Consider the following 56669-nt stretch of genomic DNA (forward strand, 5'->3'; position numbering starts at 1 on the left):
CAGTGACTTCACCGTCCGCGGCGACCTTCGCCAGCACGCCGCAACCTACCCCGCAATAGGGGCAGGTGGTCCTCACCTCGCGCGCTTCGCCAGGTTCCATGCTTCAGGCCGCGCGGCTGGCCAGCGCTTTCAGCGCAATGAACAGGTGCTCGCCCTCGATCCGCACAGGAATGGTGCGCACCACGCCCTCGTCGGCGCCGAGCGCCTTGCCCGTCTCCAGCGAAATGACCCAATTGTGCAAGGGGCAGGTGACGGCGGTGCCGTGGACGATGCCTTGGCTCAGCGGCCCACCCTTGTGCGGGCAATGGTCGTCGATGGCATAGACCTGATCGTCCTGCGTGCGGAAGACGGCGATCTTACCCTCGGGTGTGTCGACGCAGCGCGCGCCGCGGCGGGGGATGTCGGAGAGCGAGCCGATTGCGATCCAGTCCATTTTAATCACTCCGCAGCCTGCGCAAACCCGACAGAAGCCATTGGCCGGAACTCGTGCTTGTCCTTGCCGGAGACGCGTTCCGACCACGGGTCGACTTGGGCGAATTTCTGGCTGAAGACGAAGCGTTCGTAATAGGCCTTGCGCTTGGCACCGTCGTCCATGATCTGGCGCTTGATCTCGGGGATGCCGATGCGCTTGGCCCATTTGTAGATGCGCTCGAGATAGCGGCCCTGCTCGCGGTACATCTGCGTCAGCGCCACGATATGCTCCAGCGCCTCGTCCTCGGTCTTGACCAGGCCAAGCACTTCGGTGCCCTTGATGTCGAGGCCGGCGGCGCCGGCGAAATGGATCTCGTAGCCACTGTCGACACAGATCACGCCGACATCCTTGCAGGTCGCCTCGGCGCAGTTGCGCGGACAGCCCGACACCGCCATTTTGACCTTGGCCGGGGTCCACGAGCCCCACATGAATTTCTCGATGCGAATGCCGAGGCCGGTCGAATCCTGCGTGCCGAAGCGGCACCAGTCGGAGCCGACACAGGTCTTCACCGTGCGCAGGCCCTTGGCGTAAGCATGGCCTGAGACGAAGCCGGCCTGACCGAGATCGGCCCACACCGCCGGCAGATCCTCCTTGCGGATGCCCAGCATGTCGATGCGCTGGCCGCCGGTGACCTTGACCATCGGTATCTCGAACTTGTCGACGACGTCGGCGATGGCGCGCAGTTCGGCGGCGTTGGTGACGCCGCCCCACATGCGCGGCACCACCGAATAGGTGCCGTCCTTCTGGATGTTGGCGTGGACGCGTTCGTTGATGAAGCGCGACTGATAGTCGTCGGCGTAATCGTTCGGCCAGTCGCAGACGAGGTAGTAGTTGAGCGCCGGCCGACATTTTGCGCAGCCGCAGGAGGTCGTCCATTCCAGCTCCTGCATGACGGCGGGAATGGTCTTCAGGCTCTTGGCGATGATCAGCCGGCGCACCTCGTCATGGCCGAGCGTGGTGCAGCCGCACATCGGTTGCACGGCGGCCGGGTTGTATTTGTCGCCGATGGTCAGCACCATCAGCTTCTCGACCAGCCCGGTGCACGAACCGCAGGAAGCCGATGCCTTGGTGTGGGCGCGCACGTCGTCGAGCGAAGCCAGGCCCTTGGCCGTGATCGCGCCGGTGATCTTTCCCTTGCAAACGCCGTTGCAGCCGCAGATTTCCGCATCATCCGGCAAGGCTGCAACGGCCGCCATAGGGTCCAGCGGGGCACCTCCCTGGTAGGACTGGCCGAAGATGAGCGTGTCGCGCATCTCCGATATGTCGGTCTGCTTCTTCTTGAGATCGTTGAACCAGGCCCCATCCGCCGTCTCGCCATAAAGCACGGTGCCGATGATGCGGTCGTCCTTGAGCACAAGGCGCTTGTAGACGCCGGCGGCGGCATCGCGCAGCACGATCTCCTGGCGGTCCTCGCCTTCGGCGAAGTCGCCAAGCGAGAACAGGTCGATGCCGGTGACCTTGAGCTTGGTCGGCGTGTCCATGTGGACGAAGGCCGCTGCCTCGTTGCCGGCCAACTGGTTCGCGGCAACGCGCGCCATCTCATAGAGCGGCGCGACCAGCCCGTAGACCTGGCCGTAGACCTCGGCGCATTCGCCGAGCGCGTAGATGTCGGGGTCGTTGCTGCGCATGCCGGCATCGACGACAATACCACGATTGACGGCTATGCCGGCCTCCCTGGCCAGCGCCGCATTCGGCCGGATGCCGACCGCCATCACCACCAGCGTTGCCGGGATAATAGTGCCGTCGGCAAGCTCCACCTGCCCGACCTTGCCGTTGCCGGTGATCGCCTGGGTGTTGGCCTTGGTGATGACCTTGATGCCGCGCTGTTCCACCGCGCGCTGCAGGAGATAGCCGGCGGCTGGATCGAGCTGACGCTCCATCAATGTCGGCATGACATGCAGCACGGTGACGTCCATGCCTTGGGCGTTCAAACCTGCTGCCGCCTCCAGCCCGAGCAGGCCGCCGCCGATGACCACGGCCTTGGCGCGCGACTGGGCGGCAAGCATCATGGCCTGAACATCGTCGAGGTCGCGATAGGTCAGCACCCCCGGCAGATCATGGCCGGGCACCGGAATGATAAAGGGCACCGATCCGGTGGCGATGACGAGCTTGTCGTAAGGCTCGGTGACGCCGTGATCGGAGGTGACTGTCTTGGCCGCCCGGTCGATGGCGACGATCTTGTGACCTTTGTAGAGGGTGATGTTGTTGGCGATGTACCAGCCGTCGCCGTGGATGATGATTTCCTCATAGGCCTTTTCGCCGGAGAGAACCGGCGACAGCATGATGCGGTCGTAGTTCACCCGCGGCTCGGCGTTGAAAATGGTCACGGTGTAGCGGCCCGGCGCCTGTTCGAGCAGATGCTCCAGCATGCGCCCGGGGGCCATGCCGTTGCCGATGATGACGAGTTTTTCGGTCATGGCGTTACTCCGCGGCTTCGACGAAGCGGTGGCGTTCATAGAGGAACTTCAGCACCGCTTCGCGGCAGCGCAGGAAGGTGCGGTCGGAAGAGAGTTCGACGCGTCGACGCGGCCGCAGCAGCGGCACCGCAAGCACCTCGCCGATTGTCGCCGCCGGACCGTTGGTCATCATGACGATGCGGTCGGACAACAGCACCGCCTCGTCGACATCGTGGGTGATCATGATCGTCGTCGAGCCGAGCCTGGAATGGATGTCCATAACCGCATCCTGCAGATGGGCGCGCGTCAGCGCGTCGAGTGCCCCGAACGGCTCGTCGAGCAAAAGGATCTTCGGCTCCATGGCAAGCGCCCGGGCAATGCCGACGCGCTGCTTCATGCCGCCCGATATTTCGGCCGGCCGCTTGTCCTTGGCATGGGCCATCTGCACGAGATCGAGATTGCGCATGATCCAGTCATGTCGCTCGGTCCTGCTCTTGGAACGGCCAAAGACTTTCGACACCGCCAGGCTGATGTTTTCGTAGACGGTGAGCCATGGCAGCAGGCTGTGGTTCTGGAACACCACGGCGCGCTCGGGTCCGGGGCTGTCGACCTCCTTGTTTTCAAGCAGCACGGCGCCGGCGGAAACCTTGGTCAGCCCGGCGATCAGATTGAGCAAGGTCGACTTGCCACAGCCGGAATGGCCGATGATGGAGACGAATTCGCCCTTGTCGATGGTCAGCCTGATGTCCTTGAGCACCTCGCTGACCTGACTGCCGCGGGCAAAGGATTTGTCGATATGGTCGAGCTTCAGATAGGCCGTCATCGCCCTCTCCTCACTTTGCCGTTGTGCCGCGGGTGACGAAAGCGCCGACCGCAGCGACCAGGCGGTCGAGGCAGAAGCCGGTGACGCCGATATAGGCGAGCGCGACGATGATGTCGGGCAGCCGCGACGAGTTCCAGGCGTCCCAGATGAAGAAGCCGATGCCGACGCCGCCGGTCAGCATTTCGGCGGCGACGATGGCGAGCCAGGACAGGCCGATGCCGATTCTGAGGCCGGTGAAGATGTAAGGTGCAGCTGCCGGAACCATGATCTTGACGAAAAATTCGAACTGGTTGAGCCGCAGGATGCGCGAGACGTTGCGGTAGTCTTCCGGAATGTTTCGCACGCCGACGGCGGTGTTGATGATGATCGGCCAGATCGAGGTGATGAAGATAACGAACAGCGCCGACGGGCTGGAATCGCGGAAAGCAGCCAGCGACAGCGGCAACCAGGCCAGCGGCGGCACGGTGCGCAGTATCTGGAACACTGGATCGAGGCCACGCATGGCCCAGATCGACTGGCCGACCAGGGCGCCGAGCGCGACGCCGACGATCGCCGCCAGGCCGAAGCCGATGGCGACGCGCTGCAGAGAGATCAGCACCCGCCACGCAAGGCCGATATCCTGCGGGCCGTTGTTGAAGAACGGATGCGCGATCAGGTCATAGGCCTCGTTCCACACCTGGCTGGGCGGCGGCAGGCTGGCGGTCGGCGACGAGCAGGCGATCTGCCACACGACCAGCATGAAGGCGATAACGATGACCGGCGGCACCAGGGCGGTGGCCAGCCTGCCGGCGATCGCGATCGGGTCGAAGCGGCGCCGCGCCCTGGCGGTGAAAGCGATGACCGCGGCAGGCTTCGCGGGGAACGCCTTCACCGTGGTTTCCTCAATGGCTTGGATGGACATGTCTGACAATAACTCCGGGGTCGATGCGGTCGACAACGGCGAAGCGCCGTTGCGCTGGGGCGACAAACGGCGGAACGCGCCGTTTGCGCTGGTCAAGCCGATGCCTTGATCTTCAGGCTGTCGAGATAGGCCGACGGGTTGGCCGGGTCGAAAATCTTGCCGTCGAAGAAGGTCTCGACGCCGCGCGACGACGAGGCCGGAATATCGGCTGCGGCAACGCCGAGATCCTTCGCCGCCTCGCGCCAGATATCCTCGCGATTGACCTGATCGACCAGCGTCTTGATGTCGGTGGTCGGCGCGAATTTTCCCCAACGGATGTTTTCGGCGAGGAACCAGCTGTCGTGGCTCTTGTAGGGATAGGAGACGCCACCCTTCCAGAATTTCATGTAGAGGTCAGTGCCGGTGGCCACGCGGCCATTGCCGTAGTTGATGTCGCCCTTGAGGCGGCCGATAATGTCGGCGACAGGCACGTTCATCCATTGCCGCTTGCCGATGATGGCGGCCATCTCGTCCTTGTTCTCCGTGGCCTCACACCATTGCTGGGCCTCCATGACGGCCATCACGATCGCCTTGGTGGCGTTCGGGTATTTGTCGATGAATTCGGCGCGCAGGCCGAGCGCCTTTTCGGGATGACCCTTCCACAGTTCGCCGGTGGTAGCGGCGGTGAAACCAACGCCTTGGTGGACGAGCTGTTCGTTCCACGGTTCGCCAACGCAGAACACGTCCATGTTGCCGACTTTCATGTTGGCGACCATCTGCGGCGGCGGCACGACGATGGTCGAGACGTCCTTGTCGGGATCGATGCCGCCGGCGGCCAGCCAATAGCGCAGCCACAAATCATGCGTGCCGCCCGGGAACGTCATGGCGGCCTTGATTTCCTTGCCGGCCGCCTTCTTGGCGGCGAAGGCGTCCTTCAGCTTGGAGGCGTCGAGGCCGACACCGGTGCCGGCGTATTCCTGCGCAACCGAAATACCCTGGCAGTCGTAGTTGAGCCGCGCCACGATAGCCATCGGCATCGGCTGGTTGTTCTGCGTCACCTTGCCGGTGTGCATGAGATAGGGCAGCGGCGTCAGGATGTGAGCGCCGTCGATGCCGTTGGCTGCGCCGCCGAGCATCAGATTGTCGCGCGTCGCGCCCCAGGAGGCCTGCTTGAGCACCTCGACGTCGGGCATGCCGAACTTGACGAACAGCCCCTTCTCCTTGGCGATCATCAGCGGCGCCGCGTCGGTCAGCGCGATGAAGCCGAGCTTGGCGCCGGTGATCTCGGGAGCGGTCGTGGCGGCATAGGCGCCCGAGGGGAAGAGCTTGCGGGCCGCCACGAACAGGCCGGCCGTCATGGCGCTGCTGACAAGAAAATCGCGGCGCGTCACATCCTTGAGCGATGTTCCCGTCCCGATCCATTTCCCTATTTTTTCTTTCATCGTGATCTCCGGTTGAACGCGAGGGCTTCGTCGAGTGGCCCAAAACAAAAAAGCCGCCGTCCAGGCCTCGCGCGTCCGTACATCCGGGATCGCGTCGTTGACCTGAGCGGCAGCTTTGCCTGTGGCGCCCGCCATTGGACGCCTGTTCCGTGACCCGCGAAGGGCCTGACTAATTCAAAGCAGGAACCGTGCCAGTTTTGGGTGAAACGAAAAACCTAAATGAAATCAACATTACGCGCCAGATGCCGGCACGCGAGGCGACATCGCAAGCAGATCAAAGATTGTTCACTACAGCAATCGCACGCACATTTTTTGTGCAATGCACAAGAATGGCGCGAGAATGATCAGGCTTCCGCGCGAGCCGCTTTCTGGCGCCCTATGTAGCCGTCGATCTCGTCGGGGTCGAAGGTCTGACCGTCGAAGAAGCCGTCCGGCCCAAGCACCAGGCCTGCCCCGGTCGCACCGACAGCCGTGGCGACCTTAAGCGCGCCCTCGACCTTCGCATTGGCGCCGGGAAGTGCAACGCCAAGCGGCTTTAGCGCCGAGCGGTAGAGGTCGGGACGGTAGCAGTCACGGGCGATAACAAGGTTTTCCGGCGTGTGCTCGACATGCCCCCAGCGCACCATCTGCGTATAGAACCACAGCGCATGGCTCTTCCACGGAAAGTTCGCCGCCTTGTCGAAGGGCAGGAAGAAGTCGTCGACATCCAGTTCGGCGCCGCCGCCCAGTTCAAGATGGCCGGTCAGGATCGGCATCTGGACAGCTGGTGGCAGGCCGAGGAAGCCAGCTTGAGCCATCACACCAGCCAGTTCGGCGTGGTTGCCCCGATCCTGGCACCAGCGCGCCGAATGATGCAGCGCGCGCAGCAATGCTGCCAGCGCGACCGGGTTCTCCTGCGACCAGGCCTTGCGCACGCCGATCACCTTCTCCGGACTGTTGCGCCACAGCAGCGCCTTGACGGTGACGATATGGCCGGTGCCGGCAGCGACCGAGGCGCTGTTCCAGGGCTCGCCGACGCAGTAGCCGTCGATCCGCCCAGCGGCCAGCGCATCGGCCATGAAGGGCGGCGGCACGATGACGATCTCGATCTCGCGCTCCGGATCGATGCCGCATCCGGCAAGCCAGTAGCGCAGTTCGTAATTATGCCCCGAATGCGGGTGCACCACGGCAAAGCGCAGCGGATCGCCGCCAGCCCCGGCGCGCTCGCGAATGAAGGCACGAAGGGCTGCGCCCGCGCGCGCGGGCTCGAGATCGGGTATGGCGCCGTGTGCCGCCATGCCTTCCCAGACGGCGTTGGAGATGGTGACGCAATTGCCGCCAAGCCCGAGCGAAAACGGCACGATGGTCTCGGAAGCAAGCGGCGTCAGCCCGAGATTGCAGGCGAGCGGCATCGGCCCCAGCATGTGCGCCAGGTGGAAATGGCCGATGGCGATGCGGTCGCGGATGTTGGCCCAGGAGGTCTCGCGGTGCAGTGTGAGATCGATGCCCTCGCGCGCGGCAAATCCAAGCTCACCCGCCGCAACCAGCACGGCACTGTCGAAGAGCGGCATGAAGCCGGCGGTGATCTGGTGCTCGGCGCTCATGCTCATTCGTCCTCCGACGGCCCGAGCAGCCCGGCGGCAGTCACCAGGCTCTGGGCAATGTCGCCGATCTTGCGGTTCTGGTTCATCGCCGTCTTGCGCAGCAGCGTGTAGGCGGCCTCTTCGGTCAGGCCGCGCGACTTCATCAGGATGCCCTTGGCACGGTCGATCACCTTGCGGCTCTCAAGCTCGCCTCGAACCTCTTCCAGCTCGCGCGCCATGCGCGAGAAAGCGTTGAAGCGGCTGACCGCCATGTCCAGAATCGGCTTGACGCGCTCTTGCCTGAGGCCGTCGACGACATAGGCCGAAACGCCGGCATCGACCGCCGCTTCGATCGATGCCTGGTCCGATCGGTCGACGAACATGGCGATCGGCCGCTTCACCGCACGCGACAGCTGGAACATGTTTTCCAGCATGTCGCGGTTCGGGTTTTCCAGGTCGATGACGATGACGTCCGGCTCGATCTCGGCGATCCGCCGCGCAATGCCGGTCACGTCGTGGATGACGGTGACCCGCTCATGGCCGGCCTCGCGCAAACCTGCCTCGATGATCGCGGCGCGGATACGGTTTTCGTCGATGACCAGGACGGCGAGTGAGCTGCGGACCATGCGTGCATTGTGGGCAAGGTCGCAAAATTGTGCAATGCGGCATGGTCACAGGCTCCCGCCGCGGAGCAACCGACGACCGACAACGACCCGGTCTAGGTGGTCGGGACAAGGAACGCAGCGCAACGCTGGCGCTGGTGATGACAGCCTTGCCGGTCGCCTGGTGCCCTACCCAACGGTCTAGGTGCGATGAGACTTGCACCGCAACATCGGCTTGTTAAAGGTGGGGGCAACGACGGACATAGCTGTCCTTGCTCGCCGATCTGACCGGAAGGTTACCGCACGATGCTGCTCATGAAACGACGATTGGGAGCCAGCAAGCTGGCGCGCCCGGCACGGCGTCCCGGAGGCCTGACGACGATGTTTGCCCTGATTGCCGGGCCGCTCATCCTTGGCATCGCCCTCCTGCTGGCTGGCCCGGCACAGGCGCAGTCACCGGCCGCCGTCGCGCCCGACAAGGTCAAACAGCTGTTCGAGCTTCTCGACGATCCGTCGGTGAAGGCCTGGGTGGCCGAGCAACGAAATCCGGCCGCTGGATCAACGGAAGCGCCTGCCGAGGCTGGCGCTCCGCCGGCCGACGCCGTGGCCGCACCGAGCCAGATGAATACAATGGCATCCTCGACGCTCGATCGGATCAAGCATCACATCGAGAAAATCGTGCGAACCGTGCCCACACTGCCGGGCCAGTTCGCGCGCGTCAGGGCCCAGACAATGGACGATATGTCCAGCAAGGGCCCCGTCAGCATATTGGTGCTGATTGCGATCTTTATCGCTGCCGGCCTGGCGCTCACCTGGGCAATATACAAGCTCACCCGTCCATTTCGTCTTTGGATCATCGCGCAACCCAGAGATACGCCCATCGGGCGGGCCAAGAAGATCGGCGGCCGCACGCTTTATTCCAGCATGATGATCGGCTCGTTCGCGCTGGGCAGCGCCGGTGCGTTCATGCTGTTCGACTGGCCAGCGCTCATCCGCGAGATTGTGCTGACATTTCTGATGGCTGCGGTCTTTACGTGGGCTGTGCGCCTATACGTGATGGCCACGCTCGTCCCTTCTTTCATGGAGGTCGAGCACGCCATCGAGGTTCGTGCCCTGCCGATCACCAACGGAGCTGCTGACCATTGGGCTTATTGGCTGCCCCGGATCGTCGGCGTTTTCGCCTTCTTCGCCGCCGCGTTTGTCCTCTTGCCGGGTCTCGGCATAGACCAGGACGGAATGATGGTCCTGTCCGTCGGCGCCGATTTCATCCTGCTGTTGCTCTTCCTGCTGGCCATTTGGCGTCGGCCAAGAACGCAGCGAGACGGCGCGCGCCACAGCGGTCACACGGCAGTGACATGGTTGTTGACGGCTTATTTCGTCGTTCTGTTCCTCGAACGCATTGCCGGCCTCTACACATTCTTCTGGTTTACCTTCACCGCATTCTTCCTGCCTTTGGCAATTGTGCTGACAGAGCGCGGGGTTAATTTCGTCCTGCGGCCCGGTTCGGAAGATGCGGGCCGGCCGACGATCCCGGCGGTTACGATCGCTGTCATCGATCGCGGTATCCGGATGATTTTCATCCTCGCGGCGGCTTACCTTCTCGCACGCGTACTGGGCCTGGACATGCAATCCATGCGCGGCAGCGATACGACCACCATGCTCATATTGCGCGGCTTGATCAACGTCGTGGTCATTGCCCTTGCTGCCGATTTCGGCTGGTCGATCATCAAAGCCTTGATCGAACGAAAGCTGGGCGTCGCGATACCGCAAGCGGTGGTGAGCGAAGAAGACATCCTCACCCTCGATCCGCATCAGGCGCGGCTGCACACGCTGTTGCCGATCATCCAGAACATTCTGCTAGCAGTGATCATCGTGATGGCGGTGCTGATGATGCTCGCTTCGATCGGCATCCAGATCGGCCCGCTGATCGCCGGCGCCGGCGTCGTTGGCGTCGCGGTGGGTTTTGGCGCGCAAACCATCGTCAAGGACGTGATCTCTGGCGTGTTTTATCTGCTCGACGATGCTTTCCGTGTCGGCGAATACATTTCATCGGGCAGCTACAGGGGTACGGTGGAGAGCTTTTCGCTGCGCTCGGTGAAGCTGCGCCACCATCGTGGTCCGCTGTTCACGATACCTTTCGGCGAACTCGGCGCCGTGCAGAACCAGAGCCGTGACTGGGTCACCGACAAATTCAACATCACCGTTGGCTATGACACCGATATCGACTTTGCTCGCAAACTGATCAAGCGAATTGGCCTGGAACTGGCGGAAGATCCGGAGTTCAAACACTGGGTGATCGAACCGATCAAGATGCAGGGGGTGCAGGAGTTCGGCGAGTACGGCATCGTCTTGAGGGTCAAGGTCACGACCAGACCTGGAGGCGCCTTCAGCATGAAAGGCAGGTTCTTTTTGCGCCTCCGCCAGGCCTTCAAGGAGCAGGGCATCGAGCTCCCATTCCCGACCGTTCACGTCCAGGGGCTGCAAGACCCGCATGGGACAGAGAATGCGCCTTTGGAGATCACACCCGAATTACGAATGGCCGTCGCCCAGTCGCACACCAATCGGCGCAGAAAAAAAGCGAGCACAACGGAGTAGGACGCCGTGATACCGGCCGGCCGCAACACGGCTTTCCGCGCAAAACCAGGACCCACGACACCACGCTAGTCGGAACTGCCGATAGCGGTGACGCGATCGCCGCCAACCAGCACCAGCGTGGCGTTTCTGAGGCCAAGCTTGACGAAAAGAGCAGATACGCTGGCCTTTCCGCAAGGCTCAGAGCGCAATCCAGGCGGTCTTGAGGTCGACAAATTTCTCCAGCGCATGCAGCGACTTGTCACGGCCGAAACCGGACTGTTTGACGCCGCCAAGCGGCACGGTGATATCGGCTCCGCCATAGGTGTTGACGTGGACGACACCGGCGTTGATGGCGCGCACCATGCGATGGGCCGTGGAAAGATTGGCGGTCCACACCGCCGAGGCAAGTCCGTAGACAGTGGAGTTGGCGAGATGCACCGCCTCCTCCTCGGTCTCGAAGCGCATCACGCCGAGCACCGGTCCGAACACCTCCTCGCGCGCCAACTGCATCTCTTGCGTCACGTTCTCGAAGATCGTCGGCGCCATGTAGCTGCCGCCAGTCTCGGTCAGTATCCGTTCGCCACCGGCGACGAGACGGGCGCCTTCGGCTTGCGCCATGGCGACGAAGCCGAGATTCTTGTCCAGCTGTTCGGCGCTCGATACCGCACCGATATCGCTGGCGAGATCGAGCGGGTCGCCGACCTTGAGCCGCGTGGTTGCCGAGACAAGTTCGTCCATGAAAAGATCATAGACCGACGACTGGACGAGCAGACGCGAGCCCGCCACGCAGACCTGGCCTGAATTGCGAAAGATGCCGTTGGCCGAGACGACCGCCGCCTGCTTCAGGTCCGGAGCGTCGGCAAAGACGATGTTGGGCGACTTGCCGCCAAGCTCGAGGAAGACCCGCTTCAAATTGGAACGGGCGGAGTATTCGAGCAGCCGCCGGCCGACCGGCCCCGATCCGGTAAAGGCGATGGCGTCGACATCCATGTGGAGGCCAAGCGCTTCGCCGGCGACAGCACCATGCCCGGTAACGACGTTGAACACGCCTTCGGGAAGTCCAGCCTCGCTTGCGAGTTCGGCCAGCCGCAGCAAGGTCAGCGAGGCGATCTCCGGCCGCTTGACGACGACGCTGTTGCCGGTGGCCAGTGCGGGCGCAATCTTCCAGGCGCCGATCATCAGCGGGAAGTTCCACGGCACGATGACGCCGACGACACCGAGTGGCTCCCTGTGGATCAGCCCGAGCACATTGTCGGCCGTCGGCGCGATCTCGCCATAGACCTTGTCGATCGCCTCGGCGTAGTAGCGGATGGTGCCGGCCGCCGACAGCGGCTCGGCCTTGTAGGCCATGCCGATCTCGGTGCCGTTGTCGCGCACGCCAAGCACGGCCAGCTCATCGACATGTTTTTCGATCAGCTCGGCAAATTTCGTCAGCACCTTCTTGCGAAAGGCAGGGGCACCGCGCGACCATGAACCCTTCTCGAATGCTTTTCGCGCCGATCGGACCGCGCGATCGATGTCGGCGGCATTGCCGTCAGCGATGCTGGCAAAAGGGCGGCCGTCGATCGGCGAAATCACCGCCAGCGTCGCGCCGCTCGTCGCTGCAGCCTGTACGCCGTCGATAAACAAGCCCCGCTCGCCGATCTCCGTCTTGCGCAGCGCGTCGATGGCATTCTGGCTGATCATTGGTGGCGGACTCCCAGGGAAACATACAACGTGGTTGGCGCGCGGAATTCCCAGCCGCGAAACACCGGCACCTTGCCTGGCACCAGGCTGAGATCGGGGAAGCGCAGGAGCAGCAGCCTTAACGCAAGGCACATCTGCTCGCGCGCGAAAAACCGGCCCGAACAGAAATGATGACCAAAGCCGAAGGCGGCATGATTGCCTTCCCTGCGGTTGATGTCGAAGCGGTCTGGATCGGCAAAGCGGCTCTCGTCGCGGCTTGCCGAGGAGACAAGTGCAGCGACCGCGGCGCCGGCAGGGATGGTTACGCCGCCAAGCTCGACCGCCTGCGTCGTCTGCCGCGTCTGGGTTCCGATCGGCGCCACCCAGCGCAAGCCTTCATCGACAGCCCTGGGCACAAAGGTCTCGGGATCGGCGAGCACCTGCCGCAATTGTTCGGGATGCGCAAGCAGGCCGGCGAGGATCGAACCGGCACCATGTCCGGGCTCCTGCATGCCGCCAAGCAGAATGACCTTGATGCTCGGCATCAAGAAATCGATCGGCCGCGTCGTGCCTTCCGGCATGCCGTCATGCAGCATATGCGACAGCGCCGAGCCGTCGGGGGCGTGCGCCAGTCTATCCAGAGTCGGCCGGATGGCTGCGCCGACCTCGGCGCTGATCGCGTCGGCGATCTCTTGCCGCTTCGGGTCGTTCTCGAAATTGATGGCGCCCTGCGCAAGGCCATAGAACCAGCGGCGCAGCGTCGGCATGTCGATGTCGGCAAGGCCAAGCGAGCGCGCCAGGCTGAGCGTCGACACCGGCTCGAAATAATCCGCCATCAGCTCGGCGGAGCCTTGTTCGGCGATCCGGTCGAGAAAAGGTTCGGCAATCGACCGTACGAGATCGCCGGCATAGGCGGCGACGGTGCGCGGCCGGTATTTCGGATCGACGCCTTGGCGCAGCTGTCTATGCGTTTCGCCGTCGGTGGTCAGGATGGTCGGCTTGCCGAACGAGCGTTCGACCGGAGACGTACCGACGACGGCGGAGAAGATGTCGGGTGACTTTGCGACGGTCTCGACGTCCTTCCAGCGGGTGACGAACCAGAGATTGACCGCCGGCACGAAAGCGACAGGCGCACTGCGCCGCAGTTCCGCATAGATCGGATACGGATCGGCTTCCAGCGCCTCAACGGTGATGCTCTCGGCAAAGCTCAACGCCGTTACTCCCTTGCGATGGAAAGGGGCGGCGCCGAACGCGCCACCCCTTTGTCCTTTGTCCTAGTCTTTCAGCGGCACGCCGAGATTTTCGAAGGCAACCGGATCCCGGCTCTTCAACGCACCGGCAAGCAGCAGGCCGACCACCGCGGCAATCAGCACCAGCCCCGGCAGCAACACGCCAAGGAAGCCACCGGCCCCGGACAGGCCACCGAAATTAATGACGATCAGGTAGATGATGACGACGAAAGCGATGAAGGCCAGCCCAGGCAGGATGGTGGTCTTCAGCGCATTCTCCTGCGTCGACGGGTTGGCGCGGAAGTACATCACCACGGCGAGCGAGGCCACCGCCATCATGACGATGACTCCCAGCGTCGCGACATTGGTCAGCCAGGAAAACAGCGCCAGAACCGGATCGAGGCCGAGTATCGCGAACAGTCCGATGACGATCGCTGCCAACACGCTCTGGATGACGGAAGCGACATGCGGGCTCTGGTGCACTGAATGCGTCACGCCGATCGCTTCAGGCAACAGCTTCTCGCGGCCCGAGACGTAGATGTAGCGGGCAACCGCGTTGTGGAACGCCAGCACGCCAGCAAACAGGCTCGACACGAACAGGATGCCCATGGCGTGCGACAGCATGGTTCCGGCGTAGCGGTCGGACAGGCCGAACAGGAAAGTCGTCGGATCCTGAAGCGCCTGCAGTGCGGGCAACAATTTGTCGACGCCGGCGCCGACCGCCATCAGCCAGGCCGTGACCATGTAGAAGACGCCGATCAGCAACACTGAGAAATAGGTGGCGCGCGGAATCGTCACCTTGGGGTCGCGGGCTTCCTCGGCGTAGATCGTCGTCGCCTCGAAACCAATGAAGGCGGCGAAACAGAACAGGATGGCGATGGCGGGCGAGCCGCTGACGATCTGGCTCCAGCTGAACGGCGCCGCCGAGAGGCCGCTGTCGCCACCGGTCTTGAGGATGGCGAGGTCTAACACCAGCACCACGATGTATTCGCACAGCACCAGCACCGTCAAGATCTTGGCCGAGAGGTCGACCTGGCGGTAGCCCAACACCGCGACGATGGCGACGGCGATGAAGCTCCACACCCACCAGGGCAGGTCGATGCCCCAGCCGGCGAACAGGCCGGCGGTCGCGGCCCCCAGCAGGCCCATGACCCCGATCTGCATGGCGTTGTAGGACAGGATCGCGATGATTGCGGTTGCGCCGCCGGCAAAACCGCCCAGCCCGCGCGCGGCGTAGGCATAGAAGGCGCCGGCATTGCCGACATGGCGCGACATGGCGACGTAGCCGACCGCAAACAGCAGCAGCAACACGGTCACGATAAGATAGGTGCCGGCAAAGCCCGCCCCATTGCCCATAAGCATGCCGAGCGGCGTGCCGCCGGCGACCGCGGTGAGCGGCGCCGCCGCCGAAATCACCATGAAGGTGATAGCGCCGACGCCAAGACTGTTCTTGCGCAGCCTGTTGGCGGGCGCCTGTTCCGAAACTGCTGACATTTGTCCCTCCAGTCTTACGAACCCCTGGGTTCGCGGCCGCTCGGCCTGTTCCCTAAATGCCATCGGTTCATTATTTGAACCATTATTTTGAATATAGACTTGCAAAGAATGCGGATGCCTGTCAAGTTAATTCACACATTAAGTTTCTATCCGAGCGGGAGGCTGGATGGGTACGGTCGGCAAGGCGATTTCACTTCTGGAGCTGTTCACGGCGGACGAGCCCGAGCTCGGACTTTCCGATCTCGCGCGGCGGTGCGCCTTGGACAAGGCGACGACGCGGCGGCTGCTGATGGCGCTGGGCGGCCATGGTTTCGTCGAGCAGGATGCCGGCACGCGGCACTATCGCCTCGGCGCCGGCCTGTCGCGGCTGGCGCGTATCCGCGAAGCCTGCTTCCCGTTCCTGCAAACGGCAATTCCCGTGGCGCAGGATTTGGCGGGTTCGACAACCGAGACGGTGCATCTGTCGGAATTCGGCGTCGACAGGCTGATCACCGTTTATGTCGAGCATTCAAGCTGGGCAAACCGGGTGAACATCGATGTCGGCCAGCTTCTGCCGCTGCATTCCACCGCCTCCGGCATCGCCTATCTCGCCTTCGCCGACAACGCGACCGTGAAAGCATGCCTGACAGGTTCGCTTGAGGCCTTCACCGATCATACCCTCGTCGAGCCGGCCGCCATTTCAAAGTCGATCGGCGAGGCGCGCGACCGCGGCTATTCGATCTGCGACCAGGGCCATGAGGACGGCGTGATCGGCGTCGCGGCTGCAATCCGCGCCGCCGATGGTCTTGCGCTGGGGACAATTGCGGTGGCAGCCCCGAAGGCCAGGACGACACCGGCTACGATCGTGGAACGAGGGCTTGCGGTTGTGACCGCGGCACGGGAGATTTCGATGCGCCTCAATGGCGAAAACCTGCAAACCCTGAGGAGGCAGGCCTGATGTCTGCAGATATGGCGACGCCCCGCATCCTGGTCATCGGCACGGGCGACACCAAGACCGACGAACTGCTGTTCATGAAAGCGTGTATCGAGGCATCCGGTGGCCGCGCCGTGATGATGGATGTCAGCGTGCTGGGCGCCCCCGCCTATAGTCCCGATCACGACAAGCATGCCGTTGCGCGGGCCGCTGGCGTGACGATGGCCGAAATCGTCTCGAGCGGCGACGAAAACACCGCCATGACATTGATGGCCGTCGGCGCCGTTCAGCTGGTGCGCCAGCTTCACCAGCGCGGCGAGATCGACGCCTTCATCGCCATCGGTGGTTCGATGGGAACCGATTTGGCGCTCGATGTCGCGCTGTGCCTGCCGCTCGGCGTGCCGAAATTCGTCGTCTCGACCATCGCCTACTCGCATCTCATTCCGCCCGAGCGCGTCGCGCCCGACCTGATGATGATCCTGTGGGCAGGCGGGCTCTACGGCCTCAACACCATCTGCAAGCTGGTCCTTTCCCAGGCCTGCGGCGCGGTGGTCGGTGCGGCGAGGATCGTGCTTGCATCCCGTGCTTGGGCCCCGGCGGTCGGACCGACCATCGGCATGACTTCGCTGGGCAGCAGTTGCCTGCGCTATATGAAGACGCTGAAGCCGGCGTTGGAGCAGCGCGGCTATGACGTCGCAGTCTTTCACACCACCGGGATGGGGGGCCGGGCCTTCGAATCGATCGCCAGCCAGGACCATTTCTGCGCGGTGTTCGACTTCAGCCTGCAGGAGATCACCAATCATCTTGCCGGTTCGGTCGTCAGCTCCGGCGCCGACCGGCTCGAGAATGCCGGCGCCCGCGGCATTCCGCAGATCGCAGCCCCTGGCGCCGTAGACATGGTCGATTTGCCGACCTGGCAGGCGCTGCCGACAAAGTTCGCGCAGCGGCCATTCCATGCTCATAACAGGTTGATCGGCTCGATCACCGTCGATGCCGCCGACCGCCGTGAAGTCGCCAGGACCATCGCCGCCAAGCTCGGTGCGTCGAAGGGGCGCTCCGCTTTCATCCTGCCCTCCGGCGGCATCCAGGAATGGGATGCGCAGGGCGAGCCGCTGTACGAACCCGAAGCCCTCGCGGCGTTCACCGATGAGATGCGCAAGGCCATTCCCGCCGGCGTCGAGTTCCACGAGATCGACGCCCACATCAACAGCGACGAGTTCGTCGGCAAGGCGCTCGAAATCTTCGACCGCTGGGTCGAGGAAGGCATCATCCCGCGCGGCATGCCGGCCAAGGGAGTGGCTGCGTGAGCGCTGTTCCTGCCCAGGCGCTCGTCCTCGATTTCGGCGGCGTCGTCACCCGGACCCTTTTCGAGACCCATGCCTTGACCGAACAGGCGCTCGGCCTCGCGCCGGGAACGCTGCAATGGCACGGGCCGTTCGACCCGGATTCAGATCCGCTGTGGCGCTCCATGCAGGCCAACGACATCAGCGAGCGCGATTATTGGCGCACCCGCACCAGCGAAGTCGGCCGGCTCGTCGGCGAGGACTGGGAGGCAATGGAGACATTCGTCCAGCGCGCACGCGGAGCCGAGCCGGAAAAGATCGTGCGGCCCGAAGCCGTCCGCGCCATCCGGACCGTGCATGCGGCGGGATTTCGCCTGGCGATCCTGTCCAACGAGCTAGATCTGTTCTATGGCGCCGGCTTCCGTCAGCGGCTGCCGCTGCTCGAGCTGTTCGACACCATCGTCGACGCCACCTATACCCGCATCCTCAAGCCCGATCCGCGCGCCTATGCCTTGGTGACCGAGGCGCTTGGCCTGCCTGCCCGCGCCTGTGTGTTCGTTGACGACCAGCAGCGCAATGTCGATGGCGGCCGTGCCGCCGGCATGCGCACCGTTCATTTCGACGTCGCGCGGCCGGCACTTTCCTATGCCGAGGCCCTCGGCCATTTCGATCTCATCTCCTGAGACATTTGCGGAGCCCTGCGATGCGCGACATCAATTTCCTCACCGAGAAAAACGCCAAGCCGATCTGGCATCCGATGGCACACCCGGCCGAGATGCGGGCCAACCCGCCAAAGGTGATCATGAAAGGCGAAGGCGTGATGGTCACCGACATCGACGGCAACACCGTGCTCGATGCGGTTGGCGGACTGTGGAACGTCAATCTCGGCTACTCCTGCGACCCCATCAAGAAGGCCATCGCCGACCAGCTCAGCGCCCTGCCCTACTATTCCGGGTTTCGCGGCACGTCGACCGGCCCATCGATCGAGCTCGCTTACGAACTCAGCGAATGGTTCGAACCGGAAGGCATGGTGCGGACCTTCTTCACCTCGGGCGGCTCGGATTCGGTCGAAACCGCACTGCGGCTCGCCCGCCAATACTGGAAGATCCGCGGCCAGGGCGACCGGACAAAATTCCTCGCGCTGAAGAAGGGCTATCACGGCACCCATTTCGGCGGCGCGTCAGTCAACGGCAACGCCAATTTCCGCCGCAACTATGAGCCGCTTATGCCCGGCGTCTTCCACATTCCCGCACCCTGGACCTTCCGCAATCCGTTCGATGAGACCGATCCGGCGCGGCTGGCCAAACTGTGCGCCAAAGCGCTGGAGGATGAGATCGCCTTCCAGGGCGGCGACACCATTGCCGCCTTCATCATGGAGCCGGTTCTCGGCGCCGGCGGCGTCATCGTTCCGCATGACAGCTTCATGCCGCTGGTGCGCGAGATATGCGACCGCCACGAAATCCTGCTGATCGCCGACGAGGTGGTCACGGGCTTCGGTCGCACCGGCGCCTGGTCGGGTTCGCGGCTATCCGGCGTGAAGCCGGATTTCATGACCATCGCCAAGGCGATCACCTCGGGCTATTTCCCGCTCGGCGCCACCTTGATCGGCGCCAAGGTCGCCGACGTCTTCGAGGCCGACAAGACCAGCTTCGGGGCGATCGGTCATGGCTATACCTATTCCGGCCATCCTGTCGGCTGCGCGGCAGGGCTGGCTGCACTTGCCGAGACCAAGCGGCTTCGCCTGGACGAGAACGCAGCCGCGCGCGGCATCGAGCTCGCGGCGACGCTGGAGGGGCTAAAAGCCAAGCACGCGATCGTCGGCGACATCAGGTACAAGGGCCTGATGGCTGCGCTAGAGCTGGTCTCCGATCGCACGACGAAAAAGCCGGTGGACAAGAAGACCATGGCCGTGGTTTCGGAAGCCACTTATGACGCCGGCGTCATGCTGCGCGTGTCCGGCAACAACATCATCCTGTCGCCGCCGCTGATCATCGGCGCCGCCGACGTGGCAAAGATCGGCGAGGCCATCGATGCAGGTCTGTCGAGGGCCTGATAGACCCGCTGACGCAATGGAGTTTGGTACGCAATGACCCAATCTGAGAAGAACCCGAGCGAGGAAGCGCTCGTCAAGCGGCGTGCCCGCCTGCTCGGCGCGAAATCGCAATTGTTCTACGACGAGCCCGTGCACCTGGTGCGCGGCGAAGGCGTCTGGCTCTACGATGCCGACGGCCGCAAGTATCTCGATGCCTACAACAACGTCGCCCATGTCGGCCATTGCCACCCGCATGTGGTCGAGGCCTTGTGCCGTCAGGCAAGCCTGCTCAACACCCACACACGCTATCTGCACACCGCAATTCTCGACTATGTCGAGCGGCTGACGGCGACCTTCAATGCAAGCCTCGCCACCGCAATCCTGACCTGCACCGGCAGCGAGGCCAACGACATCGCGCTGCGCATGGCGCAGGCCGCCTCCGGCAATATGGGCATCATCGCCACCGACGCCACCTATCATGGCAACACGACGGCGGTTTCGCAGCTGAGCACGCGCATGCCTCCGATCCGCGGCCGCGCCCCCCATGTCAGGCTGGTGCCGGCCCCCGACAGCTATCGCCATCCCGATGCGATGGCCAATGGCAAGGCCTTTGGCGACGCCGTGCGTCAAGCGATCGCCTCGCTGGCACAGGATGGCATTGGCCTGTCTGGCATCATCTTGTGTCCGCTGCTCGCCAATGAAGGTTTCCCGGCTCTGCCCACCGGATTTTTCGACGACGCCTTGGGGGCCGTGCGCGAAGCCGGTGGTCTGGTCATCGCCGACGAAGTGCAGCCCGGCTTCGGCCGCACCGGCAGCCATTTCTGGGGCCATCAGCGCGCCGGCTTCGTCCCCGACATCGTCACCATGGGCAAGCCGATGGGCAATGGCCATCCGATCGCGGCCGTGGTCACCACCAAGGAGATACTGGCGACCTTCCGCGACGCTTTCCGCTACTTCAACACCTTTGGCGGCAACCCGGTCTCCTGCGCAGTCGCCAATGCCGTCCTCGACGTCATCGAACAGGAAAACCTTGTCGCCAACGCGCAAGACGTCGGCGCCTATGCGCTTGGCCTGCTGCGCCCGCTGGCCGATCGGCATGAGTGCATCGGCGAGGTCAGGGGGGCCGGACTGTTCTTCGGCGCCGAGCTGGTCCACCACCGCGACACGCGCGAACCGGCGCCCGACATTGCCGAGCAGGTCGCCAATCGCATGCGCCATCGCGGCGTGCTGATGGGCAAGACCGGCATCCACGGCAATGTGCTCAAGATCCGCCCGCCCATGCCGTTCTCGCGCGACAATGCCGACTTCCTGATCGGCCTGCTGGACGAGGTGCTGGGTGAAGTCGGCGGAGTGCCCGCGTGAATTCTGTTTCCACCCAATCCGAGCCCGAAACGGCAGCCGATGTCACGGAGCTCGCCAGGCGTGCGCTCGAACATTGGGGCGTCCGCAACTCTGAGCCGGAACTTCTGAAGCACCGCGAGAACGCCGTCTTCCGCGTGCGGCTGCCGGATGGCCAGCCGGCAGCCATGCGCATCCACCGGCTCGGCTACCACACGGACGCCGCGCTGCGTTCGGAACTGCAATGGATGGGCTTCCTGCAATCCGCCGGCGTCGCCACGCCGTCTTGCGTCGCAACTCAGGCCGGCGATCCGTTCGTGCTTGTCAGAACGGCCACCTCGGCGCAGCCCCGGCAGGCCGATTGCCTGAGCTGGCTGGAGGGGCGCGCCGTGGGCGCACGCGGCGTGCCACTGGTCTACACGCCCGACCAGTCGGTCCAGATCTTCACGGCGATCGGGCGGACCATCGCCCATATGCACAATGTCACTGCCTCGTGGACGCCGCCCGCGGGCTTCGTCCGCCATGCCTGGGACTTCGACGGCTTCTTCGGTGCGAACCCGGTCTGGGGCCGGTTCGAGACCTCGCCCTTTCTCGATGGTCCTCGCCGCGCGCTGGTCTTGCAGGCGCGCGACAAGGCAGTGAAGGCGCTGTCGGAGCATGAGCGCAGCGCGCGCAATTTCGGCATCATCCACGCCGATCTGGTGCGCGAAAATGTGCTCATCCATGACAGCGCGGTGCGCATCATCGATTTCGACGATTGCGGCCATGGCTGGCACATGTACGACCTTGCCGTCGCCCTCTATCAGAACCGCGAGGAGGCGATCTACCCGCTGATCGAAACCGCTTTGCTTGACGGCTACCAGCAAGAGCGTGCGCTGATCCCGCAGGACATCGCCGCATTGCCTCTATTCGCCGCGTTGCGTGCCTTCGCCTTTCTTGGCTGGGTGCAAAGCCGCGTCGAAGGCGACATCACCAGGGATGTCGGCTTGCGGATGTCGACCATCGCAGCCGATGTGGCGATTGACTACCTGCGCGGCGAACAGCCCAACTGACGAGCCGATGAGAGCCGTCAGCTCTTGGCGAAATGGATGCTGACCGTTCCCGAGCTGCCGAAGTCGGCGACGATGGTATCGCCGGGCCGCGCCTCGACCGGGCGCACAAACGATCCGGACAGCACCACCTCGCCGGCCGCGATGGACATGCCGTAGCGGGCGAGCCTGTCCGCCAGCCAGGCAATGCCCATCGCCGGATGGTTGAGCACGCCGGCGCCAAGCCCGGTCTCCTCGACCTCCGCATTGCGCGAGACGATGGCGCCGATCCAGCGCATATCGGCTTCATCGGGTCGTTGCGGCCGGCCGCCGATGACAATGCCGGCATTGGCGGCGTTGTCGGAAATCGTATCGAAGAAAGTGCGCGCCTTCTTTGTCTCGGCATTGACGCGTTCGATGCGCGTGTCGAGGATTTCGAGCGCCGGCGTGATATAATCGGTGGCGTTGAGCACGTCGAAGATGGTCACGCCTGGGCCCCTCAGCGGCGCCTTCATGACGAAGGCTATCTCGGCCTCGACGCGCGGCTGGATGAAGCGGCCGACGGGTATCGTCGCGCCGTCGTTGAAGAACATGTCGTCGAACAGCACGCCCGAATCCGGCGTGTCGATGGCGAGCGCATATTGCATCGCCTTCGATGTCAGGCCGATCTTCCAGCCCTTCGGGGTCAGCCCGGCATCGGTCTTGCGTTTCACCAGCGCTGCCTGGACGCGATAGGCATCCTCCATCGTCGCGTCGGGAAAATCGAGGCTGAGCAGACGGATCTGGCGGCGCGAACGCTCGGCTTCGAACAGCCTTGCCGCGGCATCTTCAACTTGCTCGGGGGTCACGATGCTGCCTCGTCGACGACGCCGTTGCGGAGCACGCCGATGCCGTCGGCTTCGACTTCGATCACGTCGCCCGGCTTCAGCCAGATCGGCGGGTCGAAGCGGGCGCCGGCGCCGGTCGGCGTACCGGTGACGATGATATCGCCTGGCACCAGCGTGGTGAAGGTGGAGACATAGGCGATGATCTTGCGGAACGAGAAGATCATCCGGCTGGTGCGGTCCTGCTGGCGCAATTCGCCATTGACGCGGGTGGTCAGCGCGATGTCGGCAATCTGCGCCTCGTCGGTGAACGGCACCAGCCACGGACCGAGCGAGCCGGTGCGGTCGAAATTCTTGCCCTGCGTGACGTTGAACTTGGCGTGCCGTACCCAATCGCGAATGGTGCCTTCGTTGCACAGGGATAGTGCCGCGATATGGTCAAGCGCATCCCTCTCGGCGATGCGTCGTCCACCCTTGCCGATGACGATGACGATCTCGCCCTCATAGTCCAGCTGCGGCGATTCCGGCGGCCGCACCAGCGGCGCGTTGTGGCCGACGAAGGAGCGGGGGAAGCGGATGAACAGCGACGGGTTCGAAGGCGCGGCCTGGCCGTCCTTGTACTCTTCGTTGCGGTCCGGGTAGTTGACGCCGACGCAGATGATCTTTTCCGGCGACGGCACAGGGATTTCATAAGCGATGGCGCCGACTGGAAAATCGACGGCGTGGGCTTCGGCCTCTTCCGCCAGCCGCCGTAGCACGCCGGCCTCGATCACTTCGCGCAGCGTCGGCCACTGGCTGTGCCGCGCCGACAGGTCGACGACGCCCTTATCTGTGACCACGCCATAGCGCGTCTTGCCGCCGACGGTGAAGGTGGCGAGCCGCCCAGGTGCAGTCATCCCGGTCTCCGTCAGGTTCGCGTCTGTGGTCACGGTGCGATGATCGGCGACGCCGTCAAATCCGGTTGGCGTGCGGCCGCGCCGGCAAAGGTGCTGCCCTCCTCGAACCAGCTTTTCGGCGCCGGCGCGCCCCACAGCGTCTGGCGCTGCGGGTCCTTGAGGTCCCACTTGATCGGCTCCAGATCCGGATCGACCGTCTGGTAGTCCGAGCAGTAGATCTCGATGCGGTGATTGTCCGGGTCTCTGACATAGAGGAAGAAGGCGTTGGAAATGCCATGCCGGCCGGGGCCGCGCTCGATATTTGCGAGGTAACCCGTCGTCGCCATCAGATCGAGCAGGTCGATGATGTTGAGCGGTGTCGGCACCCAGAAGGCGACGTGATGCAGGCGCGGACCCACACCGTTGGTGAAGGCGATGTCGTGGACGCCGCCCTTGCGGTGCGTCCAGGCCGCCCACAGCTTTCCGCTACTGGCATCCTCGGTGTATTCGGTGACGCGGAAGCCAAGCTCGTTGTAGAAGGCGACGGACTCGTCGACATTGGGCGAGAAGCAGTTGAAGTGGTCGATGCGCAGCGGCTTCACGCCCTTGTAGAGCGCATATTTCTGATGAATCGGCGGCAGCCTTTCCATTTGGGCAAAGAACTCGAGCGGAATGCCGTGCGGGTCGCGGGTGCGGAAGGTGCGCGACTGGTACGGTCGCTCGACCCACTCGACCGGCAGGCCTTTTGCCTTGAAGAAGTGCTCGGCCTTGTCGAGATCCTCATCCGAAAAAACCTTGAAGCCGAGATCGCGGGCTTCGGCGCTGCCGGCCTTCTTCAGCACGATGCAGTGGTGTCCGCGCTCTTCCAGGGCCCTTAGATAGATGGCGTCCGATGCCTCGTCGGTAACCTGCAGGCCAAGCGTGTCGACATAGAAGGCGCGGGATTTCGCTAGGTCGGTGACCGCCAGTTCGACATGGCTGAGGCGCACGATGTTGAAGGCGGGATAGAGGTTTGGTTTGGGCAGTGGCATGCGATGTCCTCCGGTCAGCCGCCGAGTTTCTGGATCGTGTGCGCTGAAGTGGCGAAGGCGATGTTCTTCGTCTCCATGTAGAAATCGAAGGAATGGTCGCCGCCGTCGCGGCCGATTCCGGAATTCTTGACGCCGCCGAACGGCGTCGGCAAATGCCGCACATTCTCCGAATTGACCCAGATCATGCCGGCGTCCAGCGCATCGGTGAAGCGGAAGGCGCGGGTAACATCCGACGTCCAGAGATAGCCGGTCAGGCCGTATTGGGTGTCGTTGGCCAGCGCCAGCGCTTCGGCCTCGTCCTTGAAGGAAATGGCAGTCAGCACCGGCCCGAAAATCTCTTCCTGGGCAATGCGCATCCTGTTGGTGGCCCCGGTAAACAGCGTCGGGCTGACATAGCAGCCACCGCCCGGACCGGCGAACTTGCCGCCGCCGGCGGCTACCACCGCGCCTTCCGATTTGCCGATCTCGATATAGGAAAGCACCTTTTCCTCGTGCACCGGATGGATCAGCGGACCAACCACCGTTTTGGGATCGAGCGGATGGCCAACCTTGATGCGCTTTGCCTTCTCCGCAACCAGATCCGTGAATGTGTCGTAGACCGAGGCTTCGACCAGAAGCCGCGACGATGAGGTGCAGCGTTCGCCGTTGAGCGAGTAGATCATGAACACGGCCGCATCCGCCGCACGTTCGAGATCGGCGTCGGCGAAGACGATCACCGGGTTCTTCCCGCCCAGTTCGAAATGCACGCGCTTCAGCGTATCGGCGCCCTGTTTCATGATCATCGAGCCGGTGCGGCTCTCACCGACAAAACCGATCGCCTTGATGTCAGGGTGCTCGGTCAGCGCCTTGCCGGCGTGCTCGCCGAGGCCGTTGACCAGGTTCCACACGCCTTTCGGCAGGCCGGCCTCCTCGGCGATCTCGACCAGCAGGCGAGCGGTCAGCGGCGAAAATTCGGCCGGCTTGTGGACGACGGTGCAGCCTGCCGCCAGCGCCGGCGCGATCTTCCATGTCGACAGCATGAACGGCGTGTTCCACGGCGTGATGATGCCGACCGGGCCGATCGGCACGCGCGTGGTGATGTTGACCTGGCCTGTCGTGCGCAGCGTCTCGCCGTCGCGCGCTTCCGGCGCGCGGTCGGCGAAGAAGCGGAAATTCTCGGCGCCGCGCAGCGCGGCCTTGGCCATGAATTTCAGCGCCTGGCCGGTGTCCATGCACTCGACGAAGGCGATCTCCTCGGCGCGCGCTTCGATCGCATCGGCTATCTTGTGCAGCAGCTTCTTGCGCCCGTCGCCCGGCATGGCGGCCCAGGCCGGGAACGCCGCCTTTGCCGCCTTGGCGGCGCGGTCGATATCGGCGGCACTGCCACGCGCGACCTTGGCCAGCGGCTTGAGATCGACCGGCGACATGCTCTCGAAGGTCGAGCCATCCACCGCCGGCACCGCTTCGCCGCCGATCTGGTTCAGCACGCCGTCGCGCTTGAAACGGGCCAGATAGGCCTCGGCCTTTTTCAGATTGCCTTCGAGGTCGGACATATCAGCTTCCGTCACTTGCCGCGCAGTCGCGGATGGATTGCGTTTTTCTTCCAGCTCAGTACCGGGTCGATCTCCCTGATCTCCAGGGAAAGAGCGAAATGCGGGGTATCGAACAGGGGGCCAAGGTATTCGCTCACCGCGGCGAAGACCGCCTCCCCGGTTCGTTTCTTGTCCTCGGCGCTGCGCCCGGTTCCAATGCGAAACGACATGTCGAGGAAAGCGTTTTCCGGCAGGCTGTCGGCGATGGCATAGGCTTCCGCACGGAAGGCCCGCACCCGCACCGCGCCGGTTTCAAACAGCCCGGTGCCGAGCACGGTGCGCAACACCAGCGCGCACAATTCGCTCATGTCGACCTTGGCATCGAGGTTGGCCGAATACTCGATGGAAAAGTGAGGCACCGCGTCTCGCCTCCCGGATTGTTGCGCTGCTGTAGTTAACGCGTTAATTACATGCAGCATCACTGAAGTCAAGCCTTGCATCCAAGTTGAGGCGACGATACGGGATGGAAAGGTCAGGTTTTGGCGTGCGGTCCCGCCGACCGCCCGCATCATTGGGGACGCTGCTTCTTGCTGCCTGAAAACACCCGTCGTTCTCTGCCGATGGCGCTGCTCCATGCCCGCGAAGTGGTGATGGCGCGGTTTCGCCCTATGCTGGCGGCGCATGACGTGACCGAACAGCAATGGCGTGTGCTGCGCGTTCTGAGCGAGGCCGGCCCTGTCGAGGCGACGGAACTTGCCGATCGCGCTTCGGTGCTGCCGCCCAGCCTGACACGCATCATCAAGACGCTCGAGGGCCGAAAATTCATCACCCGCAACAGGGCGGAAGGCGATGGCCGCCGTGTCGTGCTGACGATCGCCCCGGCGGGCTCCGCCCTTATCGATGCCTTGTCGCCGGAACGCCTCGTCATCTACCGCGACATCGAACAGCGCTTCGGACATGAGAGGCTCGAGCAATTGCTCGATCTGCTGGAGAGCCTGATCGCCGGCGAGAACTGACTGCTCCCGCTCAGCCGCCAAAACTGCCAAGCCGCGTCGGCTGCGTGTAATTGCGGTCGACATAAAGCAGCGCCGAGCCGCCGCTGCCGTGCCTGACGTCGATAACCCGGCCGATCATGACATTATGCGTGCCGACTATGTGCACATCCTCGATCTCGCAATCGAAATTGACGATCGCATCGGACAGCGCCGGCGTGCCTGAGGCCAGCGTTTGCCAGCGCGCCGCCGAATAGCGTGCCTCCATGTCCCTGGTCGCGCCGGCGAACTTGCCGGCCAGGTGCATATGGTCATGCGTCAGCACGTTGACGCAGAAGCGCCGGTTGGCGAGGAACATGGCGGCCTGCGTCGAGCGGCCGTTCATGCACACCAGCAGTGTCGGCGGTTCGTCCGACACACTGCACATGGCGGTGGCGGTGAAGCCGCCGCGCCCGGCCGGACCATCTGTCGTGACGATGTTGACCGGCGCGCAGACCCTTGCCATGGCGTCGCGGAAATCGGCCTTCGAAATCTGCGTGGCCATCTGACATCACCCGGCCGTAGAAGCGAGCGGATTGAGCCAGGTATCTCCCGTCCAGCCGTTCTCGTCATAGTCGGCCATGCAGGTGTCGACCAGTTCTTCCATGGCCTTCAGCCGGCCGCCGCGTTCGGCGCCCTTCAGCACCTGCAGCCGCACCTCTTCCGGCGCACCGGCATAGTTGAGTTCGTAGAGCGCGTGGCGGCCGCCGAACTCGGTGCCGGTCGCGTCCCACAACAGTTTCATGATCTTGATGCGCTCGACATGGCCCATGTCGTTGGAACCGCGCACATATTGCGCGAGGTATTTGTCGATCTCGGGATTGTTGAAGTCGCGCACCGATGACGGCAGGTAGATCAAGCCGGAGGCGATCACCCGGCGCACCGTGTCGATGACGCGCGGGTAGGCTTCCGACATGAAAGTCCGGTAGGCAAGGGCTGCTTCCAGGTTGGGCAGGACAGCGCCATTCGCCCAGGGGATCGGATTATAAGCCATGGCGTTGGAAAAGCTCCAGAACATGTGCCTGAGCGCGATCACCTCGCCCAGCGCCGCCTGGTTGCCTCGGAAGGCATCTCCGCCGGTGGCGCGCAGCGCCTTGGCCAGCAGGCCGGCGAGGAAGTCGAGCTTGACGGCAAAGCGTGTGCAGCCCTGGAAGCAATAGCCATGCATGAAGCCTGAAGCCGGATGGAAGGACAGGATTTTCTGCGCGTCGCGCAGCACCAGCACGTCCTCCCAGGGGATGAAGACATTGTCGAGCACCAGGATGGCATCGTTCTCGTCGAAGCGCGACGACAACGGATAGTCGAACGGAGCCGCCGCCGTGTTGGCCGTCTGCTCATAGGAGACGCGGCAGAACATCTTTACCCCCGGCGCATTCATCGGCACGATGAACATGACCGACAGCGACGGATCTTCGGTGACCGTCGCCGAGCTCTGCGCCAGGAAATTGTAGTGGGTCAGCGCCGAGGACGTCGCCACCACCTTGGCGCCGGAGACATAGATGCCGGCGTCGGTCTCCTTGGTGATGTGGACGAAGACATCCTTCACCTGTTCGGCCGGCTTGTGGCGGTCGATCGGCGGGTTGACGATGGCGTGGTTCATGAACAGCACGGCTTCCTGCGCACGCTTGTGCCAGGCGAGCGCATTGTCCTTGAACGGGCCGTACCAGTCGGCATTGGCGCCGAGCGTGTTCATCAGTGCCGCCTTGTAATCGGGCGTGCGGCCCATCCAGCCATAGGACATGCGTGACCACTCGGCGATCGCGGTCTGCTGGGCCGCGAGTTCGCCGGAGGATTTGGCGACGCGGAAATATTTGTGGGTGTAGCCGCCCGAACCGGTATCGGTAGGCGAGGTCAGCGTGCCCTGCCGCTTGGGATCGTGCAGCGCATCATAGAGGCGCGCCAGCGACCGCGCCGAATTGCGCATCGCCGGATGGGTGGTGACATCGGCAATGCGCTCGCCGTTGATGTAGACCTCGCGGCCGTCGCGCAAGCTCTCCAGATACTCGGCCCCGGTGAACGGGCGCCCATTGTCGGCACGAAAGTCTTCCGATCGCATGATGTTCCTCCACTTATGGCATCAACTCTAGCTCTCCTGGCAAGGATCGGTTAGGACGTAACGGCAAAACCGATTGGACTTTTTCCGGCGCCATGAGCCTCAATTCCATTCCTGATTTCTTTGTCTATGGCGAGCCGGTGCGGCCGCTCGAAGTCGGCTTCCTGCATGTCGAGACGGTGCTTGCGCGCAGCAACATTCATCTCGGCCAGGTTGCCGCGCACAAGCATCCGCAAATGGGCCAGATCACCTACTGGACAAGCGGCTCCGGCACTTATCGCATCGAGGATCAATCCTGGCACTTTTCGGCGCCGGCCGTCAGCTTCGTGCCGAGCACCATCGTGCATGGCTTCTCGATCGGGCCCGGCACCGACGCCATCGTCGTTTCGGTCGCCGATGATGCGCTTGCGGCAATAGCCGCTCACAGCCTGCTGCCATTGGATCGGCCGGTTTTTGCCGATAGCCTTCCTCAGCACGTCGCGTGGAAAAGGCTTGCGGCGGTGCTGGAGATGATCGCCACGGAATATGCCGAGGCGCAGGCCGGGAGTGACAAGACCCTGCCGGCGCTGATTGCCGTCGCGCTCTCCCACGTCGCGCGTCTTGGTCCCGAGGTAATGGATGCGACTGGCTCTTCCGATGCTGCATTGGCGCGCGGCTTGCGCCGTCTGGTCGATGCGCATTTCCGCGACAACTGGCCCGTCGACCGCTACGTCGAGGCGCTGGCCACGACACCGCATCTTCTCGACAAGGCCGCCCATAGGGTGCTTGGCAGCGGCGTCAAGCGGCTCATGGGCGAGCGACGGTTGCTGGAGGCCAAGCGCTTGCTGCTGTTCACCGTGCGCACCGTCGAGGACATCGCCTACGAAATCGGCTTCGACGATCCGGCCTATTTCTCACGCTTCTTCCGGGAGCGGGTTGGCCAGGCGCCCGCCGCCTGGCGCCGCGCGCAGCTGGGGCAGAGTTGAAGCTTCCGCGCCGGCCAGGATCAGGCGTTTGGGTCGACACGCCGGCCAGGCGCAGCGCCGCCGAGTTGATCCACCTGTTGATAGGTGTTGCCGCGCAGCATCACCCCTCGCACGGCGCGGCGCATCGAGATTGATGTCGCCGCGAAACTTGCTGGTGTTTTTTGTCGCTTCCAAACGGTTCGTTATTTGAACCACCATTTTATGTGCTATGAGCGGACTGCAAGGTGGATTGGCTTCCCTCCCATGCGAAGTATCTTGAGGATGCACGATGAGCACAGTCGGCAAAGCGATATCGCTGTTGGAACAGTTCACGCTCGGCGAACCGGAGATCGGCCTGTCCGAGCTCGCCCGCAAAACCGGCCTCGACAAGGCGACGGCGCGGCGCCTGCTGATGGCGCTGGCCGACCACCGCCTGATCGAACAAGAGCCGGCAAGCCGCCGCTACCGGCTCGGCGCCGGCCTGTCGCGGCTGGCCCGCTTTCGCGACGCGCATTTTCCCTTCGTGCGCGTGGCAGCACCTGTGGTTCGCGAGCTGGCGCTGGAAACCGGCGAGACGGTGCATCTGTCGGAATTCAGCGCCGGCGCACTGCTGACGGTCCATGTCGAGCTGTCGGCAAAGGCCAACCGGGTCAATGTCGATGTCGGCCAGGTGCTGCCCTTGCACGGCACCGCCTCCGGCATCGCCTTTCTCGCCGCTTCGCCTCGGGAAGCGGCCGAGGCCTATGTCGACAAGCCGTTGCCGACCTTCACGCCACACACGGTGACGCAGCCCGAAAGGCTGATGAAGGCGATCCGGCTTGCCGCCAAGCGCGGCTATTCCTCGAGCTCCCAAGGCTATGAAGAAGGCGTGCACAGCATAGCCGCGGCAATCCTCGGCTCCGATGGGCGTCCTCTCGGTGCGCTCGCGGTGGCCTCGCCTGTGTCACGCGCCGATGACAGCATGGCAGCCAGCCAGGGCGAAGCGGTGATCCAGGCGGCGCGGCTGATTTCAGCGCGCCTGGCCGGCGAAGCCTGACATCTCTACCGTCGCAGGGGAGATGATTAGCGGGTTAAGTTCCCAGCGGCGCACCGGCCTTGCCGCGAGACCGGAACGCTTCGTCTGGGACAGGCGGCTGGAGCGCAGCAAGGAAGAATTGTTGTCGCCCGCCCGCGCGTCGCCCACGATCTCGGAAATCGCCTTTGCCTGCGGGTTCAATTCGAGTGCGCATTTTTCGCGCGCGTTCGAGAGCCGGTACGATGTGGCCCGCGGGAGTTGCGCCAGAGGCTGAGGGCGGTGGTGCATTAAGGGGTGGGCCGTTTGCCGGATCTTGGAGAGCGCCGTAGCTCGCCGAAAGCCGGCATCCGGCAGCAAGTTCTACATATTGGCAGCGGTTGGCCGCACGATCACTTCGTTGACGTCGACGCCATCGGGTTGATCAAGCGCAAAACGGATCGCCCGTGCAATGGCGTCCGGTGTGAGCGACTTCTGCCGCCATTCTTTCAGAGCCGTGGCGACCTGAGGATCGCTGATATCGTCGCCCAGTTCGGTTGCGGTCACTCCGGGGGAGATGATCGTGGCGCGGATGTCGTCATGCTCCTGCCGCAGCCCCTCCGTGATTGCCCAGACGGCATATTTCGTGCCGCAATAGACCGCCGCGGTGGGCAGCACGATATGCGCGCCGACCGAGGCGACATTGACGATATGCCCATTCTTCTGGGCGACGAAGCGCGGCAGCACCGCGGCGATCCCGTTCAGCACGCCGCCGATGTTGACATTGATCATGCGAGACCACTCATCGCGCTTCAGCGCGGCAAGCGGCGACAGCGGCATGACGCCGGCATTGTTGACCAGCACATCGATCTGCCCGAATTCGGCATGAGCGGCATCGGCAAAGGCGTCGAAATTCGCCGCGTCAGTCACGTCGAGTTCGCGCCACGCGACGCCTTTGCCTATTTCTGCGGCCAGCGCCTTGAGCCGCTCGGTGCGGCGGGCCCCGATGAACAGTCTGGCGCCGGCACCGGCAAGTTCCCGAACCGTCGCTTCGCCGATGCCGCTGGAGGCGCCGGTGATGAGTACAACCTTGTCTTTAAGTCCCGTCATGATCGTTCCTTTTTCGCTGCGGTGACGGGGAGATAGATGGCGCGAACCGGCAAAGGCCGGTAGCGTGATCGTCCAAAGAGTTTGCACGATCCTCCAAATGAACTCGAAATGCCTTGCAACATTTCGCGCCATGAAGATTTATGCGGCATGGAGAAAATCAATGAACTCGCCGAGCTGATCACCCGCTTTGCGCCGAAATCTGGCATGGCCGGCACTGCGGTGCCGCGGCTGTCGCTCATTCGCGCCAACCAGCCCAGTGCACCCGTGCCTGCGGTCTACGAGGCGTCGCTTTGCATAATCGCCCAAGGATCGAAGCGCGTCTCGCTGGCCGACCAGAGCGTGGTCTATGACGCATCGAGCTACCTGCTCGTCTCGGTCGACCTGCCGCTGGTCGGGCATGTGTTGGAGGCGAGCCCGGCGGCGCCCTACCTCTGTTGCAAGATAGATTTTGATTCCACCGCGCTGGCCGAACTGCTTGTGAAAGAAGGACGTGCATCCCCCAGCAGGGATCTGCCGGTGTTAGCTGCCTATCCAAGTGACCCCGACCTGATTGATGCCGCCTGTCGGCTTGTCAGGCTGCTCGATCGCCCCGAGAGCGTCACCGTGCTGGCGCCGCTGATCGAACGCGAAATCCTTTACCGGCTCCTCACCGGACCGCACGGTGACACGCTTCGCCAGATGGCGTCGGTGGACAGCCACCTGAACCAGGTCAGCCGCGCCATCGCCACGATCCGCAATCATTTCCAGGCACAACTGCGCATCGAAGAGATTGCGGCGGCATCAGGCATGAGCGCGTCGTCCCTTCATGCCCATTTCAAGGCGATTACGCGCATGACCCCGCTCGAATACCAGAAGCAGCTGCGCCTGCAGGAGGCGCGAAGGATTATGCTTGCCGGCGGCGCAAACGCAGGCACGGCCGGGTTCGCGGTGGGCTATGACAGCCCTTCGCAGTTCAGCCGAGAATATCGTCGCCTGTTCGGTGCGCCGCCCCGGAAAGATATTGACCGCCTTCAGGCAACACCCAGTTCGGCTGCGGCTTATTGAGTTTTCCGAGCGGCATGCGCCAGCCATGGCTGGTCAGGAGCCAGCCGCCTCCAGGTGGCGAAGCGTCCGATCATGCTCGGTAGAACTCCCGGTACCATTCGACAAAGCGCGGAACCCCTATTTCGATCGGGATTTTGGGCTTGAAGCCGGTCGCCTCCTCGAGCGAGCTGACATTGGCGAAAGTTGCCGGAACGTCGCCTGGCTGAAGTGGCCTGAGGTTGCGGTTTGCCTTGCGTCCCAGCGCGTCTTCGAGCACCTCGATCAATCGGTTCAGTTGAACGGGCGAATTGCCGCCGATGTTGTGAATCCTGAACGGGGCGTTGCTGGTCGCTGGGTCTGGCGCGACACTTTTCCACTCAGGATTGGGTGTCGCGGGTTGCTGCATGACGCGGATAATACCTTCGACAATGTCGTCGATATAGGTGAAATCCCGCTGCATGTTGCCATAGTTGAAGACCTCGATCGGCTCGCCGGCGAGGATAGCCTTGGCGAAGATGAACAGCGCCATGTCCGGCCGCCCCCACGGACCATAGACGGTGAAAAAACGCAGCCCGGTGGTCGGCAGTCCAAACAGATGGCTGTATGTGTGCGCCATCAGCTCGTTCGCCTTCTTGCTTGCGGCGTAAAGGCTGAGCGGATGGTCCGCCGGATCGTGCACGGAAAACGGCATGCGGGTGCTGCCGCCATAAATCGAACTCGACGATGCATAGACCAGATGGCCGACGGACGCCTGCCGGCATCCTTCCAGGATGTTGACAAAGCCGCTGAGGTTGCTTTCCACATAGGCGTGCGGATTGCTGATCGAATAGCGTACGCCGGCTTGCGCCGCGAGATTGACGACAACCTCCGGCGCGGCCGAAAGGAAGAGCTCCGAAATACGGTCCCGCTCCGTGAGATCGGCATGCTCGAAACAAAAATTCGAAAACGCTTTCAGCCGCTCGAGACGAGCCTGCTTCAGGCTGACGTCATAATACTCGTTCATGGAGTCGAGGCCGATAACCTGGCCTCCTTCGGCAAGCAGCCTCAGGCAAAGATGAAACCCTATGAACCCGGCTGCGCCGGTGATCAGTATCGGCCTGCTTGATGTCACTGCATATCCTAGCGTTAATTTCAGGCGAGCTTTACAAGCTCCAGTATTTTATGTTGTCGGGAACTTCATTGGGCTTGATGGCCGACTTGACATCGAACAGTGTCCCCCCCGGCCTGATCATTTGAAAAAGACGCGCTCTTTCGTTGGTGAGATATTGCCTGTGAGGCACCGCCAGAACAAGCGCCTGCAAATCGTTTATCTCATCGAGCGGCAGGATTGTTTCGCCGTGATCACGCCGAGCGGTTTCGACATCGGCAAGGGGATCATGGACTTTGGGGACAATTCCGAACTGCCTTAGTTCCTTGACCATGTCGAAAACGCGGCTGTTGCGCAAATCCGGCACGTCCTCCTTGAATGTCAGCCCGAGAATGCCGACAGAAGCCCCTTTGACGGGCGTGTCAGAACCAATCAGCCGTTTGACAACCTGCTGGGCGACGAAGGCCCCCATGCCGTCATTGATGCGACGTCCGGCGAGGATGATCTGCGGATGGTAACCTTCGGCCTCGGCCTTGGCGGTCAAATAATATGGATCGACGCTGATGCAGTGGCCGCCGACGAACCCCGGTTTGAAGGGAAGGAAGTTCCATTTCGTCGACGCAGCATCAAGAACATCCTGCGTCCGGATATCGAGCCGCTCGAAGATCATTGCCAGTTCGTTCATCAGCGCGATGTTCAGATCGCGCTGGGTGTTCTCGATAACCTTCGCTGCCTCGGCCACCTTGATCGACGGGGCGCGGTAGACGCCGGCATCGATGATACGGCCATAAACGTTCGCGACGCGCTCCAGCGTCTCGTTATTCTCGCCGGAGACGACTTTGACGATCTTTTGCAGCGAGTGTTCCCGATCGCCGGGGTTGGCGCGTTCGGGCGAATAGCCGAGGGCAAAGTCGCGGGGATGTCGCAGGCCGGAAACCTGCTCGATGATCGGCCCACAGAAATCTTCGGTCACACCTGGATAGACTGTCGACTCAAAAACGACGACGGCGCCTTTGCTCACCGCCTCGCCGACGAGTTCGGACGCCAGTTTCAAAGAAGCTAGATCGGGAGCGCGATTTGCGTCGATAGGGGTTGGCACGGCGACGATGAAGAAAGTAGCGCCTTTCAACATCTCCCGGTCGGTGGTCAGCCCTATCGAGGTCTCCTTGAGCGCCGTTGCGTCAACTTCCCCCGTACGATCGACGCCGCCACGCAATTCCCCGATCCGACGCTCGCTGATGTCAAAAGCTATGGTGCCGGGGAAAACCTTCCCAAAGGCAATGGCTACCGGCAGGCCGACATAACCCAGGCCGATAACTGCAATGCGTTCGGACATCCGTGGGGTTCCTCGAGCCACCTGTTGAGCCGACGTGCTTGTATGGCAGGCTGTTGGCCAATTCAACGATGCTCTATCGCGAAGAGGAATGTCTCACGAAAAATGGTCGTTGCCATTTTCATGTTGCCATCCGCCGATGCCATCGATGTTGTGGATAAAATCCAGCAGGACCGGGTTTCGAGCCACTCTCTGCTGCGGATTGGGATGAACCGTCAGGTTCTGCCGGCCATCTACGCAGCGGCGGCCCTGACGACAGGGCTGATATTCTCTGCTGCCAATCCATAGGCCACTATCGGCCTCAATCGTGCCTTCTGATCAAACCAAATGCCGGGATCGGAATTCGCATCGGCACCGAGCGGATCTGCGAAATTTCAGTTTGGTCCTTGTGCATTGGCTGCGGACACGTCGTATCCTGCGTGTGGCGACCGATATCTGGTCGATCAGCATTTGCCTGGGAGCAGAAATTGGCCAGACTCTATGACAGCCGCAGACGCATTCTCGTTACCGGGGGCGCAGGGTTTATCGGCTCGCATCTTATTGACCGCCTGTTGGAACGAGGCGACGAAATCTTGTGTGTCGACAACCTTTTCACCGGATCAAAGCGCAATATCGACCATTTGGCCAAGCATCCCCGCTTCGAATTCATGCGCCATGACGTGACCTTTCCGCTCTACGTCGAAGTCGATGAGATTTACAACCTGGCGTGTCCGGCCTCGCCTGTTCACTACCAGTACGACCCGGTTCAGACGATCAAGACCGCCGTGCACGGCGCCATCAATGTTCTTGGATTGGCAAAGCGGCTGAAATGCAAAGTCTTTCAGGCCTCCACCAGTGAGGTCTATGGTGACGCGTCTGTGCATCCGCAGCCCGAGAGTTACTGGGGCAATGTAAACCCGATCGGGCCGCGCTCATGCTACGATGAAGGCAAACGCTGCGCCGAAACGCTGTTCTTCGACTATCACCGACAACATGGCTTGTGGGTCAAGGTCGCGCGGATTTTCAATACGTTCGGGCCGCGCATGCACCCGGCAGACGGCAGGGTTGTCTCAAATTTCATCGTGCAGGCGCTTCGTGGTGAACCGATAACCATTTTCGGCGACGGCTCACAGACAAGGTCGTTTTGCTACGTCGACGACCTGGTGAGCGGCATGCTGCGCCTCATGGATACGGGGCCGGAGGTGACCGGTCCAGTAAACATCGGCAATCCAAGGGAAGTAACGATCAGGCGCTTGGCCGAACTGACGACGCAGATGACCGGATCAGGTTCGGATATAATTTACCGCGATCTTCCGCAAGACGATCCGCGGCACCGCCAGCCCGATATCACCCTTGCCAAAAGGCTTGTCGGCTGGGAGCCGACGGTGACTTTAGAAGCCGGGCTGCAACAGACGATCGACTATTTCAAAGCCCTGCTGCCGAAGGTTTCCACAAACTCGCCTTGACCCGGCACCGCAGTGCAACCGTCAAGTCTGACCGATCACCGTCGTGGTAGCGACGCCTTTTGCAGTCGACTCCGGTAGGCTTGAAGTTTTTCGAATTCTAATTATTTTAAGCTTGAAATTATTTTGAAGATCCATGGCGCTTCATCCGTCCGAGCCGGGACACCGGCATTTGGCGGAGAGCAGAAGGAGGAGGAAGATTTGCCGTTGTTCCGGAATAAAACTCCATGAACACAGCACGATTTTCCGAGAGTGTCACAGGCAAGATCGTCGATGGCGTTCTCATCGTCACGATCGAAAATCCGCCGGTCAACGCGCTGTCCCTCCATGTCAGGGCCGGACTGATGGCTGCGCTTGGGCGTGCGGCGTCGGATGAAGTGTCTGCCGTGGTGCTGACCGCCATTGGGCGCACCTTCATCGGTGGCGCCGATATCAAGGAATTCGGCAAGCCCGCTATCGGGCCCACACTGCCTGACGTGATCGAAGCGATGGAGAGCTTCGCCAAACCGATCGTCGCGGCAGTAGGCGGCGCGGCGCTCGGCGGCGGCTGCGAGATTGCGCTGGCCTGCCACTACCGGGTGGCCAGCAAGGCGGCCAGCTTCGGCCTGCCCGAGGTCAAGCTCGGGTTAGTGCCCGGGGCCGGCGGAACCCAACGCCTGCCCCGCCTCATCGGCACGGTCGCCGCAATTGACCTGATCGGCACGGGTCGGCCCGCAAATGCCGACGAAGCTCTCGCTCTCGGTCTGATCGATACCATTGCGGACGATCTTCCCGAAGGCGCGCTCGATGTCGCCCGCCGTCTCGTTGGCCAACCGCTGCGGCGCACGGGTGCGCTTTCCGTCCCGCGCTCGCAACCTGAGGCCGACGCGGCAGCCGCAAGAAAGGTGCTTTCCCGCAGCCGTGGACAGATCGCGCCTGCAGAGGCCGTGAGACTGGTCCGGGCCGCGTCCACGGCCAGACTTGAGGACGGTCTTGTGCACGAACGCGCGACCTTCCTGCGCCTCCGGGATTCTCGCGAGGCGGCAGCGTTGCGCCACGTCTTCTTTGCCGAGAGGCAAGCCAGCAAAGTCGACAGGCTGGAGGGTATCACGCCTCGCAAGGTCGAGACCGTCGGTATCGTCGGAACCGGCCTGATGGGTGCAGGCATCGCGGTCTCGGCCTTGAATGCCGGCTATCGCGTAATCGGCATCGAGCAGAACGACGACGCCGCGGCAAAAGGATACGAGCGGATCGCCGGCCTTCTCGACAAGTCGGTCCAATCCGGCCGACTCACCGATCATGCCCGCAGGGAGGCGCTGAGCCGGTTTGAAGCGGCCAGTGACGCCGGCAGGCTGGTGCAGGCCGATCTGGTCATCGAGGCAGTGTTCGACGATCTCGCGGTAAAAACCGAACTCTTCCGGAAGCTTGATCGTATCGTCCGCCCCGACGCCATACTGGCGACCAACACCAGCTACCTCAACCCCGACGAGATCGCCTCGGCAACCGCCCGGCCCGAACGGATCGCCGGCCTGCATTTTTTCTCCCCGGCCAACGTCATGCGGCTCACCGAAGTGGTGGATTGCGCGGCGACGGCGCCCGATGTGCTCGCCTCGGCTATCGCGTTCGTCAGGAAGCTCGGCAAGCTGCCTGTCGTGTGCGGCGTTACCGAGGGTTTCATCGGCAACCGCCTCTATTCGGCCTACCGCCGCGAGGCGGAGTTCATGGTGGAGGATGGCGCAGCACCGGAAGAGGTGGATGCCGCGCTGGAGGCCTGGGGCTTCCCGATGGGGATCTTCGCGGTCAACGACATGGCTGGGCTGGAGATAGCCTGGGCGCGGCGCAAGCGACAGGCGGCGATGCGCGATCCGCAAGCACGTTATGTCGAGATCGCCGACCGGCTGTGCGAGGCCGGCCGCTTCGGCCGCAAGACCGGGCGCGGCTGGTACGATTATTCCGACGGCGAGCGCAGGAGCGACCCGCAAGTGGCCGCGCTGATCGAGGCCGTTCGGGCGGCCAAGGACATCGTGCCGCGCCGCTTTTCGCCCGATGAGATCGTCACGCGCTTGCTGGCGGCAATGGCCGACGAGGGCAAGGCATTACTCGCCGAAGGCATCGCGGCGCGTGCCTCCGACATCGATCTGGTGATGATCAACGGCTATGGCTTCCCGGCCCACAAGGGCGGGCCGATGTTCCGCGCCGGAGAGGTTTAAGGACCAGCTACGACAGCCTTGCGATGACGGCGCGCAGTGCCTCGCCGAAACGCCTGACCTCGTCGACCGTGTTGTAATGGACCAGCGAGGCGCGGATGGCGCCGCTGTCCATCGACAGGTTGAGACGCTTCATCAGCCGGGGCGCATACATATGGCCGTCGCGGATGCCGATCTGCATGTCAGCCATTTCCTCGACGATCCGCTGCGGCGACAGCTTGCCGATGTTGAAGCAGAATGTCGGCACGCGTTCGTTGATGCGGGCTTCCTCGGCGACGCCGTAGATCGTGGCATTGCATCCCTTGAGCACGGCGAGCATCTCACGCGCCAGGAGCACTTCGTAATCGCGGATGGCGCCCATGCCGGCAACGATGTTGTCGCGCCGCGAGCGGTTGTTGGAGGGCGCCAGATTGCGGCCGATCAGTTCCAGGTACTGCACTGCGGCATCCATGCCCGAGACGTTCTCGTAGATGAAGGTGCCTGCCTCGACCTTGTAAGGCGGCTCGTCGGGGATGAAATCCTCGCGGAAGGTCGGCAGCCGCTTCAGCGTTTCGAAGCGGCCCCACAGAAAGCCCATATGCGGCGAGAAATTCTTGTAGCCGGAGCAGACGAGATAATCACAGTCCCAGGCCTGCACGTCGATCAGCCCGTGCGGTCCGTAATGCACGCAGTCAAGGAACACTTCGGCGCCGGCCGCATGCGCGATCGCGGCCACCGAAGCGACTTCGACGATCGAGCCGATCGAATGCGCGGTCACCGTGCAGGCGACGAGACGGGTGCGATCGGAAACCAGCGGCTTGAGGTCGTCGACATGCAGGTTGCCGTCCTCGCGCATGCGCCACCATTTGAACTTGGCTCCGGCGGGCTCCAGCGCCAGCCACGTGGCGATGTTGGCGTCGTGGTCCATATCGGTGATGACGATCTCGTCGCGCTCTGTGTCCTTGGCCAGCATCTGGCCGATGCCGAGGCTGACCAGGCGAATGAACGAGGTGGCGTTCATGCCGAAGCAGATTTCCGACGGACTGTAGGCGTTGATCAGCAAGGCCACGCTCGTCCGAGCATCCGCAACCGATTGGTCGACCGTGACCGAGCGCCCATAGCGACCACCACGCTGCACATTGTGCGAGACCAGGTGATTGGTCACCGCGTCGAGCACGCTCTGCGGGATCTGCGCGCCGGCGGCGTTGTCCATGAAGATGAAATCACCGGCGCGCTGCAAGGCCGGAAACATGGCGCGGATGGTGTCGACCGGAAAGCCGCCGGCGGCTTGGGAATTGCTCAACTGTATCTCCTGCGAATGGCTTGGGAAGCGGGACGGTTGATGAGGTCAGCGCGTCTTCTCGGTCTTGAAGCGGTCTTCGAGCAGGCTGACGAGGCGGACCATCGGCCAGAGGAAGATGAGATAGACCAAAGCGGCGCCGATCAGCGGCGAGGGATTGGCATAGAGCGACTGCGCGTTGGTCGCTTCCTTCAACAGTTCAGGCAGCGCAACGGTGGAAGCGAGCGACGTGTCCTTGAACATCGAGACGCAATTGCTGGTCATCGGCGGGATGACGACGCGGATCGCCTGCGGCAGCACCACCTTGCGCAAGGTCAAAAGGAAAGGCAGGCCGAGCGCCTGTGCTGCCTCGAATTGGCCTTTCGGAATGCTCTCAATGCCGGAGCGGAACACTTCTGCTGAATAGGCCGACATGATGATGGCGAACGCCGTCACGGCGGAGGCCCAGGACGACAGACGGATGCCGAGGAAGGGCAGCGCATAATAGATCAGGATCAGCACCACCAGCACCGGCAGGGCGCGGAAGATGTCGGTGTAGCCGACCGCCAGCCAGCGCAGCGGCTTCGGCGCATAGAGCCGCAACAGGCTGATCCCCAGGCCGATGGGAATGCCGATGCCGATACTCAAAATGCCGAGCAGCAGCGTGTTCAGGAAGCCACGCAACAGCGCCGGCAGGCTGGACATTATCACGTCAGGATTGAAGAAGGTGTCGATCAGCGACATGGGAGCGTTCCCGAACCCCAGAGCAAAGGATGCTCAAGTTAAAACCAATCGACCTTGCCTCCGATGAGGCTATCCGTGTGGCAGCAGGCGCCGGAGCGTGAAATGAATCGTGCCGGCCTGGGAGCCGGCACGATTTAAGTGCATTGCCGGTCAGGCCTTGGGCAGCGGCATTTCCTTGACCGTCGAGGAATCGGCTGGCGCGTCGCTGCCGAACCACTTCTTGTGGATCGCGGCCAGCGTTCCGTCCTTCTTCATCGCGGTCAGCGCGTCGTTCAGCTTGCCGAGCAGCGGATGGTCCTTGCTCATCATCAGGCCGTACTGTTCGCCGGTCTTGATGCGCTGCTTGACCTTCAGGTCCTTCATCTTGGTGAAGGAGTATTCCATGCCCGGAATATCGCTGACGGCGGCGTCCACGCGGCCCGCGCTGAGGTCGAGCAGAAGATTCTGCTGCGTGTCATAGCCCTTCACGTCGCTGTAGCCGTCAGCCTCCTGATGCGCCTTGACCCAGGTCTCGCCGGTCGATCCTGAAAGCACGCCGACGATCTTGCCCTTGAGGTCGGCCTCGGTGTTAACAGCGCTATCGGTCTTCGTCGCAATGCCCATGTCGGAGTCATAATAGGGCTGGGTGAAGGACAGCGTTTTCAGTCGCTCCGGCGTGATGGTGATCGAGGAGATCGCGACATCGATGCGGTTGGAACTGACAGCCGCGAACAGCGCCTGGAAGCCGAGGTCGGCAATGTCGGTGGTCATGCCGGCACGCTTGGCCGCTTCGTTGACGATGTCGACTTCAAAGCCCTCGAAAGTGCCACTCTCGTTCTTGTATTCGAAGGGCGGATTGGTCGGGTAGGCGCCGACATTGAGCACATCGGCGGCAAAGGCGGTGGCCGGGCCGGCAGCGATGCCGATCGTGGCGGCGAGAAGAAGCAGGTTGCGACGAGTGAAGCTCATTTTGTGTTCCCTCTGGTTGTTGATCGGGCGGGTTTGCTCCCGCACGGTTTGTTGCCGTCCCACCTCCCAGCGGGGCGTCAATTCATGGCGGCGACCATGCGCTTGAGCGCGGTCGCTATCTGGTCGCGTTCACGGCACACGCACATCCGCAGGAAGCGCGCTGCCGAATTTCCAAAGAGGTGGCCGGGAGCCAGCCCGACGCGCGCCGTCTCCAGTATCCTGGCGCAGGCCTGCCGGGCGTCGCTTTCGCCGTCCATGGCAAAGAAGGCATACATGCCTCCGCGCGGTTTCGTCGGCAGGATGATGCCGGGAATCTGGGCCAGCCTGTCATAGGCAAGGTCGAGGCCGGTTTTGATCCGCTGCCTGATCTCCTCGACCAGCGGCTCGCCTTGGCGGATGGCGGCGACAGCGCCTGCCTGGATAGGCGCGGCGGTGCCGCTGTTGATGTACTGCGTCATGGCGCCAAGCTGGTCGGCCACCCCCGACGGATGCGTCAGCCAGCCGATGCGCCAGCCGGTCATCGCCCACGCCTTCGAAAAACTGTTGACCGACAGCACCCGGTCGCCATCCTCGGCGATCTGCAGGATGGAAGGAGCAACATTGCCGTCGAAATAGAGCCGGCCATAGACCTCGTCGGAGATGATCCAGATGCCGGTGCGCCGGCTGAAGTCGAGCAGCGCCTGCATCTCCTCGCGCGACGCGGTCCAGCCGGTCGGGTTGGACGGCGTCGACAGGACGATCGCGCGTGTGCGCGCATCGCAAGTGGCGAACAGCCGGTCGAGATCGAGATGCCAGTCGCCCTTGAAGTCGAGCGAAAACGGCCTTGGCTCGCCGCCGATCAGATGGATGGCGTTGTGGATGTTGGGCCATTGCGGCGCGACATAGACGACGTTGCTGCCGGTATCGACCAGCAGTTCCAGCGCCAGGTACAGCGCCTGCATGCCGCCGGGCGTGACCGTGGTGCGCGCAATCGGGATCGTCCGGCCGTGAATGCGCGTTTGGTATTCCGACAGCGCCTCGTTCAGTAGGGGGTGCCCACGCATGTTAGGGACGTAGAACGTCTGGCCTTCATCGAAGGCGGCCTTCGCCGCGTCGCGGATGAAAGCGGGCGTCACCATGTCGCCTTCGCCGTACCAGAGCGCGATCACGTCGCCCAGTTCTCGGGCGCGCACGGCAAGGTTGGCAATGTTTTCGGTGTGCAGGTCACGGATCTGGGCACGTACGCCGTCGAAAGCATAACGCGCGCTGGACGATGACTGGGGCAGTATGAACGACAAGGACTGAAACCCCTCCCACCCGGAGCACCGCGACGGACTGCCCGGCAAGCCCCACCGGCACGACAGTCGCCAACGAGTTTGGATGCTATCCAATGTGCTGCGCTTTTCAAGGAAAAAGTTTTAAGCTTAAAAAGTTCTTGCCCGATCCCGCCCGTCTACCGCAGTTCGGCGCGCGCAGCGGTGCAGTTGGCCGCAGCGCCGGCGCCAAGAAACATCGTATCGCTGGCCAGCACGAAGAAGCTCGCGCCGATAGCGGCCCACTGGCTGATCGTCTGTGGGCTGGCGCAAAATATACCCGATGTCCTGCCATGCGCGACGGTCGCGCGGATGATCCTTGTGATCGCCTCATTGAGCTTGTCCACGCCTTTCGGCCCGATCGCATCGATCGACACGGAGAGATCGCCGGGGCCGACGAAGACCACATCGATGCCGTCTATGGCCGCGATCGCCTCGATGTTGGCCAGCCCCTCCGATGTCTCGACCTGGACCGCGACGACCACCCTGTCATTGGCCGCGGCCAGATATTCGGGAATGCGATAGCCATAGCCGGCCGCGCGGCCAGGCCCGACGCCGCGCTCGCCCAGCGGCGGATAGCGCGAGGCTTTCACCGCCGCCTCGGCCTGAGCAGCGGTCGAGACGCGCGGCACGAGCACGCCTTGTGCGCCGCTGTCGAGCGCCGCCTGGATAGCGTCCGGCGCATGGCCGGGAACACGCACCATGGCCGGCACGCGATGCACGTCGGCCGCGCGCACCATGGTTTCGATCGTGTCCCGCGCGATCTGAGCATGTTCCCAGTCGATGCAGAGGAAATCGAGGCCGGCGAGCGCCATCACTTCGACGGCGACGGGATGGGGAATAGCGGCGAAGGAGCCGACGAGATTGGTCTTGCCGATGCACTTCTGACGGAACGCGCTCATATTCATCCCTTTTCCCCTCCAATTCATATCCGCAATCGGCGGCGAGGCGAAGCTATTTCAGGCTTGAAATATTTTTGCGCGGGCCTAGCGTGTCGGTCTCCCGCCACGAGTTCCCATGATGATCAAAACGCATCCCCTGCACGGCTCGAACAAACTGAAGCTCGGCGTCTTTTCGACCAATGCCGATGGCGGTCTGGCCATCACCGATGTGCCGGAACGCTGGACGGCAAGCTGGCAGGACAATCTGACGGCGGCGCAGACCGCCGACCGCGCCGGGCTGGAATTTATGCTGCCGATCGCGCGCTGGCGTGGCTTTGGCGGCCGCAACAAGGTGCGCGAATGGTCGTTCGAGACCTTCACCTGGGCGGCAGCGCTGGCGGTGGCCACCGAGCAGATCGGGCTGTTCATGACCGTGCATGTGCCGCTGGTGCATCCGCTCTATGCCGCCAAGGCGCTGGCAACTGTCGACCATATCAGCCATGGCCGCGCCGGTCTCAACATCGTCTGCGGTTGGAACCCGAAGGAATTCGGCATGTTCGGCACGCCTTTGGTCGAAAAGGGCTACGACCAGGCCGCCGAATGGATCGAAATCCTGGAAAAGCTTTACGCCTCGGACCAGCCTCTGGACTATGAAGGCACCTACTATCGGCTGAAGGAAGCGGTCAGCCGGCCGGCGAGCCTGCAGGTTCCACGCCCGGTGACCATGAACGCTGCTTTCGGTGGCCCGGGCCGCGATTTCGCCGCCGCCCGATGCGACTATCTGTTCACCACCTTTTCGGAAATGGGCGATGCCGGCAAGCATGTCGCCGACATCAGCGAGCGGGCCGACAAGGTTGGCCGCAATGTCGGCGTCTACACGGTGGCGCATGTCGTCTGCCGCCCAACCATGGAAGAGGCGCAGGCCTACTACACGCGCTATGCCGTCGATCTGGCCGACCACGATGCGGTCGATGCCCATATGGCCGGCAAGAAGGAGTTCTCGCAGTCGCATGACCCGCATGCCTATGACCGCTACCGGCAGCGTTTCGCCGGCGGCGCCGGCACCTACCCGCTGGTTGGAACGCCGGAGACGATCGCCGCCGAGATGGCTGCCATTGCCGGGCATGGCTACCAGGGCATCGCGCTGTCGTTCGTCAACTACACCAGGGAACTGCCCTATTTCTGCGACCATGTGCTGCCGCTGCTCAGGCAGGCGGGGCTGCGCGGCTGATTATTCCGGAATGACGGCGGTGGCCTGAATCTCGATCTTGGCGCGATCTTCCACCAGCGCCACCACCTGCATGGCGGCCATCGCCGGAAAATGTCGGCCGATCACCTCGCGATAGGCCTCGCCGATCCCCTTGAGATTGCCGAGATATTCGGCCTTGTCGGTGAAATACCAGGTCATCGCGGTGATGTGCCGTGGCTCCGCGCCGGCTTCCGCCAGCACGGCGACGATGTTTTGCAGCGTCTGCCGCACCTGGCCGGCGAAATCGTCGGTCTCGAACTGGCACTGCCCGTTCCAGCCGACCTGTCCGCCCACGAAGACGAGCCTGCCGCGCGCAGCAATGCCGTTGGCGTAGCCGACCGGTTTCGCCCAGCCCTCCGGCTGCAGGATCTCATGCATTTTCAAGCCTCCCCGGTATTCTTAAAACCAAATCTCAAAATCAAATACGTCGCTGTCAGGCCGCGCCCATCACCTGCCGTGCGATCACCACCTTCTGCACATCGGATGCGCCCTCGTAGATGCGTAGCGCGCGGATCTCGCGATAGAGGCTCTCGACGATATGGCCCTTGCGGACGCCGTCCCCCCCATGCAGCTGCACAGCCTTGTCGATCACCTCTTGCGCCTTGTCGGTGGCGAACAGCTTGGCCATCGCTGCCTCGCGGGTGACACGAGCCGCGCCCATGTCCTTGGTCCAGGCAGCGCGGTAGACCAGCAGCGCTGCGGCATCGATGTCCAGCGCCATGTCGGCGATATGGCCTTGCACCATCTGCAGCTCTCCCATCGGAGCGCCGAAAAGTTTGCGCTCGGCCACCCTGCTGATGCTTTCGTCCAGCGCCCGGCGGGCAAAGCCGAGTGCCGCCGCGCCGACCGTGGAGCGGAACACGTCAAGCACCGACATGGCGATGCGGAAGCCGTCTCCCGGTTTGCCGATCAGCGCCGAGGCCGGCACCCGGACCTGATCGAAGGAAAGCCGCGCCAGCGGATGCGGCGCGATCACTTCAAGGCGCTCGGCAATGCCAAGCCCCTTGGTATCAGCGGGTACGAGAAAGGCGGAAAGTCCCTTGGCACCCGGGGCCTCGGCGGTGCGGGCAAAGACGACGTAGAGATCGGCAATGCCGCCATTGGAAATCCAGGTCTTCTCGCCGCTGAGGATATAGAAGTCGCCATCGCGGCTCGCCATCATTTCGGTGTTGGCGACATCCGACCCGGAGCGTGGCTCCGAAAGCGCGAAGGCGGAAATCGTCTTGCCGGCCCTGGTCTTTGCCAGCCATTGCTGCTGGTCGGGCGTGCCGAACAGGCTGAGCGCGCCGGTGCCGAGCCCCTGCATGGCGAAGGCGAAGTCGGCCAGCCCGTCATGGCGCGCCAGCGTCTCGCGCGTGATGCACAAGGTGCGGACATCGAGCGGTCCCGGATTGTCGGTATCGAGCGCCGTCGGCTTCAACCAGCCGTCGCGGCCAAGTTTCGCCACCAGCTCGCGGCAGGCGGCATCGACGTCATGGTGATCGACGGGCAGGTTCCTGGCGCACCAGGCATCAAGGCGTTCGGCGAGTTCGCGATGCCGGTCTTCGAAAAACGGCCAGTTGAGGAAACTCTTGTCAGCCATCAATTGCCCTCGAACACCGGTTTCTCCTTGGCGAGGAAGGCCTTGTAGGCGCGCTCGAAGTCACGCGTCTGCATGCAGATCGCCTGCGCCTGCGCTTCCGCTTCGATCGCCTGGTCGAGGCCCATCGACCATTCCTGGTTGAGCTGCGTCTTGGTGATGCCGTGCGCGAAGGTCGGACCCGAGACGATGCGCGCCGCCATCTCGAGGGCGTCGGCCTCGAGCACTGCGGCATCGACCAGCCTGTTGTAGAAGCCCCAGCGCTCGCCTTCCGCTGCCGTCATCGTGCGGCCGGTGTAGAGCAATTCGGCGGCACGGCCCTGGCCGATGATGCGCGGCAGGATCGCGCAGGCGCCCATGTCGCAGCCGGCAAGGCCGACGCGGGTGAACAGGAAAGCGGTCTTGGCCTCCGGCGTGGCGATGCGGATGTCGGCGCTCATGGCGATGATGGCGCCGGCGCCGACCGCGACCCCATCGACCGCCGCGATGATCGGCTTGCCGCAATTGAGCATCGCCTTGACGAAATCGCCGGTCATGCGGGTGAAGGCGAGCAACTCCTTCATGTCCATATTGACCAAGGCGCCGATAATGTCGTGGACATCGCCGCCCGAGCAGAAATTGCCGCCATTGGGCAGGAACACCACGGCGTCGACGTCGTCGGCATAGACGAGATCGCGGAACGTGTCGCGCAGTTCCGCATAGCTGTCGAAGGTCAGCGGATTCTTGCGCTCCGGCCGGTCGAGCCGCACCCTGGCGATCCTGCCTTCGACTTCCCAAAGGAAGTGCTTCGGCTTGAGGCCGGCCATCGAACTCATTCGCGTCCCTCCCAGTTGCTGCGGAACGAGGTCAGTATGCCGGTCAGCCGGCGCGCATCCTCCTCGCTGACCTTGGCCAGCAATTCTCCGATCCAACCCTCATGCGCCGCGGCCATTGCGGCAAAAGATTTGGAACCCTCGTCGGTCAGTCGCACCATGGATGTGCGGCGATCGCCATTGCGGCGCGCGCGCGCGACCACCCCTTCCGAAACCAGCCGGTCGACAATGCCGGTGACATTGCCGTTGGATACCAGCAGGAAGCGCGACAGATCGCTCATCAGCATGCCTTCCGGCGCGCGGTAGAGGGCGGCCATGACGTCGAAACGCGGCAGTGTCGTATCGAATTCCTTCTTCAGGCGCTCGCGCAGTTCGGCCTCGATCGTGCGCGAGGCGCGCAGCAGCCTGATCCAGAGACGCAGCCGGTCCTTGCCGGGTCCCGACGGCGCGGGCAATGGGCCGGCTACCATGTTTCGCCTCCTGAGATCGAAATTGCTTGTCCGGTAATCGACGCAGCCGCATCGCCGCACAGCCAGAGCACCGCCGCGGCAACTTCCTGCGGCTGGATGAAACGGCCTTGCGGGTTGGTCGAGGCAAGGCTCGCCCGCGCCTCGCCAGCCGAGCGGCCAGTCTTTTCGACAATGCGCTGAACGGATGCTTCGAGCATGTCGGTCTCGACAAAGCCCGGGCACACGGCGTTCACGGTCACGCCGGATTTCGCCGTCTCGGCCGCCAGTGCCCGCATCAGCCCGACGACGCCGTGCTTGGCCGCCACATAGGGTGCGACATAGGCGTAGCCTTTCAGTCCTGCCGTCGACGCGACGAAGACGATCCGGCCCGCCTTGCGCGCAGCCATGCCGACCAGCGCCGGCTTCACCGTCAGGAAGGCGCCGGTCAAATTGACGTCGAGCGTCCGCTGCCAGTCGGCAAGCGAGGTCTTGTACGCCGGCGTGCTGCTGGCCATGCCGGCATTGGCGACGACGATGTCGAACGGGCCTCGCATGGCTTCCGCCTGCGAGTAGAGCGAAATCATCGCCGCCTCATTTGTAACATCGGCTGACATGGCGTGGATGCGGTCGTTCTCTCCAGCCACCTTGGCAAGCTCGGCCTCGCGCCGCCCGCATATGGTCACCTCGATACCGGCTTCGGCCAGCACGAGTGCGATGACCCGGCCGACGCCGGAGCCGCCGCCGGTGACCAAAGCATGCTTGCCGGGGATCGCCGAGGCCGTCGTCATACTTTCAACCCCGACGCCGCATCGCGCTCGGCCAGCCGGTAGATCTGGTCGCGTCCGGGCAGATAGGGATCCGGCCATTTGACACCACGATCACCGAGCGTCACGGCCGCATGCAGCGTCCAGTAGGGATCGGCGAGATGCGGCCGTGCCAGGGCCACCAGGTCGGCGCGGCCTGCCATCAGGATCGAATTGACATGGTCCGGCTCATAGATGTTGCCGACCGCCATCGTCGCCATGCCGACCTCGTTGCGGATGCGGTCCGAGAATGGTGTCTGGAACATGCGGCCATAGACAGGCTTGGCGGCAATCGAGGTCTGACCTGCCGAGACGTCGCAGATGTCGACGCCGGCTTCGTGCAGCATGCGCGCGATCTCCACCGCATCGGCCGGCGTGACACCCTCGATGCCGACCCAATCATTGGCCGAAATGCGCACCGAAATCGGCTTTCGCGCCGGCCAGGCGGCGCGCACCGCATGGAAGACTTCCAGGGGATAGCGCATGCGATTTTCCAGCGAACCGCCATACTCATCCGTGCGCTGGTTGGTGACCGGCGTGATGAAGGACGACAGGAGATAGCCGTGCGCGGCGTGGATCTCCAGCATGTCGAAGCCGCAACGATCGGCCATTTCGGTGGAGGCCACGAACTGGTCGCGCACCAAATCCATATCGGCGCGGTCCATGGCTTTCGGCACCTGGTTTTGCGGCGACCATGCAATCGCCGAGGCCGCCATGACCGGCCAATTGCCCGAGGAGAGCGGCACGTCGGTGCCCTCCCAGCCGACACGGGTCGAGCCCTTGGCCCCGGAATGCCCGATCTGGGCGCAGATTTTAGCCTCGGTCTCGGTGTGGACGAAATCGACCAGCCGCTTCCACGCCACCTCATGTTCGGACGCATAGAAGCCGGGACAACCGGGCGTGATGCGTCCTTCCGGGCTGACGCAGGTCATCTCGATATAGACAAGCCCGGCGCCGCCCTTGGCACGCTCGGCATAGTGGGCGAAATGCCAGTCGGTCGGGCAGCCGTCGACGGCCTTGTACTGCGCCATCGGCGAAACGACGACCCGGTTGTTGAGCTGCATGTCGCGCAGCTTGAACGGCGCGAACATCGGCGCCCGGCGCTGCCTGTTGCCGCCTGCCCCCGCCTGGCGCTGGAACCATTCCTCGGCGCTTTCAAGCCATTTGGCATCGCGCAGCCGCAAATTCTCGTGGCTGATGCGCTGCGAGCGGGTCAGCAGCGAATAATTGAACTGCACCGGATCGAGCCCGAGATAGCGCTCGACCTCCTCGAACCACTCCAGCGAATTGCGCGCCGCCGACTGCAGCTTCAGCACCTCGGTGCGGCGCGCATCCTCATACTTGCGGAAGGCGGCGTCGAGGTCCGGTTCGGTTTTGACATATTCGGCCAGCGCCACCGCGCTTTCCAATGCGAGCTTGGTGCCGGAGCCGATCGAGAAATGTGCCGAGGCCGCCGCGTCGCCCATCAGCGCCAGGTTCTTGTAGGACCAGCGTTCGCACAGCACGCGCGGGAAATTGATCCAGGCCGAACCTCTGATGTGATTGGCATTGGTCATCAGCGCGTGGCCGCCGAGATGTTTCTCAAAGATGCGCTCGCAGACAGCGATGGATTCCTGCTGCGACATGGCGCCGAAGCCGAAGGCAGCCCACGTCTGTTCGCTGCACTCGACAATGAAGGTCGCTGTCTCGCTGTCGAATTGATAGGCGTGCGCCCACACCCAGCCATGATCGGTCTTCTCGAAGATGAAGGTGAAGGCGTCGTCGAATTTCTGGTTGGTGCCGAGCCAGACGAATTTGCATTTGCGGGTGTCGATGTCGGGCTTGAAGACTTCGACGAAGGTGTTGCGCGCCCTTGAGTTCAGCCCATCGGCGGCGACGACCAGATCATGCGTCTCCATATAGTGCTGAGGGTCGGCGATATCGCTCTCGAACATCAGCCTCACGCCAAGTTCGCGCGCGCGTCGCTGCAGCAGGATCAGAAGCCGCTTGCGGCCGATGCCACAGAAACCGTGGCCCGACGAGACCGTGCGCACGCCGTCATGGATGACGGCGATGTCGTCCCAATAGGCGAAATGCTTCTTGATCCATACAGCGCTGACCGGGTCGTTTTTGGCAAGGTTGTCGAGTGTTTCGGCCGACAGCACGACGCCCCAGCCGAACGTATCGTCGGCGCGGTTGCGCTCAAACACCGTGACCTCGTGGGCGGCGTCCCGCAGCTTCATTGAAATGGCAAAGTAGAGGCCGGCTGGTCCGCCACCGAGAACCGCAACCTTCATCCGTGCGATCTCCTCTTCGCTTGCTGCATATCAAGTATCGCGCCGGAGACAAAATATTTCAAGCTTAAAGTTTCATGTTGGAACGATTGCTGGACACGGGTGGCGCGCCTGCGGGCTGGCCCCGCAAGCGCGCTCTGGAAATCACTTGTCCGGGTTCTTCGGGCTCCACAGCACAGTCTCGGCACCCTTCTCATAGGCCATCCCATCGGGATAGCTGATCGCCTCCAGTTGCAATCCCCATGGCGCCTGGAAATAGAGGATGGTCTGGCCGGCCGCCGGACCTTCCTTGACCGGCAGCGGACCCATCCGCGTCTTCACCCCCTTGCTGTCGAGATAGGCTTTCGCCGCGGCGACATCATCGACATACATGGCAATGTGGAAGCCGCCGATATCGCTGTTCTTCGGAGTCAAATCCTTCTGGTCGGGCGCGGTGTATTTGAACAGCTCGATGTTCGATCCATAACCGCAACGCACCATGGTGACCTGCTCGATGACAGCCTTCGGATCGACGCCCAGAAGATCCTGCATGAAGGTGCCCTTGTCATCGGCGAACGGACCGAACGACATCGCCTTCTTGCAGCCGACGACTTCGGTGAAGAAGTCGACTGCCTGCTTCATGTCGGGCACCGTGATGCCGGTGTGGTCGTGGCCGCGCATGCCGGGGATCGCATCGGCCGAAGCCGTTCCCATCGAGCAGAACAGGATCGCGGCAAGCATCGTGCCGCGGGCTGCGTAATTCATATTACCCTCCGTTCGCGGGCTGATTTTGCCCTCATGCACGTCCGAAGCCCGCTGTTCGGCGTGGTGGGTGAACAGTCCTATGCCGGCGCTTTCGTTGCTGGCCGCAACCAGTCCGCGTCGATCTCAGGCAGTGGGATGGCGGCAAGCAGGTCGCGCGTGTAGGTCTCCCTGGGATTGTCGAACAGCGCATCGGTGGCGCTCGCCTCGACGATCATGCCCTGGCGCATCACGATCACTTGCTGGCACAGCCGCCGGATGACCGACAGGTCGTGGCTGATGAAGGCGACCGTCAGCCCCATCTCCGCGGCCAGTCTCTCCAAAAGGGTGAGGATCTGCGCCTGCGTCGATACGTCGAGGCCGGAGACGATCTCGTCGGCGAGCACGAATTTGGGCGACAGCGCCAGCGCGCGTGCAATGCCGACGCGCTGGCGTTGGCCGCCCGACAGTTCATGACGATAGCGGCTGGAGAAGCCTTGCGGCAGGCCGACGCGATGCAATGCCTCGGCGACGCGTTCCTTAAGCCTGTCGCCAAGCCCATTCTGCTTGAGCGGCGCGGCAATGATGCCGGCGATGGTGCGACGCGGGTTGAGCGACGACATCGGGTCCTGGAAGATCATCTGCAGGTCGCGGCGCAGAGGTCGCAGCTCTGCATCCGGCAGATGGGCGATATCGCGGCCCTCGAAATGGATGCTGCCGACGCTCGGCTCCAGAAGTCTGACAAGCGTGCGGCCGAGCGTCGATTTTCCGGACCCGGATTCACCGACGATGCCGGTCACCGAACCTCTCGGCAAATCGAAATCCAGGCCTTTCAAAATCTCGGCCAGCGGCGCGCGGCCGATCAGCGGCTTGCGGGTCATGTCGGGCAGCGCCACCTTCAGCCCGCGCACGGAAAACAGCGGCTCAACCATGCGGCCGCCTCCACGCCTGGTCTGCCGCATCGATCTCAGCGGCAAGCCCGGCCAGCACGGTCTCGTCCACCGGCATCAGCGAGGCGAAAGGATCTGTGTAACGCGGCGTCGCGGCCATCAGTGCCCGCGTGTATGGGTGCTGCGGGGCGTCGAAGAGAGCAGCCGTCTCGGCTTCCTCCACCACTTTGCCGGCATAAAGCACCGACACCTTCTGGCTGATCTTTGCAACGACGCCGAGATCGTGGGTGACGAACAGGATCGCGGTGCCATGCTCGCGCTGCAGCTCGGCGATCAGGCGCAGGATCTGCTTTTGCACGGTAACGTCGAGCGCGGTTGTCGGCTCGTCGGCCACGATCAGCCGTGGCTCGGCGGCGAAGGCGGCGGCGATCAGCACGCGCTGGCGCATGCCGCCGGACAGCTCGTGCGGATAGCATTTCAGCACCCGGTCGGGATCGCGGATCTGCACTTCATCCAACAATTGCCGGATACGCTTGTCCGCCTTGTCACCGCTCCAGCCGAGAATGCGCACCAGCCGGTCAGTCATCTGCGGACCGATGCGGCGCGACGGGTTGAGCGCAGTCAACGGATCCTGCGGGATCAGCGCCGTGCGGGCGCCGATCAGCGTACGCCTTGCCTTGGGCTGCAGCCTGCCGAGGTCTTGGCCTTCGAGCTGCATGGCGCCTTCGACGATGCGCACGCTTGACGGCAGCACACCGAGCACCGCCTTGCCGATCATCGTCTTGCCGGCGCCGCTCTCGCCGACAAGAGCACGCACCTCACCCCGCTGCACGGAAAGCGACACGGAGCGCAGCACTCGCTGGCCGTTCGGCAGCACGGCGCTCAGATTGGCAATATCCAGGCAAGCGCTCATCGCAGCACCGGATCGAAGCGTGTCTTCAGCGCCTCACCGAACTGGCTGAACGACAGCACGGTGAGGATCAGCGTTACGAGCGGAAACACCAGCACCCACCAGGCCTGATGGATCGACAGCCGGCCCTCGGCGATGATGCCGCCCCAGGTCGGATCGTCGGTCGAGATCGACAGATTGACGAAGGACAGGATGGCCTCCACGATGACGGCGATGCCCATCTCCAGCGACAGCAGTGCCACGATCGACGGCACCACATTGGGCAGCACCTCGCGCAGCATGATGCCGATGCGGCCATAGCCGGCGATGCGGGCGTTCTCGACATAGTCCATGCGCGACTGGCCCATCGCTTCGGCGCGGATCACCCGGCAAAAGCGCGTCCAGTCGATTATGACGATGGCGAGGATGACGGAACTGAGGCCGGTGCCGAGCACCGCGACCAGCAGGATGGCGAACAGCACCGGCGGGAATGCCATCCAGACGTCGACGATGCGTGAAATGATGCGGTCGGCCCAGCCGCCGAAATAGCCGGCGACCAGTCCGAGCGTCGAGCCGACAAGGCAGGCGGCGATCGCCGCCGCGAAAGCGACGATGAAGGCGATACGGCCGCCGAAGATCAGCCGGGAGAGGAGATCGCGGCCGAGGCTGTCGGTGCCCAGCCAATAGCCGGATTCCGCACCACTCATCCAGAATGGCGGCAGCCGTTCCAGCATCAGGTCTTGCGCCAGCGGGTCCTGCGGTGCGACCAGCGGCGCGAAGATCGCGGCCAGCAGCGCCAGCAGCAGCCAGCCGCCGGCCAGCCACAGCCTCGGGCCTAGTCCGCGCCGGGCGATGCGTGCCTCATCCATGGCGCAGCCTCGGATTGAGCAGCGCGTACATCATGTCGACGCCAAGATTGATCAGCACGAACAGCAGCGCGAACACCAGCACGATGCCTTGGATCAGCGGCAGGTCGCGGTTGATGACGGCATCGATCGCCATGTTGCCGAGCCCTTCGTAGGAAAACAGCCGCTCGACGATGACCGTGCCGCCGACAAGGAAGGTGAACTGGACGCCCACGAGAGTCAGTGTCGGCAAGGCAGCGTTCTTCAGCGCCTCGCGCAGGATAACCTGCGTTTCCGAAAACCCCTTCACCCGGGCCAGCACGACATAGTCGAGGTCAAGCACTTCCTTCAGCGACTGTTTCAGCAACTGCGCGATGATTGCCGCCAGCGGCAATGCCAAGGCTACTGCCGGCATCAGCATGTGTTTCAGCAGATCCCAGGTCAGGTCGAAGCGCAGCCGAAGCAAGCTCTCGAAGAAATAGAACTGGGTGACGAAGGGCAGATCGAGCTGCGGCGACACGCGGCCGGAGATATCGAAGATCGGCACCAGCACGCCAAACAAAAGGATCAGCACGAGGCCCCACAGGAAATCGGGAATGGAAAGGGCGGCGCCGCTGGCGATATCGATGCCGGCTTCGACCGCCGTGCCGCGCTCGCGGGCTCCGAGGATCGCCGTCGTGCCGCCGAGCCCAACCGCCATGACGAGCGCGATGATGGCAAGTTCCAGCGTTGCCGGCAAACGATTGAAGACAAGGCTGAGCACATCTTGCCTGAGCGAAATCGAGGTGCCGAAATCGCCCCTGACGACGCCGGACAGCCAGATGAAGAATTGCTGCACGATGGTCTTGTCGAGCCCGTAGAGTGCACGCAGCCGGTCGATGTCGGCATCTGTCGCACCGGGGGGCAGCATCATGGCGATCGGGTCACCAGGCGCGACGCGGATCACGACGAAGACGACGACAGCCACGCCGAACAGCGTGATCAGCATCGTCAGCAGACGGATCAGGAATCGTTGCAGGAGCATTCTGGTGTTGGCCCAGTGCGTTTCTAACGAAGAGCCCCCTCATTCGTCCGCTTCGCGGCCACCTTCTCCCCGAGGGGAGAAGAGGTCACGGACAGCTGAGCTGGTCTCTTCTCCCCAGCGGGGAGAAGGTGGCCCGAAGGGCCGGATGGGCCGCTCAGCGAAGGGTGGCGCCCACAAGCCGATATCAGGCCGGGGTCATCAGCGCCGGCAGCAGCGCGCCGGACACATGCTGCACCACGTTGACGCCCTTGGCATGCACGATAGGTTGCGCATACTGAATCAGCGGCAGCACATAGGCCTGCTCGGCGATATACTTGTCGACAGCCTTCCAGCCGGCGATGCGCTTGGCCTCGTCCTTCTCGCCCCAGAGCGGATTGATCATGTCGATCAGGTCCTGGCTGTCCCACACCGAGTGCGGGCTCGGCCCATACATGGCAAAACCAGTCGACGTTGTCGGATCGCCGATGGCATTGCCCCAATTGTAGAAGGCGGCCGGCGCCAGCTTGTCGGCGGCGCGCAGTTCATAGTGCTTGGCGATCTCGTAGACCTCGATCGTCGTCTCGATGCCGACCTTGCGCCACATGCCGACGATCGCCTGGATCATCTCATAATCCTTGGGCTTGAAGCCCTTGGTCGTCTGGATTGTGAACTTGACCGGTTTTTCCGGCGAATAGCCGGAGGCCGCGAGCAGCTCCTTGGCCTTTTCAGGATTGTGCTCGACCTTGATCGAGGCGTCGAAGGCCGTGTACTCCGGGGTCTCCAGCGTGGCGATCGGCTGGCCATAGCCGCGCAGCAGCCGTTTGACCAGAAGCTCCTTGTCCACAGCCATGACGGCGGCC

The 56669-nt window shown here is 63.2% G+C and carries 54 protein-coding genes (1 of these 54 running past the window's edge); 16 read left to right on the plus strand and 38 right to left on the minus strand.

Annotation, left to right across the window (positions count from 1 at the left end):
* The 8 genes from NKI61_RS04245 to NKI61_RS04280 all read right to left on the minus strand — a co-directional run.
* Window positions 1–100: hypothetical protein (locus NKI61_RS04245; protein ID WP_352838927.1), on the minus strand; the 100-nt coding region annotated here is incomplete at its 3' end.
* A gap of 3 nt (window positions 101–103) precedes the next feature.
* Window positions 104–433, minus strand: coding sequence for a nitrite reductase small subunit NirD (nirD, locus tag NKI61_RS04250; RefSeq protein WP_023745647.1), 330 nt, complete (start codon window positions 431–433; stop codon window positions 104–106).
* A gap of 5 nt (window positions 434–438) precedes the next feature.
* Window positions 439–2889 carry a nitrite reductase large subunit NirB gene (nirB, locus tag NKI61_RS04255; protein WP_023686953.1) on the minus strand — a complete coding sequence of 817 codons (2451 nt, stop codon included), beginning with the start codon at window positions 2887–2889 and terminating at the stop codon, window positions 439–441.
* A gap of 4 nt (window positions 2890–2893) precedes the next feature.
* Entirely contained in the window at window positions 2894–3691 is a 798-nt protein-coding gene (locus NKI61_RS04260) for an ABC transporter ATP-binding protein (protein WP_023751804.1), read from the minus strand.
* 10 nt (window positions 3692–3701) lie between these two features.
* Complete coding sequence (gene ntrB, locus NKI61_RS04265; protein ID WP_023747991.1) at window positions 3702–4592, minus strand: nitrate ABC transporter permease; 891 nt, start codon at window positions 4590–4592, stop codon at window positions 3702–3704.
* A gap of 92 nt (window positions 4593–4684) precedes the next feature.
* A complete protein-coding gene (locus tag NKI61_RS04270) occupies window positions 4685–6013 on the minus strand; it encodes a CmpA/NrtA family ABC transporter substrate-binding protein (protein ID WP_352625480.1) in 1329 nt (442 codons plus the stop codon).
* Window positions 6014–6357: 344 nt separating this feature from the next.
* Window positions 6358–7596, minus strand: coding sequence for a CmpA/NrtA family ABC transporter substrate-binding protein (locus NKI61_RS04275; RefSeq protein ID WP_031245870.1), 1239 nt, complete (start codon window positions 7594–7596; stop codon window positions 6358–6360).
* A gap of 2 nt (window positions 7597–7598) precedes the next feature.
* Complete coding sequence (locus NKI61_RS04280; protein WP_023667842.1) at window positions 7599–8201, minus strand: ANTAR domain-containing response regulator; 603 nt, start codon at window positions 8199–8201, stop codon at window positions 7599–7601.
* 282 nt (window positions 8202–8483) lie between these two features.
* On the opposite strand from NKI61_RS04280, the gene NKI61_RS04285 reads away from it, so the two are divergent.
* Window positions 8484–10772, plus strand: a complete 2289-nt coding sequence (locus tag NKI61_RS04285; RefSeq protein ID WP_352838886.1) for a mechanosensitive ion channel family protein — start codon at window positions 8484–8486, stop codon at window positions 10770–10772.
* 177 nt (window positions 10773–10949) lie between these two features.
* On the opposite strand, the gene NKI61_RS04290 is transcribed toward NKI61_RS04285, so the two are convergent.
* The 3 genes from NKI61_RS04290 to NKI61_RS04300 all read right to left on the minus strand — a co-directional run bounded on the left by NKI61_RS04290 (window position 10950) and on the right by NKI61_RS04300 (window position 15139).
* Window positions 10950–12437: an aldehyde dehydrogenase gene (locus NKI61_RS04290; RefSeq protein WP_352838887.1), complete on the minus strand. Its 1488-nt coding sequence runs from the start codon at window positions 12435–12437 to the stop codon at window positions 10950–10952.
* Window positions 12434–13627 (minus strand): cytochrome P450, encoded by a 1194-nt coding sequence (locus tag NKI61_RS04295; RefSeq protein WP_352838888.1) that lies wholly within the window; start codon window positions 13625–13627, stop codon window positions 12434–12436. Before NKI61_RS04295 ends, NKI61_RS04290 begins: the two co-directional genes overlap by 4 nt.
* Window positions 13628–13690: 63 nt before the next feature.
* Window positions 13691–15139, minus strand: coding sequence for an APC family permease (locus NKI61_RS04300; RefSeq protein WP_023692262.1), 1449 nt, complete (start codon window positions 15137–15139; stop codon window positions 13691–13693).
* Window positions 15140–15305: 166 nt separating this feature from the next.
* Here NKI61_RS04300 and NKI61_RS04305 point away from each other — a divergent pair, with 166 nt between their 5' ends.
* From NKI61_RS04305 to NKI61_RS04330, 6 genes are read left to right on the plus strand one after another with little or no spacing between them, the layout of a single operon-like run.
* Window positions 15306–16076, plus strand: coding sequence for an IclR family transcriptional regulator (locus NKI61_RS04305; RefSeq protein ID WP_352446547.1), 771 nt, complete (start codon window positions 15306–15308; stop codon window positions 16074–16076).
* Window positions 16076–17359, plus strand: coding sequence for a Tm-1-like ATP-binding domain-containing protein (locus NKI61_RS04310; protein WP_352838889.1), 1284 nt, complete (start codon window positions 16076–16078; stop codon window positions 17357–17359). The genes NKI61_RS04305 and NKI61_RS04310 overlap by 1 nt, the downstream gene beginning before the upstream one ends.
* Entirely contained in the window at window positions 17356–18018 is a 663-nt protein-coding gene (locus NKI61_RS04315; RefSeq protein WP_023820914.1) for an HAD family hydrolase, read from the plus strand. Before NKI61_RS04310 ends, NKI61_RS04315 begins: the two co-directional genes overlap by 4 nt.
* A gap of 20 nt (window positions 18019–18038) precedes the next feature.
* On the plus strand, window positions 18039–19388 hold the full coding sequence (locus tag NKI61_RS04320; protein ID WP_023708115.1) for an aminotransferase class III-fold pyridoxal phosphate-dependent enzyme: 1350 nt from the start codon (window positions 18039–18041) through the stop codon (window positions 19386–19388).
* A gap of 33 nt (window positions 19389–19421) precedes the next feature.
* Entirely contained in the window at window positions 19422–20729 is a 1308-nt protein-coding gene (locus tag NKI61_RS04325; protein WP_352838890.1) for an aminotransferase class III-fold pyridoxal phosphate-dependent enzyme, read from the plus strand.
* Entirely contained in the window at window positions 20726–21757 is a 1032-nt protein-coding gene (locus NKI61_RS04330; RefSeq protein ID WP_352838891.1) for a phosphotransferase enzyme family protein, read from the plus strand. The genes NKI61_RS04325 and NKI61_RS04330 overlap by 4 nt, the downstream gene beginning before the upstream one ends.
* 17 nt (window positions 21758–21774) lie before the next feature.
* On the opposite strand, the gene hpaH is transcribed toward NKI61_RS04330, so the two are convergent.
* The 5 genes from hpaH to NKI61_RS04355 are packed head-to-tail and all read right to left on the minus strand — an operon-like array spanning window position 21775 to window position 26393.
* Window positions 21775–22584, minus strand: coding sequence for a 2-oxo-hept-4-ene-1,7-dioate hydratase (hpaH, locus tag NKI61_RS04335; protein WP_023710038.1), 810 nt, complete (start codon window positions 22582–22584; stop codon window positions 21775–21777).
* A complete protein-coding gene (locus NKI61_RS04340) occupies window positions 22578–23453 on the minus strand; it encodes a fumarylacetoacetate hydrolase family protein (protein WP_027050173.1) in 876 nt (291 codons plus the stop codon). The genes hpaH and NKI61_RS04340 overlap by 7 nt, the downstream gene beginning before the upstream one ends.
* Before the next feature lie 29 nt (window positions 23454–23482).
* Complete coding sequence (hpaD, locus tag NKI61_RS04345) at window positions 23483–24463, minus strand: 3,4-dihydroxyphenylacetate 2,3-dioxygenase (RefSeq protein ID WP_027050174.1); 981 nt, start codon at window positions 24461–24463, stop codon at window positions 23483–23485.
* A 14-nt stretch (window positions 24464–24477) separates the two neighbouring features.
* Entirely contained in the window at window positions 24478–25995 is a 1518-nt protein-coding gene (gene hpaE, locus NKI61_RS04350) for a 5-carboxymethyl-2-hydroxymuconate semialdehyde dehydrogenase (RefSeq protein ID WP_023692269.1), read from the minus strand.
* Between the two features lie 11 nt (window positions 25996–26006).
* The gene (locus NKI61_RS04355; protein WP_023667827.1) at window positions 26007–26393 is read right to left on the minus strand and encodes a 5-carboxymethyl-2-hydroxymuconate Delta-isomerase; all 387 of its coding nucleotides are present in this window, start codon (window positions 26391–26393) and stop codon (window positions 26007–26009) included.
* A gap of 201 nt (window positions 26394–26594) precedes the next feature.
* Here NKI61_RS04355 and hpaR point away from each other — a divergent pair, with 201 nt between their 5' ends.
* Window positions 26595–26990 (plus strand): homoprotocatechuate degradation operon regulator HpaR, encoded by a 396-nt coding sequence (hpaR, locus tag NKI61_RS04360; RefSeq protein ID WP_023714916.1) that lies wholly within the window; start codon window positions 26595–26597, stop codon window positions 26988–26990.
* A gap of 10 nt (window positions 26991–27000) precedes the next feature.
* On the opposite strand, the gene NKI61_RS04365 is transcribed toward hpaR, so the two are convergent.
* Complete coding sequence (locus NKI61_RS04365) at window positions 27001–27510, minus strand: flavin reductase (protein WP_023692271.1); 510 nt, start codon at window positions 27508–27510, stop codon at window positions 27001–27003.
* A gap of 6 nt (window positions 27511–27516) precedes the next feature.
* Window positions 27517–29061: a 4-hydroxyphenylacetate 3-hydroxylase N-terminal domain-containing protein gene (locus tag NKI61_RS04370; RefSeq protein ID WP_023710044.1), complete on the minus strand. Its 1545-nt coding sequence runs from the start codon at window positions 29059–29061 to the stop codon at window positions 27517–27519.
* Window positions 29062–29153: 92 nt separating this feature from the next.
* On the opposite strand from NKI61_RS04370, the gene NKI61_RS04375 reads away from it, so the two are divergent.
* The 3 genes from NKI61_RS04375 to NKI61_RS04385 all read left to right on the plus strand — a co-directional run bounded on the left by NKI61_RS04375 (window position 29154) and on the right by NKI61_RS04385 (window position 31291).
* Complete coding sequence (locus NKI61_RS04375; protein ID WP_023692273.1) at window positions 29154–30023, plus strand: helix-turn-helix domain-containing protein; 870 nt, start codon at window positions 29154–29156, stop codon at window positions 30021–30023.
* Between the two features lie 268 nt (window positions 30024–30291).
* The gene (locus tag NKI61_RS04380) at window positions 30292–31038 is read left to right on the plus strand and encodes an IclR family transcriptional regulator (protein ID WP_023667822.1); all 747 of its coding nucleotides are present in this window, start codon (window positions 30292–30294) and stop codon (window positions 31036–31038) included.
* 22 nt (window positions 31039–31060) lie between these two features.
* Window positions 31061–31291 (plus strand): helix-turn-helix domain-containing protein, encoded by a 231-nt coding sequence (locus NKI61_RS04385; protein WP_023708113.1) that lies wholly within the window; start codon window positions 31061–31063, stop codon window positions 31289–31291.
* An 86-nt stretch (window positions 31292–31377) separates the two neighbouring features.
* On the opposite strand, the gene NKI61_RS04390 is transcribed toward NKI61_RS04385, so the two are convergent.
* Window positions 31378–32103 carry an SDR family oxidoreductase gene (locus NKI61_RS04390; protein WP_023682721.1) on the minus strand — a complete coding sequence of 242 codons (726 nt, stop codon included), beginning with the start codon at window positions 32101–32103 and terminating at the stop codon, window positions 31378–31380.
* 147 nt (window positions 32104–32250) lie between these two features.
* Here NKI61_RS04390 and NKI61_RS04395 point away from each other — a divergent pair, with 147 nt between their 5' ends.
* Window positions 32251–33147: an AraC family transcriptional regulator gene (locus NKI61_RS04395; protein WP_023667819.1), complete on the plus strand. Its 897-nt coding sequence runs from the start codon at window positions 32251–32253 to the stop codon at window positions 33145–33147.
* A 70-nt stretch (window positions 33148–33217) separates the two neighbouring features.
* Here the strand turns inward: NKI61_RS04395 and NKI61_RS04400 are convergent, their stop codons facing one another.
* Both NKI61_RS04400 and NKI61_RS04405 read right to left on the minus strand, forming a co-directional pair.
* Window positions 33218–34237 (minus strand): NAD-dependent epimerase, encoded by a 1020-nt coding sequence (locus tag NKI61_RS04400; protein ID WP_023667818.1) that lies wholly within the window; start codon window positions 34235–34237, stop codon window positions 33218–33220.
* 31 nt (window positions 34238–34268) lie between these two features.
* Complete coding sequence (locus tag NKI61_RS04405) at window positions 34269–35549, minus strand: nucleotide sugar dehydrogenase (protein ID WP_023686926.1); 1281 nt, start codon at window positions 35547–35549, stop codon at window positions 34269–34271.
* Between the two features lie 102 nt (window positions 35550–35651).
* Here NKI61_RS04405 and NKI61_RS04410 point away from each other — a divergent pair, with 102 nt between their 5' ends.
* The 3 genes from NKI61_RS04410 (at window position 35652) to NKI61_RS04420 (ending at window position 39177) form a co-directional block, all read left to right on the plus strand.
* Window positions 35652–35834 (plus strand): hypothetical protein, encoded by a 183-nt coding sequence (locus NKI61_RS04410; protein ID WP_352838892.1) that lies wholly within the window; start codon window positions 35652–35654, stop codon window positions 35832–35834.
* Window positions 35835–36013: 179 nt separating this feature from the next.
* Window positions 36014–36991, plus strand: coding sequence for a UDP-glucuronic acid decarboxylase family protein (locus NKI61_RS04415; protein ID WP_023667815.1), 978 nt, complete (start codon window positions 36014–36016; stop codon window positions 36989–36991).
* Window positions 36992–37215: 224 nt separating this feature from the next.
* Window positions 37216–39177: a 3-hydroxyacyl-CoA dehydrogenase NAD-binding domain-containing protein gene (locus tag NKI61_RS04420; RefSeq protein ID WP_023699851.1), complete on the plus strand. Its 1962-nt coding sequence runs from the start codon at window positions 37216–37218 to the stop codon at window positions 39175–39177.
* Window positions 39178–39184: 7 nt separating this feature from the next.
* On the opposite strand, the gene NKI61_RS04425 is transcribed toward NKI61_RS04420, so the two are convergent.
* From NKI61_RS04425 to NKI61_RS04445, 5 genes are all read right to left on the minus strand, one after another.
* Complete coding sequence (locus tag NKI61_RS04425) at window positions 39185–40456, minus strand: cysteine desulfurase-like protein (RefSeq protein WP_023740559.1); 1272 nt, start codon at window positions 40454–40456, stop codon at window positions 39185–39187.
* 45 nt (window positions 40457–40501) lie between these two features.
* Window positions 40502–41176 carry an amino acid ABC transporter permease gene (locus NKI61_RS04430; protein WP_023667812.1) on the minus strand — a complete coding sequence of 225 codons (675 nt, stop codon included), beginning with the start codon at window positions 41174–41176 and terminating at the stop codon, window positions 40502–40504.
* Between the two features lie 150 nt (window positions 41177–41326).
* Window positions 41327–42124 (minus strand): ABC transporter substrate-binding protein, encoded by a 798-nt coding sequence (locus NKI61_RS04435; protein WP_023682726.1) that lies wholly within the window; start codon window positions 42122–42124, stop codon window positions 41327–41329.
* Window positions 42125–42201: 77 nt separating this feature from the next.
* Entirely contained in the window at window positions 42202–43401 is a 1200-nt protein-coding gene (locus NKI61_RS04440) for a pyridoxal phosphate-dependent aminotransferase (RefSeq protein WP_352838893.1), read from the minus strand.
* 155 nt (window positions 43402–43556) lie between these two features.
* Window positions 43557–44318 (minus strand): HpcH/HpaI aldolase family protein, encoded by a 762-nt coding sequence (locus NKI61_RS04445; RefSeq protein ID WP_352838894.1) that lies wholly within the window; start codon window positions 44316–44318, stop codon window positions 43557–43559.
* Between the two features lie 118 nt (window positions 44319–44436).
* Here NKI61_RS04445 and NKI61_RS04450 point away from each other — a divergent pair, with 118 nt between their 5' ends.
* On the plus strand, window positions 44437–45528 hold the full coding sequence (locus NKI61_RS04450; protein WP_352838928.1) for an LLM class flavin-dependent oxidoreductase: 1092 nt from the start codon (window positions 44437–44439) through the stop codon (window positions 45526–45528).
* Here the strand turns inward: NKI61_RS04450 and NKI61_RS04455 are convergent, their stop codons facing one another.
* The 12 genes from NKI61_RS04455 to NKI61_RS04510 all read right to left on the minus strand — a co-directional run.
* Window positions 45529–45924 carry a RidA family protein gene (locus NKI61_RS04455; protein WP_023738338.1) on the minus strand — a complete coding sequence of 132 codons (396 nt, stop codon included), beginning with the start codon at window positions 45922–45924 and terminating at the stop codon, window positions 45529–45531. It abuts the gene before it with no gap.
* Between the two features lie 55 nt (window positions 45925–45979).
* Entirely contained in the window at window positions 45980–47128 is a 1149-nt protein-coding gene (locus tag NKI61_RS04460) for an acyl-CoA dehydrogenase family protein (RefSeq protein WP_352838895.1), read from the minus strand.
* The gene (locus NKI61_RS04465; protein ID WP_352838896.1) at window positions 47128–47940 is read right to left on the minus strand and encodes an enoyl-CoA hydratase family protein; all 813 of its coding nucleotides are present in this window, start codon (window positions 47938–47940) and stop codon (window positions 47128–47130) included. Before NKI61_RS04465 ends, NKI61_RS04460 begins: the two co-directional genes overlap by 1 nt.
* Window positions 47937–48407, minus strand: a complete 471-nt coding sequence (locus NKI61_RS04470; RefSeq protein ID WP_352838897.1) for a MarR family winged helix-turn-helix transcriptional regulator — start codon at window positions 48405–48407, stop codon at window positions 47937–47939. Before NKI61_RS04470 ends, NKI61_RS04465 begins: the two co-directional genes overlap by 4 nt.
* Entirely contained in the window at window positions 48401–49174 is a 774-nt protein-coding gene (locus tag NKI61_RS04475; RefSeq protein ID WP_023740554.1) for an SDR family NAD(P)-dependent oxidoreductase, read from the minus strand. The genes NKI61_RS04470 and NKI61_RS04475 overlap by 7 nt, the downstream gene beginning before the upstream one ends.
* Window positions 49171–51465 carry a bifunctional salicylyl-CoA 5-hydroxylase/oxidoreductase gene (locus NKI61_RS04480; RefSeq protein ID WP_352838898.1) on the minus strand — a complete coding sequence of 765 codons (2295 nt, stop codon included), beginning with the start codon at window positions 51463–51465 and terminating at the stop codon, window positions 49171–49173. The genes NKI61_RS04475 and NKI61_RS04480 overlap by 4 nt, the downstream gene beginning before the upstream one ends.
* Window positions 51466–51606: 141 nt before the next feature.
* The gene (locus tag NKI61_RS04485) at window positions 51607–52206 is read right to left on the minus strand and encodes a VOC family protein (RefSeq protein ID WP_023738334.1); all 600 of its coding nucleotides are present in this window, start codon (window positions 52204–52206) and stop codon (window positions 51607–51609) included.
* A gap of 77 nt (window positions 52207–52283) precedes the next feature.
* The gene (locus NKI61_RS04490) at window positions 52284–53114 is read right to left on the minus strand and encodes an ATP-binding cassette domain-containing protein (protein WP_023740552.1); all 831 of its coding nucleotides are present in this window, start codon (window positions 53112–53114) and stop codon (window positions 52284–52286) included.
* Window positions 53107–53985, minus strand: coding sequence for an ABC transporter ATP-binding protein (locus NKI61_RS04495; RefSeq protein ID WP_023740551.1), 879 nt, complete (start codon window positions 53983–53985; stop codon window positions 53107–53109). The genes NKI61_RS04490 and NKI61_RS04495 overlap by 8 nt, the downstream gene beginning before the upstream one ends.
* A complete protein-coding gene (locus tag NKI61_RS04500) occupies window positions 53982–54830 on the minus strand; it encodes an ABC transporter permease (protein ID WP_023714925.1) in 849 nt (282 codons plus the stop codon). The genes NKI61_RS04495 and NKI61_RS04500 overlap by 4 nt, the downstream gene beginning before the upstream one ends.
* Window positions 54823–55830 carry an ABC transporter permease gene (locus NKI61_RS04505; RefSeq protein WP_023740549.1) on the minus strand — a complete coding sequence of 336 codons (1008 nt, stop codon included), beginning with the start codon at window positions 55828–55830 and terminating at the stop codon, window positions 54823–54825. The genes NKI61_RS04500 and NKI61_RS04505 overlap by 8 nt, the downstream gene beginning before the upstream one ends.
* A gap of 184 nt (window positions 55831–56014) precedes the next feature.
* A protein-coding gene (locus NKI61_RS04510) for an ABC transporter substrate-binding protein (protein WP_352838899.1) crosses the window boundary here: on the minus strand, window positions 56015–56669 show its end. 872 nt of this gene lie beyond the right edge of the window; the window shows 655 of its 1527 coding nt (coding positions 873–1527); its start codon lies off the right edge, out of view; it ends in the stop codon at window positions 56015–56017.

Origin of the sequence: Mesorhizobium sp. M0514, from assembly GCF_040321145.1 — a bacterium.
In the GTDB taxonomy this organism is placed as follows: domain Bacteria; phylum Pseudomonadota; class Alphaproteobacteria; order Rhizobiales; family Rhizobiaceae; genus Mesorhizobium.

What these genes read in the sequence shown, in the direction of transcription:
- NKI61_RS04410 (WP_352838892.1), top strand. Translation starts at nt 35,652, where the DNA reads ATGGTCGTTGCCATTTTCATGTTGCCATCCGCCGATGCCATCGATGTT.
- NKI61_RS04325 (WP_352838890.1), top strand. Translation starts at nt 19,422, where the DNA reads ATGACCCAATCTGAGAAGAACCCGAGCGAGGAAGCGCTCGTCAAGCGG.
- hpaR (WP_023714916.1), top strand. Translation starts at nt 26,595, where the DNA reads ATGGCGCTGCTCCATGCCCGCGAAGTGGTGATGGCGCGGTTTCGCCCT.
- hpaE (WP_023692269.1), bottom strand. Translation starts at nt 25,995, where the DNA reads ATGTCCGACCTCGAAGGCAATCTGAAAAAGGCCGAGGCCTATCTGGCC.
- nirB (WP_023686953.1), bottom strand. Translation starts at nt 2,889, where the DNA reads ATGACCGAAAAACTCGTCATCATCGGCAACGGCATGGCCCCCGGGCGC.
- NKI61_RS04305 (WP_352446547.1), top strand. Translation starts at nt 15,306, where the DNA reads ATGGGTACGGTCGGCAAGGCGATTTCACTTCTGGAGCTGTTCACGGCG.
- NKI61_RS04420 (WP_023699851.1), top strand. Translation starts at nt 37,216, where the DNA reads ATGAACACAGCACGATTTTCCGAGAGTGTCACAGGCAAGATCGTCGAT.
- NKI61_RS04455 (WP_023738338.1), bottom strand. Translation starts at nt 45,924, where the DNA reads ATGCATGAGATCCTGCAGCCGGAGGGCTGGGCGAAACCGGTCGGCTAC.
- NKI61_RS04380 (WP_023667822.1), top strand. Translation starts at nt 30,292, where the DNA reads ATGAGCACAGTCGGCAAAGCGATATCGCTGTTGGAACAGTTCACGCTC.
- NKI61_RS04290 (WP_352838887.1), bottom strand. Translation starts at nt 12,437, where the DNA reads ATGATCAGCCAGAATGCCATCGACGCGCTGCGCAAGACGGAGATCGGC.
- NKI61_RS04275 (WP_031245870.1), bottom strand. Translation starts at nt 7,596, where the DNA reads ATGAGCGCCGAGCACCAGATCACCGCCGGCTTCATGCCGCTCTTCGAC.
- NKI61_RS04375 (WP_023692273.1), top strand. Translation starts at nt 29,154, where the DNA reads ATGAGCCTCAATTCCATTCCTGATTTCTTTGTCTATGGCGAGCCGGTG.
- NKI61_RS04340 (WP_027050173.1), bottom strand. Translation starts at nt 23,453, where the DNA reads ATGACTGCACCTGGGCGGCTCGCCACCTTCACCGTCGGCGGCAAGACG.
- NKI61_RS04390 (WP_023682721.1), bottom strand. Translation starts at nt 32,103, where the DNA reads ATGACGGGACTTAAAGACAAGGTTGTACTCATCACCGGCGCCTCCAGC.
- ntrB (WP_023747991.1), bottom strand. Translation starts at nt 4,592, where the DNA reads ATGTCCATCCAAGCCATTGAGGAAACCACGGTGAAGGCGTTCCCCGCG.
- NKI61_RS04450 (WP_352838928.1), top strand. Translation starts at nt 44,437, where the DNA reads ATGATCAAAACGCATCCCCTGCACGGCTCGAACAAACTGAAGCTCGGC.
- NKI61_RS04385 (WP_023708113.1), top strand. Translation starts at nt 31,061, where the DNA reads ATGATTAGCGGGTTAAGTTCCCAGCGGCGCACCGGCCTTGCCGCGAGA.
- NKI61_RS04505 (WP_023740549.1), bottom strand. Translation starts at nt 55,830, where the DNA reads ATGCTCCTGCAACGATTCCTGATCCGTCTGCTGACGATGCTGATCACG.
- NKI61_RS04470 (WP_352838897.1), bottom strand. Translation starts at nt 48,407, where the DNA reads ATGGTAGCCGGCCCATTGCCCGCGCCGTCGGGACCCGGCAAGGACCGG.
- NKI61_RS04495 (WP_023740551.1), bottom strand. Translation starts at nt 53,985, where the DNA reads ATGAGCGCTTGCCTGGATATTGCCAATCTGAGCGCCGTGCTGCCGAAC.
- NKI61_RS04395 (WP_023667819.1), top strand. Translation starts at nt 32,251, where the DNA reads ATGGAGAAAATCAATGAACTCGCCGAGCTGATCACCCGCTTTGCGCCG.
- NKI61_RS04500 (WP_023714925.1), bottom strand. Translation starts at nt 54,830, where the DNA reads ATGGATGAGGCACGCATCGCCCGGCGCGGACTAGGCCCGAGGCTGTGG.
- nirD (WP_023745647.1), bottom strand. Translation starts at nt 433, where the DNA reads ATGGACTGGATCGCAATCGGCTCGCTCTCCGACATCCCCCGCCGCGGC.
- NKI61_RS04300 (WP_023692262.1), bottom strand. Translation starts at nt 15,139, where the DNA reads ATGTCAGCAGTTTCGGAACAGGCGCCCGCCAACAGGCTGCGCAAGAAC.
- NKI61_RS04485 (WP_023738334.1), bottom strand. Translation starts at nt 52,206, where the DNA reads ATGAATTACGCAGCCCGCGGCACGATGCTTGCCGCGATCCTGTTCTGC.
- NKI61_RS04480 (WP_352838898.1), bottom strand. Translation starts at nt 51,465, where the DNA reads ATGAAGGTTGCGGTTCTCGGTGGCGGACCAGCCGGCCTCTACTTTGCC.
- NKI61_RS04430 (WP_023667812.1), bottom strand. Translation starts at nt 41,176, where the DNA reads ATGTCGCTGATCGACACCTTCTTCAATCCTGACGTGATAATGTCCAGC.
- NKI61_RS04370 (WP_023710044.1), bottom strand. Translation starts at nt 29,061, where the DNA reads ATGCGATCGGAAGACTTTCGTGCCGACAATGGGCGCCCGTTCACCGGG.
- NKI61_RS04270 (WP_352625480.1), bottom strand. Translation starts at nt 6,013, where the DNA reads ATGAAAGAAAAAATAGGGAAATGGATCGGGACGGGAACATCGCTCAAG.
- NKI61_RS04260 (WP_023751804.1), bottom strand. Translation starts at nt 3,691, where the DNA reads ATGACGGCCTATCTGAAGCTCGACCATATCGACAAATCCTTTGCCCGC.
- NKI61_RS04490 (WP_023740552.1), bottom strand. Translation starts at nt 53,114, where the DNA reads ATGGTTGAGCCGCTGTTTTCCGTGCGCGGGCTGAAGGTGGCGCTGCCC.
- NKI61_RS04285 (WP_352838886.1), top strand. Translation starts at nt 8,484, where the DNA reads ATGCTGCTCATGAAACGACGATTGGGAGCCAGCAAGCTGGCGCGCCCG.
- NKI61_RS04460 (WP_352838895.1), bottom strand. Translation starts at nt 47,128, where the DNA reads ATGGCTGACAAGAGTTTCCTCAACTGGCCGTTTTTCGAAGACCGGCAT.
- NKI61_RS04475 (WP_023740554.1), bottom strand. Translation starts at nt 49,174, where the DNA reads ATGACGACGGCCTCGGCGATCCCCGGCAAGCATGCTTTGGTCACCGGC.
- NKI61_RS04405 (WP_023686926.1), bottom strand. Translation starts at nt 35,549, where the DNA reads ATGTCCGAACGCATTGCAGTTATCGGCCTGGGTTATGTCGGCCTGCCG.
- NKI61_RS04445 (WP_352838894.1), bottom strand. Translation starts at nt 44,318, where the DNA reads ATGAGCGCGTTCCGTCAGAAGTGCATCGGCAAGACCAATCTCGTCGGC.
- NKI61_RS04320 (WP_023708115.1), top strand. Translation starts at nt 18,039, where the DNA reads ATGCGCGACATCAATTTCCTCACCGAGAAAAACGCCAAGCCGATCTGG.
- NKI61_RS04465 (WP_352838896.1), bottom strand. Translation starts at nt 47,940, where the DNA reads ATGAGTTCGATGGCCGGCCTCAAGCCGAAGCACTTCCTTTGGGAAGTC.
- NKI61_RS04280 (WP_023667842.1), bottom strand. Translation starts at nt 8,201, where the DNA reads ATGGTCCGCAGCTCACTCGCCGTCCTGGTCATCGACGAAAACCGTATC.
- hpaD (WP_027050174.1), bottom strand. Translation starts at nt 24,463, where the DNA reads ATGCCACTGCCCAAACCAAACCTCTATCCCGCCTTCAACATCGTGCGC.
- NKI61_RS04435 (WP_023682726.1), bottom strand. Translation starts at nt 42,124, where the DNA reads ATGAGCTTCACTCGTCGCAACCTGCTTCTTCTCGCCGCCACGATCGGC.
- NKI61_RS04310 (WP_352838889.1), top strand. Translation starts at nt 16,076, where the DNA reads ATGTCTGCAGATATGGCGACGCCCCGCATCCTGGTCATCGGCACGGGC.
- NKI61_RS04365 (WP_023692271.1), bottom strand. Translation starts at nt 27,510, where the DNA reads ATGGCCACGCAGATTTCGAAGGCCGATTTCCGCGACGCCATGGCAAGG.